Annotated in this window: 49 protein-coding genes, 1 pseudogene and 1 riboswitch (2 of these 51 only partly in view); of the genes and pseudogenes, 14 read left to right on the top strand and 36 right to left on the bottom strand. The window is 72.8% G+C overall.

The annotated features are described in order from the left end of the window. The 10 genes and pseudogenes from ACZ4O3_RS30205 to ACZ4O3_RS30250 all read right to left on the bottom strand — a co-directional run. Window positions 1-1,813 carry the 5' portion of an ABC transporter permease gene (locus tag ACZ4O3_RS30205; protein ID WP_467725230.1) on the bottom strand. It extends 122 nt beyond the left edge of the window, so 1,813 of the gene's 1,935 nt are visible here — the first part of the coding sequence; its start codon is at window positions 1,811-1,813; its stop codon lies off the left edge, out of view. After that, on the bottom strand, window positions 1,813-3,090 hold the full coding sequence (locus ACZ4O3_RS30210; protein ID WP_467725231.1) for a quaternary amine ABC transporter ATP-binding protein: 1,278 nt from the start codon (window positions 3,088-3,090) through the stop codon (window positions 1,813-1,815). Before ACZ4O3_RS30210 ends, ACZ4O3_RS30205 begins: the two co-directional genes overlap by 1 nt. Then, window positions 3,090-4,616 (bottom strand): GMC family oxidoreductase, encoded by a 1,527-nt coding sequence (locus tag ACZ4O3_RS30215; RefSeq protein WP_362725441.1) that lies wholly within the window; start codon window positions 4,614-4,616, stop codon window positions 3,090-3,092. Before ACZ4O3_RS30215 ends, ACZ4O3_RS30210 begins: the two co-directional genes overlap by 1 nt. Before the next feature lie 80 nt (window positions 4,617-4,696). Beyond that, window positions 4,697-6,208, bottom strand: coding sequence for an aldehyde dehydrogenase family protein (locus ACZ4O3_RS30220; RefSeq protein WP_362725444.1), 1,512 nt, complete (start codon window positions 6,206-6,208; stop codon window positions 4,697-4,699). Between the two features lie 163 nt (window positions 6,209-6,371). Further along, window positions 6,372-7,121, bottom strand: a complete 750-nt coding sequence (locus tag ACZ4O3_RS30225; protein WP_362725447.1) for a DUF2637 domain-containing protein — start codon at window positions 7,119-7,121, stop codon at window positions 6,372-6,374. 23 nt (window positions 7,122-7,144) lie between these two features. Next, a complete protein-coding gene (locus ACZ4O3_RS30230) occupies window positions 7,145-7,309 on the bottom strand; it encodes a hypothetical protein (RefSeq protein ID WP_362725449.1) in 165 nt (54 codons plus the stop codon). A 160-nt stretch (window positions 7,310-7,469) separates the two neighbouring features. Further along, window positions 7,470-8,426 carry a hypothetical protein gene (locus tag ACZ4O3_RS30235; protein WP_467725233.1) on the bottom strand — a complete coding sequence of 319 codons (957 nt, stop codon included), beginning with the start codon at window positions 8,424-8,426 and terminating at the stop codon, window positions 7,470-7,472. A 7-nt stretch (window positions 8,427-8,433) separates the two neighbouring features. Further along, window positions 8,434-8,784, bottom strand: a complete 351-nt coding sequence (locus ACZ4O3_RS30240) for a hypothetical protein (RefSeq protein WP_362731998.1) — start codon at window positions 8,782-8,784, stop codon at window positions 8,434-8,436. Further along, entirely contained in the window at window positions 8,774-10,531 is a 1,758-nt protein-coding gene (locus tag ACZ4O3_RS30245) for a hypothetical protein (RefSeq protein WP_467725235.1), read from the bottom strand. The genes ACZ4O3_RS30240 and ACZ4O3_RS30245 overlap by 11 nt, the downstream gene beginning before the upstream one ends. A gap of 124 nt (window positions 10,532-10,655) precedes the next feature. Further along, a pseudogene (locus ACZ4O3_RS30250) lies at window positions 10,656-11,111 on the bottom strand (LysR substrate-binding domain-containing protein); the annotation flags it as partial. Here ACZ4O3_RS30250 and ACZ4O3_RS30255 point away from each other — a divergent pair. Further along, the gene (locus ACZ4O3_RS30255) at window positions 11,091-11,321 is read left to right on the top strand and encodes a hypothetical protein (protein WP_362731146.1); all 231 of its coding nucleotides are present in this window, start codon (window positions 11,091-11,093) and stop codon (window positions 11,319-11,321) included. The pseudogene ACZ4O3_RS30250 and the gene ACZ4O3_RS30255 overlap by 21 nt on opposite strands. A 39-nt stretch (window positions 11,322-11,360) precedes the next feature. Then, window positions 11,361-12,047, top strand: coding sequence for a siderophore-interacting protein (locus tag ACZ4O3_RS30260; RefSeq protein WP_362731144.1), 687 nt, complete (start codon window positions 11,361-11,363; stop codon window positions 12,045-12,047). Window positions 12,048-12,056: 9 nt separating this feature from the next. Here ACZ4O3_RS30260 and ACZ4O3_RS30265 read toward each other — a convergent pair whose 3' ends face one another. The 8 genes from ACZ4O3_RS30265 to ACZ4O3_RS30300 form a co-directional block, all read right to left on the bottom strand. Beyond that, complete coding sequence (locus tag ACZ4O3_RS30265; protein ID WP_467725237.1) at window positions 12,057-13,334, bottom strand: hypothetical protein; 1,278 nt, start codon at window positions 13,332-13,334, stop codon at window positions 12,057-12,059. Between the two features lie 111 nt (window positions 13,335-13,445). Continuing rightward, on the bottom strand, window positions 13,446-14,435 hold the full coding sequence (locus ACZ4O3_RS30270; RefSeq protein ID WP_362731749.1) for a malate dehydrogenase: 990 nt from the start codon (window positions 14,433-14,435) through the stop codon (window positions 13,446-13,448). Window positions 14,436-14,853: 418 nt separating this feature from the next. Then, entirely contained in the window at window positions 14,854-15,909 is a 1,056-nt protein-coding gene (locus ACZ4O3_RS30275) for a helix-turn-helix domain-containing protein (RefSeq protein ID WP_467725238.1), read from the bottom strand. A 340-nt stretch (window positions 15,910-16,249) separates the two neighbouring features. Then, window positions 16,250-16,711 carry a helix-turn-helix domain-containing protein gene (locus tag ACZ4O3_RS30280; protein ID WP_362731818.1) on the bottom strand — a complete coding sequence of 154 codons (462 nt, stop codon included), beginning with the start codon at window positions 16,709-16,711 and terminating at the stop codon, window positions 16,250-16,252. Between the two features lie 239 nt (window positions 16,712-16,950). Then, window positions 16,951-17,649: a response regulator gene (locus ACZ4O3_RS30285; protein WP_384989372.1), complete on the bottom strand. Its 699-nt coding sequence runs from the start codon at window positions 17,647-17,649 to the stop codon at window positions 16,951-16,953. Next, a complete protein-coding gene (locus tag ACZ4O3_RS30290; protein WP_467725239.1) occupies window positions 17,646-18,809 on the bottom strand; it encodes a sensor histidine kinase in 1,164 nt (387 codons plus the stop codon). The genes ACZ4O3_RS30285 and ACZ4O3_RS30290 overlap by 4 nt, the downstream gene beginning before the upstream one ends. Before the next feature lie 187 nt (window positions 18,810-18,996). Further along, window positions 18,997-19,425, bottom strand: a complete 429-nt coding sequence (locus ACZ4O3_RS30295; RefSeq protein ID WP_362726529.1) for a DUF3017 domain-containing protein — start codon at window positions 19,423-19,425, stop codon at window positions 18,997-18,999. Beyond that, a complete protein-coding gene (locus ACZ4O3_RS30300; RefSeq protein WP_362726532.1) occupies window positions 19,415-20,269 on the bottom strand; it encodes a bifunctional methylenetetrahydrofolate dehydrogenase/methenyltetrahydrofolate cyclohydrolase in 855 nt (284 codons plus the stop codon). The genes ACZ4O3_RS30295 and ACZ4O3_RS30300 overlap by 11 nt, the downstream gene beginning before the upstream one ends. A 230-nt stretch (window positions 20,270-20,499) precedes the next feature. Here ACZ4O3_RS30300 and ACZ4O3_RS30305 point away from each other — a divergent pair, with 230 nt between their 5' ends. Beyond that, window positions 20,500-21,096, top strand: a complete 597-nt coding sequence (locus tag ACZ4O3_RS30305; protein ID WP_467725240.1) for an RDD family protein — start codon at window positions 20,500-20,502, stop codon at window positions 21,094-21,096. An 85-nt stretch (window positions 21,097-21,181) separates the two neighbouring features. On the opposite strand, the gene purH is transcribed toward ACZ4O3_RS30305, so the two are convergent. Continuing rightward, the gene (gene purH, locus ACZ4O3_RS30310) at window positions 21,182-22,747 is read right to left on the bottom strand and encodes a bifunctional phosphoribosylaminoimidazolecarboxamide formyltransferase/IMP cyclohydrolase (protein ID WP_467725242.1); all 1,566 of its coding nucleotides are present in this window, start codon (window positions 22,745-22,747) and stop codon (window positions 21,182-21,184) included. After that, a complete protein-coding gene (gene purN, locus ACZ4O3_RS30315) occupies window positions 22,744-23,373 on the bottom strand; it encodes a phosphoribosylglycinamide formyltransferase (RefSeq protein ID WP_362726541.1) in 630 nt (209 codons plus the stop codon). The genes purH and purN overlap by 4 nt, the downstream gene beginning before the upstream one ends. A 282-nt stretch (window positions 23,374-23,655) precedes the next feature. Between purN and ACZ4O3_RS30320 the strand changes: the two genes are divergently transcribed. Further along, window positions 23,656-24,402: a hypothetical protein gene (locus ACZ4O3_RS30320; RefSeq protein ID WP_467725244.1), complete on the top strand. Its 747-nt coding sequence runs from the start codon at window positions 23,656-23,658 to the stop codon at window positions 24,400-24,402. 15 nt (window positions 24,403-24,417) lie between these two features. Here ACZ4O3_RS30320 and ACZ4O3_RS30325 read toward each other — a convergent pair whose 3' ends face one another. Then, window positions 24,418-25,962: a cell division protein PerM gene (locus ACZ4O3_RS30325; protein WP_467725327.1), complete on the bottom strand. Its 1,545-nt coding sequence runs from the start codon at window positions 25,960-25,962 to the stop codon at window positions 24,418-24,420. On the opposite strand from ACZ4O3_RS30325, the gene ACZ4O3_RS30330 reads away from it, so the two are divergent. After that, the gene (locus ACZ4O3_RS30330) at window positions 25,852-27,033 is read left to right on the top strand and encodes an RNA polymerase sigma factor (RefSeq protein WP_467725246.1); all 1,182 of its coding nucleotides are present in this window, start codon (window positions 25,852-25,854) and stop codon (window positions 27,031-27,033) included. The genes ACZ4O3_RS30325 and ACZ4O3_RS30330 overlap by 111 nt on opposite strands. A 76-nt stretch (window positions 27,034-27,109) precedes the next feature. Here ACZ4O3_RS30330 and sucD read toward each other — a convergent pair whose 3' ends face one another. From sucD to ACZ4O3_RS30365, 7 genes are all read right to left on the bottom strand, one after another. Beyond that, window positions 27,110-27,994, bottom strand: coding sequence for a succinate--CoA ligase subunit alpha (gene sucD, locus ACZ4O3_RS30335; RefSeq protein ID WP_351318330.1), 885 nt, complete (start codon window positions 27,992-27,994; stop codon window positions 27,110-27,112). Between the two features lie 27 nt (window positions 27,995-28,021). Further along, window positions 28,022-29,200: an ADP-forming succinate--CoA ligase subunit beta gene (gene sucC, locus ACZ4O3_RS30340; RefSeq protein WP_351742053.1), complete on the bottom strand. Its 1,179-nt coding sequence runs from the start codon at window positions 29,198-29,200 to the stop codon at window positions 28,022-28,024. 443 nt (window positions 29,201-29,643) lie between these two features. After that, window positions 29,644-29,904 carry a hypothetical protein gene (locus ACZ4O3_RS30345; protein WP_467725248.1) on the bottom strand — a complete coding sequence of 87 codons (261 nt, stop codon included), beginning with the start codon at window positions 29,902-29,904 and terminating at the stop codon, window positions 29,644-29,646. A 183-nt stretch (window positions 29,905-30,087) separates the two neighbouring features. Then, the gene (locus ACZ4O3_RS30350) at window positions 30,088-31,149 is read right to left on the bottom strand and encodes a hypothetical protein (protein WP_467725250.1); all 1,062 of its coding nucleotides are present in this window, start codon (window positions 31,147-31,149) and stop codon (window positions 30,088-30,090) included. A 189-nt stretch (window positions 31,150-31,338) separates the two neighbouring features. Then, a complete protein-coding gene (locus ACZ4O3_RS30355) occupies window positions 31,339-32,523 on the bottom strand; it encodes a VWA domain-containing protein (RefSeq protein ID WP_467725252.1) in 1,185 nt (394 codons plus the stop codon). Continuing rightward, window positions 32,520-34,895 carry a DUF5682 family protein gene (locus ACZ4O3_RS30360; RefSeq protein ID WP_467725254.1) on the bottom strand — a complete coding sequence of 792 codons (2,376 nt, stop codon included), beginning with the start codon at window positions 34,893-34,895 and terminating at the stop codon, window positions 32,520-32,522. Before ACZ4O3_RS30360 ends, ACZ4O3_RS30355 begins: the two co-directional genes overlap by 4 nt. Then, complete coding sequence (locus ACZ4O3_RS30365) at window positions 34,892-36,010, bottom strand: ATP-binding protein (protein WP_384989397.1); 1,119 nt, start codon at window positions 36,008-36,010, stop codon at window positions 34,892-34,894. The genes ACZ4O3_RS30360 and ACZ4O3_RS30365 overlap by 4 nt, the downstream gene beginning before the upstream one ends. A 132-nt stretch (window positions 36,011-36,142) precedes the next feature. On the opposite strand from ACZ4O3_RS30365, the gene ACZ4O3_RS30370 reads away from it, so the two are divergent. Continuing rightward, a complete protein-coding gene (locus ACZ4O3_RS30370; protein WP_467725256.1) occupies window positions 36,143-37,498 on the top strand; it encodes an SWIM zinc finger family protein in 1,356 nt (451 codons plus the stop codon). 46 nt (window positions 37,499-37,544) lie between these two features. Next, a complete protein-coding gene (locus tag ACZ4O3_RS30375) occupies window positions 37,545-39,137 on the top strand; it encodes a DUF5691 domain-containing protein (protein ID WP_467725258.1) in 1,593 nt (530 codons plus the stop codon). Between the two features lie 88 nt (window positions 39,138-39,225). On the opposite strand, the gene ACZ4O3_RS30380 is transcribed toward ACZ4O3_RS30375, so the two are convergent. Continuing rightward, complete coding sequence (locus tag ACZ4O3_RS30380; RefSeq protein WP_467725260.1) at window positions 39,226-39,642, bottom strand: cobalamin B12-binding domain-containing protein; 417 nt, start codon at window positions 39,640-39,642, stop codon at window positions 39,226-39,228. A 316-nt stretch (window positions 39,643-39,958) separates the two neighbouring features. On the opposite strand from ACZ4O3_RS30380, the gene ACZ4O3_RS30385 reads away from it, so the two are divergent. Continuing rightward, window positions 39,959-40,813: an esterase/lipase family protein gene (locus ACZ4O3_RS30385; RefSeq protein ID WP_467725262.1), complete on the top strand. Its 855-nt coding sequence runs from the start codon at window positions 39,959-39,961 to the stop codon at window positions 40,811-40,813. A 374-nt stretch (window positions 40,814-41,187) separates the two neighbouring features. Continuing rightward, complete coding sequence (locus tag ACZ4O3_RS30390) at window positions 41,188-42,693, top strand: M23 family metallopeptidase (protein ID WP_467725263.1); 1,506 nt, start codon at window positions 41,188-41,190, stop codon at window positions 42,691-42,693. Window positions 42,694-42,737: 44 nt separating this feature from the next. Here the strand turns inward: ACZ4O3_RS30390 and pcrA are convergent, their stop codons facing one another. Continuing rightward, window positions 42,738-45,221: a DNA helicase PcrA gene (gene pcrA / locus ACZ4O3_RS30395; RefSeq protein WP_467725264.1), complete on the bottom strand. Its 2,484-nt coding sequence runs from the start codon at window positions 45,219-45,221 to the stop codon at window positions 42,738-42,740. Window positions 45,222-45,543: 322 nt separating this feature from the next. Further along, window positions 45,544-45,715, top strand: a riboswitch (cyclic di-AMP (ydaO/yuaA leader). A gap of 8 nt (window positions 45,716-45,723) precedes the next feature. On the opposite strand from pcrA, the gene ACZ4O3_RS30400 reads away from it, so the two are divergent. Then, window positions 45,724-46,881 (top strand): C40 family peptidase, encoded by a 1,158-nt coding sequence (locus tag ACZ4O3_RS30400; protein ID WP_467725265.1) that lies wholly within the window; start codon window positions 45,724-45,726, stop codon window positions 46,879-46,881. A gap of 173 nt (window positions 46,882-47,054) precedes the next feature. Here ACZ4O3_RS30400 and ACZ4O3_RS30405 read toward each other — a convergent pair whose 3' ends face one another. After that, window positions 47,055-47,408 (bottom strand): hypothetical protein, encoded by a 354-nt coding sequence (locus ACZ4O3_RS30405; protein ID WP_467725267.1) that lies wholly within the window; start codon window positions 47,406-47,408, stop codon window positions 47,055-47,057. 467 nt (window positions 47,409-47,875) lie between these two features. On the opposite strand from ACZ4O3_RS30405, the gene ACZ4O3_RS30410 reads away from it, so the two are divergent. Then, on the top strand, window positions 47,876-48,934 hold the full coding sequence (locus ACZ4O3_RS30410) for a C40 family peptidase (protein WP_467725269.1): 1,059 nt from the start codon (window positions 47,876-47,878) through the stop codon (window positions 48,932-48,934). Window positions 48,935-48,966: 32 nt separating this feature from the next. Here ACZ4O3_RS30410 and ACZ4O3_RS30415 read toward each other — a convergent pair whose 3' ends face one another. Both ACZ4O3_RS30415 and ACZ4O3_RS30420 read right to left on the bottom strand, forming a co-directional pair. Further along, entirely contained in the window at window positions 48,967-49,680 is a 714-nt protein-coding gene (locus ACZ4O3_RS30415; protein ID WP_351318292.1) for a response regulator transcription factor, read from the bottom strand. Continuing rightward, window positions 49,677-50,969 carry an ATP-binding protein gene (locus ACZ4O3_RS30420; protein WP_362729479.1) on the bottom strand — a complete coding sequence of 431 codons (1,293 nt, stop codon included), beginning with the start codon at window positions 50,967-50,969 and terminating at the stop codon, window positions 49,677-49,679. Before ACZ4O3_RS30420 ends, ACZ4O3_RS30415 begins: the two co-directional genes overlap by 4 nt. Window positions 50,970-51,313: 344 nt before the next feature. Between ACZ4O3_RS30420 and ACZ4O3_RS30425 the strand changes: the two genes are divergently transcribed. Both ACZ4O3_RS30425 and ACZ4O3_RS30430 read left to right on the top strand, forming a co-directional pair. Beyond that, window positions 51,314-52,738, top strand: coding sequence for a PspC domain-containing protein (locus tag ACZ4O3_RS30425; protein ID WP_467725271.1), 1,425 nt, complete (start codon window positions 51,314-51,316; stop codon window positions 52,736-52,738). After that, window positions 52,725-52,934 (top strand): hypothetical protein, encoded by a 210-nt coding sequence (locus ACZ4O3_RS30430; RefSeq protein WP_467725273.1) that lies wholly within the window; start codon window positions 52,725-52,727, stop codon window positions 52,932-52,934. Before ACZ4O3_RS30425 ends, ACZ4O3_RS30430 begins: the two co-directional genes overlap by 14 nt. A gap of 13 nt (window positions 52,935-52,947) precedes the next feature. Here the strand turns inward: ACZ4O3_RS30430 and ACZ4O3_RS30435 are convergent, their stop codons facing one another. Both ACZ4O3_RS30435 and ACZ4O3_RS30440 read right to left on the bottom strand, forming a co-directional pair. Further along, window positions 52,948-53,478 (bottom strand): DoxX family protein, encoded by a 531-nt coding sequence (locus ACZ4O3_RS30435; RefSeq protein WP_362722523.1) that lies wholly within the window; start codon window positions 53,476-53,478, stop codon window positions 52,948-52,950. 159 nt (window positions 53,479-53,637) lie between these two features. Further along, complete coding sequence (locus tag ACZ4O3_RS30440; RefSeq protein ID WP_467725275.1) at window positions 53,638-54,915, bottom strand: hypothetical protein; 1,278 nt, start codon at window positions 54,913-54,915, stop codon at window positions 53,638-53,640. A gap of 188 nt (window positions 54,916-55,103) precedes the next feature. On the opposite strand from ACZ4O3_RS30440, the gene ACZ4O3_RS30445 reads away from it, so the two are divergent. After that, a complete protein-coding gene (locus ACZ4O3_RS30445; RefSeq protein WP_467725276.1) occupies window positions 55,104-55,991 on the top strand; it encodes a DUF4429 domain-containing protein in 888 nt (295 codons plus the stop codon). A gap of 5 nt (window positions 55,992-55,996) precedes the next feature. Here the strand turns inward: ACZ4O3_RS30445 and ACZ4O3_RS30450 are convergent, their stop codons facing one another. Beyond that, window positions 55,997-56,686 carry the 3' portion of a class II aldolase/adducin family protein gene (locus tag ACZ4O3_RS30450; RefSeq protein WP_362722533.1) on the bottom strand. It continues 105 nt past the right edge of the window, so the window shows 690 of its 795 coding nt (coding positions 106-795); its start codon lies beyond the right edge, outside the window — the gene reads right to left on this strand; the stop codon is at window positions 55,997-55,999.

Genomic DNA, 56,686 nt, shown 5'->3' on the forward strand with positions numbered 1-56,686 from the left:
AGGCGACGTCGTAGCCGAGCGCGCCGCCGCCGACCAGGCCACCGATGATGACGACGGCGAGAACCAGCACCACGCCCTGGTTGACGGCGAGCAACAACGCGGGCCGGGCGAGCGGCAGCTGGACCTGCCACAGCTGCTGCCGGCCCGTCGCGCCGAGCGACCGCGCGGACTCCAGGGCGGCTGGGTCGACCTGCCGCAGCCCCTGGGCGGTGATCCGTACGACGGCGGGCAGCGCGTAGACGACGGCGGCCGCCACGGCCGGCGCACGGCCGACGCCGAACAGGGCGACGACCGGGATCAGGTACACGAACTGCGGCATGGTCTGGAACACGTCCAGGACCGGGCGCAGGGCACGTTCGACGCGGTCACTGCGGGCGGCGGCGATACCGGTCGTGAAGCCGATGACGAGCGTGACGGCGACCGCCGCGAGGACCTGGGACAGGGTGTCCAGCGACGGCTCCCACACACCCAGTACGCCGATCGCGGCCATCGCGAGGACGGCGGTGAGCGCGGTGCGCCAGGTGCCGATCAGCCAGGCGAGGGCGGCGACCACGAGCAGCACCGACCACCAGGGCAGCCACTGCAGGCCGGCGCGGACGGGGTCCAGGACCCAGGTGGTGAAGTGGGCCGCCCAGTCGGCGGTGCCGCCCACGACCGGGACGCCCGAGTACAGGTGGGCGGTCATCCAGTCGACGGCTCGGTTGACCGGCTCGGCGAAGTCCAGGGTCCAGGCGGCGGGCCAGTCGAGGCCGCCGAGGAGACGGGCGGCGACGGCGACGGCCACGGTGACGGCGAGGGCGTGGAGGAGGCCGGCCTTGCCGGGGCGGGTGTCGCCCCGGTCGCCCGCCGCGGCGGTGATCCGGTCCAGGACGACCGCGAGGAGCACGATCGGGATGCCTGCGGCGAGGGCCGCGCCGACGTCGACGGAGGCCAGCGCCTGGTAGACGCGGTCACCGAGGCCGCCTGCGCCGATGACGGAGGCGATGACGGCCATCGACAGCGCCATCATGATCGTCTGGTTGAGGCCGAGCAGGAGCTCCTTGCGGGCCAGCGGGATACGGGCGGTCAGCAGCCGCTGCACGCGGGTGGCGCCCAGGGACTCCACGGCCTCCAGGACCTCCGGGTCGGCGCCGCGCAGGCCGAGGGCGGTGAGCCGGGCCATGGGCGGGGCGGCGTAGACGACGGTGGCGAGGACGGCCGCGGGGACGCCGATGCCGAACACCAGGACCACCGGGAGCAGGTAGGCGAAGGCGGGGAGCACCTGCATGGTGTCCAGGACCGGGCGCAGGCCGCGGTTCAGCCGGTCGGAGAGGCCCGCGGCGAGGCCGAGGACCAGGCCGACGGCGACGGACGCGAGGACGGCCACGACCATCAGCGCGAGGGTCTGCATCGTCGGCACCCACATGCCGAGGGCACCGCAGACGAGGAACGCGGCGGCCGTACCGGCGGCGAGGCGCGGGCCGGCGACGCGGTGCGCGACGGCGGCGGCGAGCACGGTGACGCCGGGCCAGCCCGCGGCGAGGAGGGCGAGGTAGACGACGCGGACGGTGAGGACCACGGCGTTGCTGATGTAGCCGAGGAAGTAGAGGAAGAGGGGGTGGGTGTCGCGGTTGTCGATGACCCAGTTGCTGGCGGAGGTCAGCGGTGCGGACAGGTCGACGGTGAGGTCGTGCGGCCACGCGGCCGACGCCCAGTGGGAGTCGGCGAGCGGGACGAGGACGGCGGCGACCACGGCCAGGGCGATCAGCTTGCGGGCGGCCGGGCTCCCGGGGAGCGCCGCTCGACGGGGGCTCGGGACAGTGATCGACGCCATCACACGCCCTCCGGACTGGTGCGCGGGGCGGGGGGTTTCACTTGCCCGCGCTCGCCGGGTGCCGCCGCGCCCGCCCTCCCCCGCTCTCGGCTTCGCTCGGTCGGGGGCACCCCCGTCGTCCCGGCGGCACGACCGTCCGCGGCCGGGCCCGCCCCGGGACCTTCCGACGGACGGTCCGCGTGCTCGACCTGGGGCGCGGGGAACTGCGCACCCGGCCCCCGCTCGGCCGCGGACGGAGTGCTGCCCGCAGCACCCTTCGCCACAACTTCCAGCAACGTCTCCGCGTCGACGACACCGACGCACCGGTCCCCGTCCACGACTCGCGCCGGGGCGCCGGCCCCCGCCACCACGTCGATCGCCTCGGCGACCGTCGCGGCCGGGCCGACCGCGGGTCCCGCCGCGGCCTCGCCGTCCTGTGCGGGCCGCATCGCGGAGCGCACGGTCAGGACCTGCTCGCGCGGTACGTCCCGCACGAACTCCCGGACGTAGTCGTCGGCCGGGGAACCCACGATCTCCTCCGGTGTACCGAGCTGCACCACCCGCCCGTCCCGCATCAGCGCGATACGGTCGCCGAGCTTGAGGGCCTCGCTCAGGTCGTGCGTGATGAAGACCATCGTGCGGCCCTCCTCCTGGTGCAGGCGGACCACCTCCTCCTGCATGTCCCGCCGGATCAGCGGGTCGAGCGCGCTGAACGGCTCGTCGAAGAGGAGCACCTCGGGGTCGACGGCGAGCGCCCGCGCCAGCCCGACCCGCTGGCGCTGGCCTCCGGACAGCTGGCCCGGGCGGCGCTGTTCCATGCCTTCGAGTCCGACCTTGGCGATGACCTCCTGCGCTCGCCTGCGCCGCTCGGACCTGGCGACGCCCTGGATCTCCAGGCCGTAGGCCACGTTGTCGAGGACGGACCGGTGCGGAAGGAGCCCGAAGTGCTGGAAGACCATCGCGGCGCGGTGCCGGCGCAGTGCGCGCAGCCGGCCCTTGTCCATCGCACGGACGTCCTCGCCGTCGATGGCGATCGTGCCGGCGGTCGGCTCGATGAGCCGGGTCAGACAGCGCACCAGGGTCGACTTGCCGGAGCCGGACAGCCCCATCACCACGAAGACCTCGCCCTTGCGCACGTCGAAGGAGACGTCACGGACGGCGGCCGTACAGCCGGTGCGGGCGCGCAGGTCGGCAGGCGCGAGCCCGGTCAGCTCGGGGTCCCCGGGAACGCGTTCGGCCTTCGGGCCGAAGACCTTCCACAGACCGTCGACGGAGAAGACAGGGGTCGTATCACTCATCACGCACCGCCCTTCAGCAGGTCCACGGCCCTCTCGCCGACCATCAGCACTCCGATCATCGGGTTCACGGCCGGCATGGTCGGAAAGACCGAGGCGTCGGCGATCCGGATGCCGTCCAGCCCGCGGATCCTCAACTCCGGGTCCACCACGGCCTGTCCGTCGTCCGCCGAACCCATCCGGCAGGTGCCCGCCGGGTGGTACACCGTGTGCGCGACCTTGCGGGCGTACTCGCCGAGCTCGGCGTCGCCGAGGATCTCCGGCCCCGGGCACACCTCGCGCTTGAGCCAGCCGGCCAGCGGCTCGGTCTTCGCGATCTCGCGGGCGATGCGGATGCCGTCGACGAGGGTGCGGCCGTCGTAGTCGTCCTCGTCGGTGAAGTAGCGGAAGTCCAGCGCCGGCTTCACGGACGGGTCGGCGCTGGTGAGGTACAGCCGGCCTCGGCTGCGCGGCTTGGGGATGTTCGGGGTCATCGAGACGCCGAACTCGGGCCGCCGGTAGCCGAGTCGCTCCGGGTTGTCCGTGAACGGGATCTGGTAGAAGTGGAACATCAGGTCCGGGCCCGCGTGTTCGGGGTCGCGGCGCACGAACAGACCCGCGTCGGAGTCCATCGCGGAGTTCTCGGGGATCGGGCCGTTCGTCTCCCAGACGATCACCGACTCGGGGTGGTCGAGGAGGTTCTCGCCGACGCCCGGGAGGTCGAGCACCGCAGGGATGCCGAGCGCTTCGAGGTCCTTGGCCGGGCCGATGCCCGAGTGCAGGAGCAGCCGCGGGGAGTCGACGGCGCCCGCGCACAGCACGACCTCGTCGCGGGCCCTTATCAGCAGGTCCTCGCCGTCCTTGGTGCGGACGTGGACGCCCTCGGCGCGGGTGCCGTCCAGCTCCAGCCGGTACGCCCAGGTCTCCAGCAGGATCGTCAGGTTGGGCCGCTCGTCCATCACCGGGTGGAGGTAGGCCACCGAGGCGCTGGAGCGCTTGTTGTCCTCGGGGTGGTAGGCGAGGTCGAAGAAGCCGGCGCCCTCGGTGAACGGCTTCTGGTTGAAGCCCTCCACGCGCGGGACGCCCAGCGCCTTCTGGGCCGCGTCGACGAAGTCGCGGGCGATGGCGTTCCGGTCCTTCTCGTCGACCGGGACGATGTTGTTGAGGAGGCGGGCGTAGTAGGCCTCCATCGGGACCGCGCCCCAGCCCTTGGCACCGGCCTCCTCCCACTCGTCCCAGTCGGAGGGCAGCGGCTTGAAGGCGATGAGCGTGTTGTGCGACGAGCAGCCGCCGAGGACGCGGGCCCGGCTGTGCCGGATGTGGGAGTTGCCGCGCGGCTGCTCGGTGGTCGGGTAGTCGTAGTCCAGCTCGCCGCCGAGCAGGCCCATCCAGCGGCGCAGGGTGAGGACGTCGTCGCGGCCGACGTCGCTGGGACCGCCCTCGATCACGGCGACCGTGACGTCGGGGTTCTCGGTGAGACGGGAGGCTATGACGGAACCGGCGGTTCCGCCGCCGATCACGACGTAGTCGTAGGTGTGGGACTGGGACATGGCGGGGTACTCCAAAGGCTTCCGAAGACCTCGGTGAGGCTTCTCGCGTACGGCGTCCGGCGTACGGCGTCCGGGTGGGCTCAGCCGGCGAACCAGCGCACCGGACGTGGCGCGAGGTTCTGGTAGACGTGCTTGGTCTCGCGGTACTCGGCGAGTCCGGCGGGGCCCAGCTCGCGGCCGGTGCCGCTCTTTCCGAAGCCGCCCCACTCCGCCTGCGGGAGGTAGGGGTGGAAGTCGTTGATCCAGACGGTGCCGTGCCGCAGCCGCCCCGCGACCCGGCGGGCGCGTCCGGCGTCGGCGGTCCAGACGGCACCGGCCAGGCCGTACTCGGTGTCGTTGGCGAGGGCCACGGCCTCGTCCTCGGTGCGGAAGGTCTCGACGGTGAGGACCGGCCCGAAGACCTCCTCGCGGACGACCCGCATCTCCCGGTGGCACTGGTCGAGGACCGTCGGCTCGTAGAAGTAGCCGCCGGCGGGGCGGTCGGCGGACGGCTCGGGGCGCTTGCCGCCGGAGCGCAGCACCGCGCCCTCGGCCAGCGCCGACGCCACGTACGCCTCGGTCTTGGCGCGCTGCTGCTCGGAGACGAGCGGGCCGCACTCGACGCCGTCCGCCGTACCGCGTCCGAGCCGGATCCGGGCGGCCCGGCGGGCGAGTTCGGCGACGAACCGTTCCCTGAGCGGCTCCTCGACGATCAGCCGGGCGCCGGCCGAACAGACCTGGCCGCTGTGGATGAAGGCGGCGTTGAGGGCCTGGTCGACGGCGGTGTCGAAACCCTCGTCGGTGGCGCAGGCGTCGGCGAAGACGACGTTGGGGTTCTTGCCGCCGAGTTCGAGGGCGACCTTCTTGACCGAGACGGCGGCCGCCTGGGCCACCTTGACCCCGCTGACCAGTCCGCCGGTGAAGGAGACCAGGTCGACGTCGGGGTGCTCGGCGAGGCGGGCGCCCACGCTGTGCCCGGGGCCGGTGACCAGGTTGGCGACGCCGGCGGGCAGCCCGGCCTCCGTCAGCAGTTCGATCAGCGCGACGGTCGTCATCGGGGTGATCTCACTCGGCTTGATCACGAAGGTGTTGCCCGCCGCCAGCGCCGGAGCGATCTTCCAGCTCGCCTGCAGCAGCGGGTAGTTCCAGGGCGTGATCAGGGCGCAGACACCGACGGGCTCGTGGACCACGACGCTGTGGATGTCCGGCGAGCCCGCGTCCACCACCCGGCCCGCGCCCTCCGCCGCCACCAGGTCGGCGAAGTAGCGGAAGGCGTCGGCGACGCAGTCGATGTCGACGCGGCCCTCCTCGACGGTCTTGCCCGCGTCCCGGCTCTCCAGGAGGCCCAGCTGCTCGCGGTCGCGTACGAGCAGGGCGGCCACCCGGCGCAGCAGCGCGGCCCGCTCGGCGACCGGCGTGCGGGGCCAGTCGCCGGTGTCGAAGGCGCGCCGGGCGGCGGCCACCGCCGCCTCCGCGTCCTTCTCGTCACCCTCGGCGACCACGGCGAAGGGCAGGCCGTCCGCGGGGTCGATGATCTCGCGCGTCGCGCCGGAGACGGCTTCCAGCCACTCGCCTCCGGCCTGGATGGTCGCTCGTGCCGTTCGGTCCGCCATGATCGGTATTGCCTTCCGTTCCTGTTCAGTGCCCCTGCGTGACAGAGGAGTCACACTCGGGGACCGTCACCGCATGCCCTCGGTTCCGGATTGCATGCGCAATCGACGGCCGAAAGTGCGCTGCATCACTGAACAGTCGGACGAAAGGGACAAAAAGGAGCTCTCAGGGTGCGGAACCCGCCGGTTCGCCGTGCATGGCGTGCCGGGGCTTGCTCCTGACCGAGATCTGGCCGACGAGTTCCCAGAAGCACACCAGGGCAGTCACCGGCGGAATCCCGAAAATCACTAACGACAACAGCGCATGTGAGGAATGGCTGACGCACAGCACCACGGCCACGGCGGAAGCCGTCAGCACCACGCACCAGGACCGGCGGGCACTGCGGCGCTGCGCGGTGGCCCGCAGGACGGACAGCGCCGCCACGAACCACGGGCCGTACACCGTCAGCGGCCAGTACTGGGCCAGCCCCGCGGGCAGCATCGACGAGGCGATGCCGCGCAGCTGCCCGTACGAGTAGCAGAGGGACCAGGTCAGCATGCACACCGCGCACAGCGAGACCGTCGCGATCAGGAACGTGATGTGGGTGACGCTCCGGCCGCCGTCGAGCAGGTGCGAGTCCTGGCGGCGGACCCGCCGGCGGCTGCTCCTGCGCTGCCTGGGTACGTCCAGCAGGGTGGGAGCCGTACTCGCGCTCACACCGGTCGGCGTGGACAGCATCTGCGCCAGCTCTTCGACCGGATCCCAGTCGCTCGGCGCGGCACCGCCCGGCTCCTGGGCGCCCCAGGCCGGGTCGTAGAGACCCGGGTGGTCGTAGAGCCCAGGGTGCTCATAGCGACCGGGGTGGTCGTGAAGACCGGGATGGTCGTAGAGCCCGGGATGGTCGTAGAGACCCGCATCGCGCTGAATCCCGTCCATCGATAAAACCTCCGCACCCTGCCTCAGAACGCCGCATACAGATCGGCCAACGTCCGCCGATAATCATTTTCCATCACATTGATTCTCGTCAGGAAATCATCGAGCAGGTCCGAACATGAGGTGATATCCATACTGTTCGGCCATCGGAGCGCGGTGGTCGGGTGGTCTTCGGCAGTGATCCAGTCCAATCGCGTCACAGTCACCTAACGACCACCGCACGGAGCAGGGTTTGAGGCGTTCGGGGGAATTAAGTCACCCGGAAGAGAGTCTATGAAATACAGGCAGGCAATTACATTCCACGAATACTGGCATGAGATGAACGCGGATGCGGACCTCGTGGGCGGCCGGTCAGTCCACCGCGGGGTCCGCGTCACAGAGCGTGTCCGGCGGGCAGAACCAGTCCACCGCCGTCGTCAGAGCGGCCAGCTCGTCGTCGCGGCCGTCGGCGTCGGGGCCGTAGGAGGCGACCGCGTAGATGTTGCCGTCCGGCGCGACGAACCGCTCGTCGACCACATGCCAGGTGCCGACGTCCGGCTCGCCGTGGATCGTGCCGGCCAGGTACTCCAGCCGGGAGCCGGTGAAATCGGCGTCGTCGAGGCTGGTCAGACCGAGCTCCTGGAAGCCGTCCGGCTTGGGCGTCTGCTCGGAGAGGTAGAGCTCGAAGGAGGCGTCCGGGGAGTCCTCGGCGACCTGGTAGACCTGCAGCCGGTGCTCGCGGTCGGGACTGCGGTAGCTGACGACGGCGATGCCGAACGAGGAGTCGACGGTGGACCGCGACCAGCCCTCGGGGACGGCGGTCGTGAAGCCCTCGGCGTCGTGCCGCAGCTCGTATCCGGCGGGCGGCGCGGAGACCGACGGGGACGGGGACCCGGTGTCCGTGGGTGATTCGGTCGCCTCCGTGGGCGGTGCGGAGGAGGTCGGGGTGCCCGGGACGGCGGCCGTGGCGGGCCGGTGGCCGTCGTCCTTGCCGACCACCAGGGTCAGGACCAGGGCGGCGGTCACGCCGACGACGACGGCCCCCACGACGACGGTCCGGACGAGCCTGCGATCGTGCCGGGCGGGCACGGGTGCCGGTGGCAGCTCGGCGGTCGACCAGCCGGGCGCGGGCGGCCGCCCGCTTCCCCCGTCCGGCCACCACTCCGCCGCGGGGGCCGACGCCGGGCGCTCCGGGGCCGACGCACCCGGTGCGGCCGCCGGGGAGACCCGCGGCTGAGCCGGGGGGCGGGCGACGGCGGGCCGGATGTCGTCCTCCCACCGCTGCGTGTCCTCGTTCCAGTACCGCGCTCCCCCGCCCCCGCCGGCCATGGCTCGCTCACCTCCCCAGCAGGCCGGCCAGTGTGCCTGCCGAGGCCAGTACGTTGATCAGGGTCTGGGAGTCGGTGAGGAGTTCACGCAGGCGCTCGCGGCGGGTGGGGGCCGCCTGGCCGGTGCGAGTGATCTCGTCCTCGGTCTCGGCAAGCGCCGTGCCCAGCGCCGCCGTCTGTTCGGTGCTCCGCACCCGTGCCAGATCGGCGCGCAAGTCCCTGACGGCGGCCAGGAGTTCCTCGTCGACCGGGGAGCCGGCGGTGCCGTGGTGGTGGCTCTCGGCGTGCGCGTGGCTGCCGATGGCGAACGTGCTCTTGGAGATGTTCCCGAGGTTGACCTGCGGTTCGTCACTTGCCATTGCTGTCGGGCCCCTTCTGCGTCGTGTGGCTCACGGCGGTGGCGTGGCTGCCGAAGGCGAGGGTGGAGCCCTCGACCCGGTCGATGCTCACGTTGGTGCTGTTGTTGACGGTCTTCTGAACGAACTCACCGGTCTCGTAACCGGCTTCCGCCAGCGCGGCCCGTACTCCGTTCGTCACCCGGTCCTGGATGCTGCGCAGGTAGCGGACGACGTCCATCTCCTGGAAGTGGGAGCCGACGTCCACCGCGCCCAGTTCGCGCACGGACAGCGCGGGCCCCTCCGGCAGCGCACCCGCGTGGCCGCCGGTCAGCAGCCGCCAGAGGTACACCGCGCCCCGGCCGAGCTGCCCGAGCGAGCGGCCGACCGAGCCCGGGACCAGGGCGATCGCGACGGCCGCCTTGCCGGCCCAGTTGTTGTTCCGGAACCGGTGGGCGGCGCGGTCGGCGCCCTTGAAGTCCGCGCGGACCGGGGTCAGTACGTGCGGGGCGATCTCCAGCACGAGCATCCGGCCCTGGGTGTGGATGCGCACGAACACCGTGACGACCACTTCCTCCTCCCAGCCGCCGACGCGGATCCGCAGGAAGTGCCGGCGCTTCTCGGCGCCCTCCTCGACGGCCCGCGCCCGGTGCTCCTCGAAGGCCTGCGGATGGTACGGCGCCTGGTCCCGGGTGAGCAGTCCCTCGACGGGCAGGAACACGCACTCGTCGATCTCCAGCCGGCGCAGCCGGTCACGGTTTCCGGGTCCGGCGTACTCGGCGGGGACGCGGAGCTGTTCGAGCAGCGGGCGGATCTTCTCCAGGATCGCCCGGTTGCTGAGCGGCTGCCGCTCCTTCTTGAGCTCGTCGGGCCTGAGTTCCACGGCCAGCACCCACGTGTCGTAGGCGGCGCCCGCCCCGCAGAACGGGTCGGCCTCGTTGTACATGATCAGCGGCGCGTGCTGTTCGATCCGGATGCGCTGCTTGAGCCGCTGGAAGCGGGGGTTCTCGGCCTTCTCGGCGGGGTCGCCGGCCGCGTCCGGGAAGCGCTGCGGGGAGAGTTCACCGGCCAGCGCCCGGCTGAACTGGGTGCGCTGGGCGTGCGCGCACAGGGCGATGCCGGCGAACACGGCGAGGGTGAGCCAGGCGTGCCAGGCCTCCGCCAGACCGCCGAGTTCGCCGACGTCCGGGGTCAACAGGTCGCCGACACCGGCCGAGTCGGAGTAGCCGGAGCCGGAGTAGCCGTCGGAGCCGTAGGGGTCGTACGAGGAACCGTCGTCCGAGCCGCCGCCGAACGCGACGACGAGGGTCATGATCAGGGCCACCGCGTAGAAGGCCCGGCCCCACCAGCGGACCAGGAATGCGGCACCCACCCGGTACAGCGGCGGCTGGGCGTCGCGGCCCCTGATCCAGGGCGCGACGGCCAGCGCGACGCCCGGCACCAGGAAGAACACGAGCAGCCCGCCGCTGAGCGGCAGCCCCACCACCCACAGCCCGAGGATCGCCGCGCCCCACAGCAGCTCCTGGCGGCGGGCGCGCAGGGCGTGGGCCAGCACCCGGGCGGCGTCGAAGCCGAGTGAGGGCGCCGCGATCCGCTGCTCGTTGAGGTGGAGTTCCTCGATGACCCGGTCCCGGTACGCGGAATCCAGGTAGCTGCCCGCGCACAGCAGCCGGGTGGCCTCACTGGCGTACGGCGGTGTGGGCGGCAGGGCGGGCGGTGCCCCGGCGGGCGAGCCCGGCTGCGGTTGTTGCGGCACGTGGGCAGTGCTCACGACGATCCCCCGATGCGTGTGACGTGCGGTGCTGGAAGTGCGCTGTTGGAAGCCGAGTTGACAGAGCATCAGCATAGGGGGGCGGCCGTGACCGGTGAAACGGATTGCCCGAAGTCACCGCAGGTCAGCACTCGGCCGACGGATCCCGCCCCGCGGGCTCGTCGATCATCAGCTCCCGTACACAGCGCCGGAGCCAGGCATGCGCGGGGTCGGCGTCGTGGCGCGGGTGCCAGGCGAGCCCGATGGCGATCGGCGGGAGGTCCGGCGGCACCTCGAAGGTGACCAGGCCGAGCGCGGCGGCCAGCGGCGCGTTCCAGGAAGTGAGCAGACCGATCAGGTCGGAGTCGCAGAGCACGAACAGGGAGGCCGGGAAGGTGCCGACGGTGCCCACCACCTGCCGCTGCAGGCCGAGTTCGGCCAGCTCGGTGTCGACGGGCCCGTGCAGCTTGCCGCGCCGGGAGACGTTCAGATGACCGGCCGCGGTCGCGTACCGCTCAGGCGTCAGCTCGCCCTCCAGAAGCGGGTGTCCGGCCCGTACGACACCGAGCATGCGGTCCTCGTGCAGGTACTCCACGCGCAGCCCGGTGCAGCCCTGGGCGTCGCGGTCACCGGCACGATCCTGTCCGCCCACACCGACCTGGCCGCGGGCATGGGCCCGGCGCTGCGCACCGTCGCGCTCCTGGTCCTCGCGGCGACGGTGGTCGTGGTGGCCGGTTACCGCGACCGCGCCCCGACACGTACTATCGCGTCCGACCAGGAACGCGTACTGTCGCGTTCCATCGGTTCCTGAGCAACTCCCCTCACCACGTGGCCTGTTGAGGAGCACCCGATGCCCGCTCTGCTGAATCCCGTCCTCGACCTGCTGACCCTGCGCGGCACCGTCACCGAGGCCGAACAGATCACCGCGCACATCCGCCGGCTGCGCGTCGACGGCGACCAGCTCGCCGGCCTCGACGTCATGCCCGGTCAGCAGGTCCGCGTCCTGGTCACCGGCCTGACCCTGCGCACGTACTCCGTGTGGCGCTACGACCCGTCCGGCGTCGTCGAGTTGTGTGTGCTGGACCATCCCGAGGGCGGCCCGGGGGCCCACTGGGGGCGCACGGCCGCCACCGGCGAGCAGGTGCGGCTGCGCAAGCCCGAGGGCACGTTCACGCTGCGCCCGGAGGCCGCCCACCACGTCTTCGTCGGCGACGAGACGGCCTCGGTCGCGTTCGGCGCGATGCTCGCCGCACTGCCCGAGGAGGCCGTCGTCTCCGGCTGCGTGGAGACGGCGAGCGCGGCGGACCGGCTGCCCGTCGCGTACGCGGAGCGCCTCGACTGGGTGCTCCGCGGCGAGACGTCACTGCCGGAGGCGGTCCGCCGGCTCGCCCCCGAGCCCGGCGGTATCGCGTACGTCGCCGGGGAGGCGCGGGCCGTGCAGGCGGTGCGCAAGGTGCTCGTCCAGGAGGCTGGGTGGGACCGGCGGGCGGTGCTCACCAAGCCGTTCTGGACGCCCGGCAAGAAGGGCATGGAGTGACGCCGGCGCTCAGGAACACCGGGCGCCGGCCGGGCAGAAGGAGTCGAGCGCGGTGGTGAGCGGCCCCCGCACCAGGTCGGCGGCAAGGCTCCCGGGGCCACTGGCACGGATCGCGTACAGCGTGCCGTCGGCGGCCTGGAAGCGGTGGTCGACGACCTGGCGAGGACCCTTGTCCTGATCGTCGTAGCGGTAGGACAGCTCCGCCCAGGTGTCGCCCGAGGTGCGAGCGCCTGGCTGGTAGCCCGGCTGCTTCGCGTATCCGTACCCGGGGTCGTTCTCGGCGAGGTCGAGGGACTCGGCCGGGGTGGCCTCGGAGACCGCGAAGATCTGCAACTGGCGCCCGTCGGACGGGGAGTCGTAGTACACCACCGGCGCCTTCTCCCCCTGCCGCTGCCGCCGGACCCACCCCTGGGGAACGTCGAGGGTGTAACCGACGGGGTCGTCCACGACGCGGTATCCGGCGGCGACGGAGGGGGTGGGGCTGGGACTGGGGCGGGGGCTGGGGCTGGCCGTCGGCTCGCGAGACCCGGGTGCCGACGACTCGGCACTGACCCTCGCGCTCACGGACGGGTCCGCCCCGGTGCCGGAGCCGCCACCGCCGTCCCGCCCGAAGTACCAGACGCCCAGCCCGGAGAGACCTGCGACCAGGACCAGACCGACGACCGCGGCGAGCGCACGGCCGGACCGCCGCCGCGGGGTATACCCGGCCGGCGGGGGCGTCGCCGCGAGCCGCTGCCCCGACGAGGTCGTGTCGGCGGACCAGGGCGGCGGCGTGTAGCTCCGCGGCGCCCCGCCCGGGGACGGCACCGGACGGCGGGCGCCCGGCGGCGTCGGCGCGGCGGGCAGCGTCGGGGACGAGGACGGCGAGGAGAACCCGGCCGGCAGCGACGGCAGTCCCGGGGGCGGGGTCGGGGGCCAGGCCGGGCGGCCCTGCTCCGCGCTCGGTTCGCGCCCGGGAGCGTACGGCGCCTCGTCACCGGCCTGCCGCCCGAGAGGCGCGCCCGGCGCGGCGGGGTCCGCGCGCTCCGGCTTGCGCAGGGACACCGGCCGCTCGGGCTGCCGGGAACTCCCCCGCGTCGGCGGCCAGTCGGACTGCCCGGGGCTCCGCGGCGGCTCCGGCCGGTCCGGCTGCCACGGGTTCTCCGGGACGCCTGTGTGCAGCGGGGTCACCGTCGGCCATCTCTGCGTGCTCGGCTCCTCCTGATCCGGCGGCGTCTCCGCCGGCCCCTGCCCCGGCGGCAGTTCGCCCTCCGTGCCGTCACCGGACCATCCGTTCCCGTCGCTCATCGCGAACCCCCCGATTCACTGGGCCACTTGCCTCTTCCGACGGTAGCGGCCAAAACGGGAACGGGCCCCGTTCCGGATGAAACCGGAGCGGGGCCCGTGGGCGCGGGAGGCTCAGATGAGGCCGAGGGCGCGGACCGCGTCGCGCTCCTCCGCCAGCTCCTGCACCGAGGCGTCGATGCGGGCGCGGGAGAACTCGCTGATCTCCAGGCCCTGCACGATCTCGTACACGCCGTCCTTGGTGGTGACCGGGAAGGAGGAGATCAGGCCCTCCGGGACGCCGTAGGAGCCGTCCGACGGGATGCCCATGGACGTCCAGTCGCCGTCGGCGGTGCCGTTGACCCAGGTGTGGACGTGGTCGATGGCGGCGTTCGCGGCGGAGGCGGCGGAGGACGCGCCACGGGCCTCGATGATGGCCGCGCCGCGCTTGGCGACGGTCGGGATGAACTCCTCGGCCAGCCACTTCTCGTCGTTGACGACCTCGGCCGCGTTCTTGCCGGCGACCGTGGCGTGGAAGATGTCGGGGTACTGGGTGGCGGAGTGGTTGCCCCAGATGGTCAGGCGCTTGATGTCCGCGACCGTCGAGCCCGTCTTCTTCGCCAGCTGGGTCAGCGCGCGGTTGTGGTCGAGGCGCGTCATCGCGGTGAACCGCTCGGCCGGTACGTCCGGGGCGGCGGCCTGCGCGATCAGCGCGTTGGTGTTGGCGGGGTTGCCGACGACCAGGACCTTGATGTCGTCCGCGGCGTGGTCGTTGATGGCCTTGCCCTGCGGCTTGAAGATCCCACCGTTGGCCTCCAGGAGGTCACCGCGCTCCATGCCCTTGGTACGCGGGCGGGCGCCCACCAGGAGGGCGACGTTGGCACCGTCGAAGGCGACGTTCGGGTCGTCGCTGATGTCGATGCCCGCCAGGAGCGGGAAGGCGCAGTCGTCGAGCTCCATGGCGGTGCCCTCGGCGGCCTTGAGCGCGGGGGTGATCTCCAGGAGGCGGAGCCGGACCGGCACGTCCGCGCCGAGCAGCTGGCCGGAGGCGATGCGGAAGAGCAGGGCGTAACCGATCTGGCCGGCCGCGCCGGTGACGGTGACGTTCACGGGAGTGCGGGTCATGGCGTTCTCCGTATGACAGCTGGCGGTGGGCGTCCTTGCCCTGGGGTGCGGACGTACAAATGATCGATCTCTCGGTATCAAGAGATCCACCGGTCAGGCTATCGCGCATTCCGGATGCCGGACGTGGAGGGGTGGGTGTGGCCCGCCCCACAGCGGTGACCCTGCCGACACCCCCGCGGACCGCGTACGAAAAAGGCGGCCGCCCGTCCGGGAGAGGTGGGACGAGGCGGCCGCCACCGGGGGTACCGGAATCCGGACTCCCGTGGGGGGTACGGTTCGCGTGCCCAGGAATCGCCACGGCATTCCCGGACACGGGGAGTTTCTGCGGTTCTGCGGTTCTGCGTATCCGCGGTCCTGCGCTCCTGCGCTCCTGCGCTCCTGCGCTCCTGTGTCGCCGCGGGTCCGCGGGTCCGCGTTTCTACGAGGTGCACCCCGTCCGCCCCGACGCCAGTGTCGCGCACGCCCTGGCCTGCGCCGCGTCCCGTACCGCGACCATCGGCGTGTAGGCGATCGTGTCGCCGGCGGCGGTGATGTCGCCCGTCCTGGTGGTCGCGCCGACCGTGACCCGCACCGAGTCGCCCTGGGCGGCGCCGGTGATCCGGCCCCAGGCGGCGCCGCAGGTGCCGCTGTAGCGGACCTCCAGGGTGATCGCGCCGACCGTGGCGGTCTTGGCGGTGGTCACGAGGTCGCCGCTGCACCCCATGGCCTCCGCGTCCTTGCCGGTGCAGCCGGCACCCGCGCACTTCACGCCGGCCGGCAGGTCGGTGCCGGCGCTGGTGGACGGGGCGGACGAGGTGGCACCGCTCCGGTTCTTCTCACCGTCGCCGTGGCCCCCGCCGTCGCCGCCGCCCGTCAGGAGGAAGACGGCGGCGACGGCCACGGCGACACCCCCGGCCCCCGCGAGGAACATCGTCAGCCGCCGCCGGACGCCGCCACCGGACGCCGGTCCCTCGGGCGCGGCCGGCCGGCGCGGGCCGGTCCCCTCCCGGCGGTTCGCGTCCGGTGCCGTGGGCTGGGGCGGGACGGTGGGCGAGACGCCCGCCGGTCCGGCGATCCCCGGCGTCGCGACGGCACCGCCCGTGCGGCGCGGTGCCTTGCTCCCCTCGGTGCCGGCGGACACGACCGGCGGGCCCCCGAACTCCCCCAGCGCGGCGCGCGCCTGGGAGATCCGGATCGCCTCCATCGTCATGTCGTGGCGCTGCTCCGAACGGCTCCAGGCCCGTTCGGCCAGCTCCCACATGGTCGTCAGGTGGACGGGATCGGTGCCCGTGACCTCGGCGAGCGCGACGATCGCGCCCTTGGGCGCCAGCAGGCGCCCGCCCAGGTACCGTTCCCAGGACGTCCTGCTGTAGCCGGTACGGTCCGACAGTGCCGCGACGCCCAGCCCGCTGCGGTCCACCAGCCGCCGTAACTGGGTCGCGAACTCCTTCACCTGCGGATCGAGTTCCTCCGGCAGCGCCTTCCAGCGAGGCATTGCTCCCCCCTCTTCCCCGGTCCTCCCGCCCCCGGTCCGGTGGCGTGTCTTCCCCCGCGTCCCCCTGCGCGTGGTGCCCGCGCGCGGTCCCCGTTCTGGTTACCCAGCGGACCGCGGCGCCCCCGGAAACCCAGTCCCCCGGCAGGGGGCGCACAGGAGCACCGCCCCCCGCGCGCACCGTCGCACGCCGACCGCGAAGCGGTCCGACGGGCCTACGCCTTGCCCCGACCGGACACGTTAGCCCGCTTGCGAGTCGGCTTCGTAACCCGTCCGCGAACTTGTCGGCACATCGGCACGCCGGTCACCCGGCCGTGACCTCGCAGGTCACGGCGGCCCCGGCTCACCCGAGAGCCACGACGCCGACGACCGCCACGAGCAGCAGCACGAGCAGCAGCAGGACCGCGGCCGGCAGCAGCCCGCCGTGCGGGCGGGGCGTCCGCTCCGGCTGCGGGCTGTCCCACCAGGGGAGGGTGGGGTCGTCCTCGTACTCCCCGGTGCCGGGCGGCGGTTCCGGCTCGTTCGCCGGGCGCGGCCAGGCCTGGACGGCCAGCTCCCAGCGCACGGTGTGCCGTTCGGCGTCGGCACCGGTGAGGCCCGCGACCCGGCACAGCGCGGCGACGGCCTGTCGCGGCGGCGGCTGCACGGCGTTGAGGTAGCGCTGCCAGGAGGACTTGCTGTAGGCGGTGCGGGCGCCCAGCGCCACCAGGCTGAGACCGGTGTCGTCCTTGAGGAGCCGCAACTGCTCCACGAAGTGCCGCACTTCCGCCGGAAGCCCCTCCGGCAGCGGCTGCCAGCCGCCCATCACGCACCTCCACGGCTTCCCGCGTTGCCAGTTCGTTGCCAGTTCAGAGCGGGTGACGACGACGGGCGGTCCGACGGTTCCCGCAGGCTGTGGCAGTGCGGACGCTCCGTAGCGGAACTGTCACCTCTGTGCCACAGCCCGCGGACAGCCGTTGAACAGCCGCCACCCGACGGGAAGGCTGAGACCCGACGGCGGTCCGTCCTGCTCGGGGGAGGGGACGGGCCGCCATTCGGCCTCTTTCAGCCGCCGAGGTGGTCTCCGGCCGCACCCGGCCCGCCCGGCGTCACCAGTCCCGTCTCGTACGCCACCACCACCGCCTGGGCCCGGCTGCCCAGGTCGAGCTTGGTCATCGTGCGGTTGAGATGCGTCTTCACGGTGGCCTCGCTGATGTAGAGGAGGTCGGCGATCTCCAGGTTGGACAGCCCGCGCGCGGTGAGCTTGAGGACCTCGACCTCACGGGAGGTCAGCACGTCGAGGTCGGGCGGCGGGCCGGTCTGCGGGGCGGGGCCGTGCTGCCGGGCGAAGGCCTCGACCAGGCGCCGGGTGACACTGGGCGCGAACAGGGCGTCCCCGCCGTCCACCGCGGTGACGGCGGCCAGCAGCCGCTCCGGACCGGAGTCCTTGAGGAGAAAGCCCGAGGCGCCCGCGCGCAGCGCGCCGTACACGTACTCGTCGAGGTCGAAGGTGGTGAGCACGAGGACGCGGGGCGCGGGCCCCGCCGCCTGCGCGAGGATGCGCTCGGTGGCCTCGATGCCGTTCAGGCCCGGCATCCGGATGTCCATGAGGATGACGTCGGGGCAGGTCTCGGCGGCCAGCCGCACCGCCTCCGCGCCGTCCCCGGCCTCTCCGGCCACCTCGAAGCCGGGCGCGGCTTCCAGCAGCCCCACCAGACCCGCGCGGATGAGGAACTGGTCGTCGACCACGAGCACTCTGGTCATCCGGTACGGTCGTCCCCCCGCCGTGCGAGTGCGGCCGAGGTCGGCAGGGCCAGCTCGACCGCGAAGCCTCCCCCGGAGCGTGGGCCGACGCTGATCGTCCCACCATAGAGCTTGGCCCGCTCCCGCATGCCGATCAAGCCATGTCCGGCACTCGTTCGCACTCTGTCCGGATTCACCCCCTCCCCGTCGTCGCGGACGGACACGGCCAGCTCGTGCGGCCGGTACCGCAGCAGCACGCGCGCGTGCGCGTGGCCGGCGTGCTTGAGAACGTTGGTGAGCGCCTCCTGGACGACGCGGTAGGCACACAGTTCGACACCCGGCGGCAGCGGCCTCGGCTCGCCCTCGATCACGAACTCGACGGGCAGCCCGCCGCTGCGCACCCGCTCCAGGAGATCGGCGAGCCGGTCCAGGGTGGGCATCGGCGCCCTCTCGGCGGCCCGCGGGTCCTGCTCCCGCAGCACGTGGAGCATGCGCCGCAGTTCCTCCAGGGCCTCCCCGCTGGTGTCCGCGATCGTCCCGAGCGCCCCGCGCGCCTTGCCGGGATCCGACTCGAAGACGAACCGGGCGAGCCCCGCCTGCACGGAGATCACCGACATGTGGTGGGCGACGACGTCGTGCAACTCCCTTGCTATCCGCCCGCGTTCCTCGGCCACGGCCCGGCGTGCCCGTTCGGCCTGCTCGGCCTTCAGATGCCGGGAGAGCGCGGCGGAGCGCTGCGCGAGATGCCCGAACCAGACGAACACCGAGCAGTACAGCAGCGCCTGTACGACGACGGAGGCCATCGAGGAACCGCGGGTGACGAGCCCGGCGTACACCCACATGCCGGTCATGCAGACCGCGCAGCCGACGGCCACCCGGACCGGCCGCGCCGACGCGACCGTGTAGAGGCCCAGCAGGGAGCCGAAGGTGCACACCACGGGCCAGAAGCCGAGGCTGACATAGACGATCGAGGCGCCCTGCATGACGGCGAAGGCCGCGACCGGCCACCGTCCGCGCAGCGCCACGGGGAGCTGCGCCAGCACGATCAGCGCACACGCCCACGCGTCGAGCCGCGGCCAGCCCTGGGCGGGCGACTCCCGCCCCAGCAACAGGGCCATCACCACCGTCCCGCACGCGATCAGCGTGTCGACGGCGAAGGGAGGCGGGTTCCGCAGTCGCATCGCCGCAGCGTAACGCGGGGGTCCGGGGCCCGGAGTCAATCACCGGGCGTACCGCGGAAGTTGTAGGGGTTTCCATCGGAGGTGGGATTCGCCGGGCAGGCCGGATCCCTACCGTGGGCCAGGGGGGAAGGCCCGCACCCACCGGGGGAGGTGCGGGCCACTCCTCGGGCGGCCCGGATCGGATCCCCTAGCTCCTCATCGTGAAGTGCAGCGTGTCCTTCAGGAAGGGGATCACCAGCCAGGGCTTCGGCTGCGCCATCAGCGCCAGCAGCACGATCGCCAGGCCCAGCACACCGTAGGTCGCGATGTCCGTGAACCGGGACCGCACCGCCAGCATCCCGACGCTCGGCAGCACCCACCGCATCACCGCGCCCGCGAGCAGCGCCGCGCCGATCAGCAGCGCGCCCACCCTGAACTGGTCCAGCGAGGTCAGCAGCAGCCCCACCGCGGCGGCCGCCAGCACCACCAGCAGCGGCCACTGCCGAGCCGGCGCCGGCAGGTCTCCCGACGCGGCCCTGCCGCCCCCCTCGGGGCGCGCCGTGTCCCGCGTGAACAGCGGGAAGCGCCGGGTCGCCCGGCGGCCCGCACTCTGTCCGTGACCGCCGTCAGCCGACACTGCGCTCCGCCGCCTCGACCACGTTGACGAGCAGCTGGGCCCGGGTCATCGGTCCGACACCGCCGGGGTTCGGGGAGAGCCACCCGGCGACCTCGGCGACACCGGGGTCCACATCGCCGACGATCTTGCCGTCCGCGTTGCGGGAGACGCCGATGTCGAGGACGGCCGCGCCCGGCTTGACGTCCTCGGCACGGATCAGGTGCGGGGAGCCGGCCGCCGCGACGATGATGTCGGCGCGCCTGAGGTGGGCGGAGAGGTCACGCGTGCCGGTGTGACACTGGGTGACCGTCGCGTTCTCGCTGCGCCGGGTGAGCAGCAGCGGCATCGGGCGCCCGATGGTCACGCCACGGCCGACGACCACCACCTCGGCGCCCTTGATCTCGACGCCGTGGCGGCGCAGCAGGGTCAGCACGCCGTTGGGGGTGCAGGGCAGCGGGGCGGGCTCGCCGAGCACCAGGCGGCCCAGGTTCATCGGATGCAGGCCGTCCGCGTCCTTGTGCGGGTCCATCAGCTCCAGGATGCGGTTCTCGTCGATGCCCTTGGGCAGCGGGAGCTGGACGATGTAGCCGGTGCAGGCGGGGTCGTCGTTGAGCTCGCGGACGACGGCCTCGATCTCCTCCTGGGTCGCGGTGGCGGGCAGCTCCCGCTGGATGGAGGCGATGCCGACCTGCGCACAGTCACGGTGCTTGCCGGCGACGTACTTCTGGCTGCCGGGGTCGTCCCCGACCAGGATCGTGCCGAGGCCGGGCGTGACGCCCTTCTCCTTCAGCGCCGCCACGCGGGCGGTCAGATCGGACTTGATCGCGGCTGCGGTGGCCTTGCCATCGAGAATCTGGGCGGTCATGGGTCCATCCTCGCGGATGCCGGTCTCCCGGTTCCAATCGGGTGTGCGGTCATGATCAATGATGTTGCACTTGCACAACACCTCGCGAATCGGACTGGACAACAACTCGCCCTTACTAAACGATGAGCGGCGCAGTATCGCGGTCCGGTTGGGGGGCAAACCGCTCAGAACATGACGTACCTCCGTGCCTTTCCGCGTCGTCCCCGCAGGTCCAACGGAGGAAGACGGCCATGAGTTTCGGCTCGCCCAACAACCCTTACGGTCAGCAGCCGCAGAACCCGCAGCAGGGTCAGCCCGGCTACGGCTACCCGCAGCAGCCCGGCTACCAGCAGGCCCCGCAGGGCGTGCCGCCGCAGCAGGGGTACGGCTACCCGCAGCAGCAGCCCGGTTACCCGCAGCAGGGCGGCTACGGCTACCCGCAGCAGGGTTACGGCGCGACGCCGCCGTACGCGAACTGGGGCCAGCGCTTCCTCGGCACCCTCGTCGACGGCCTGGTCTTCCTGGTGCCCTACATCCTGGTGCTGGTCGGCGCCAAGGTGAAGGCGCTCCTGTTCATCGGCTTCCTGGCCATCATCGCCGTCGCCATCTGGCAGCTGATCCAGGAGGGCCGCACCGGCCAGACGGTCGGCAAGAAGGCGCTGGGCATCCGCCTGGTGAAGGAGGAGACCGGCCAGCCGATCGGCGTCGGCATGGCCTTCGTGCGCCGTATCGCGCACATCGTGGACGGTCTCCCCTGCTACCTGGGCTGGCTGTGGCCGGCGTGGGACGCCAAGCGCCAGACCTTCGCCGACAAGATCTGCGGCACGATCGTGATCCGCACCAACTGAGCGGCCGCCGCCGCGTACTCCAAGGGCCGTGTCCCCCGTACCGAGGGGGACACGGCCCTGGTGTGTGCGCTCCGCGTGCCGCGGCTCAGTGGAAGAAGTGCCGCGTCCCGGTGAAGTACATCGTCACGCCCGCCTTCTTCGCGGCCTCGACGACGAGTTCGTCACGCACCGAACCGCCCGGCTGGACCACGGCCCGCACGCCGGCCGCGGTGAGGATCTCCAGCCCGTCGGGGAACGGGAAGAAGGCGTCGGAGGCGGCGTAGGAGCCGCGTGCCCGCTCCTCCCCGGCCCGCTCGACGGCCAGCTTCGCGGAGTCGACGCGGTTGACCTGGCCCATGCCGACGCCGACCGAGGCGCCGTCCTTGGCGAGCAGGATGGCGTTGGACTTCACGGCCCGGCAGGCCTTCCAGGCGAAGGCGAGATCCCGCAGCTCCCCGGGGCTCAGCGCCTCACCGGTGGCCAGGGTCCAGTTGGCCGGGTCGTCGCCGTCGGCCTGCAGCCGGTCGGTGACCTGGAGCAGCACACCGCCGTCGACGGGCTTGACCTCCACCGGGTTGGCGGGCGCGCCCGGCGCCTTCAGCACCCGGATGTTCTTCTTCCTGGCGAGGGCCTCCAGGGCCCCCTCCTCGTAGTCGGGCGCCACGATGACCTCGGTGAAGATCTCCGCGACCTGCTCGGCCAGCTCCCTGCTGACCGGCCGGTTCACGGCGATGACCCCGCCGAACGCCGACAGCGGGTCGCAGGCGTGCGCCTTGCGGTGCGCCTCGGCGACGTCCGAACCGATCGCGATGCCACAGGGGTTGGCGTGCTTGATGATCGCGACGCACGGCTCGTCGTGGTCGTACGCGGCACGGCGCGCGGCGTCCGTGTCCGTGTAGTTGTTGTACGACATCTCCTTGCCGTGCAGCTGCTCGGCCCGGGCGAGGCCGCCACCGCTCGCGTCGACGTAGAGGGCGGCGGGCTGGTGCGGGTTCTCGCCGTAGCGCAGGGTGTTCTCGCGCTGCCAGGTGGCGCCCAGGAAGTCCGGGAACCGCGACTCGTCGACCGGGGCGTACTCCGAGGCGAACCAGGAGGCGACCGCCACGTCGTAGGACGCCGTGTGCTGGAAGGCCTCGGCGGCCAGCCGCTTGCGGGTGGCCAGGTCGAAGCCGCCGGCGGTGACGGCGGCGAGCACGTCGGCGTACCGATCGGGGCTGGTGACCACGGCGACCGAGGGGTGGTTCTTGGCGGCGGCGCGGACCATCGAGGGGCCGCCGATGTCGATCTGCTCGACGCACTCGTCCGGCGAGGCGCCCGAGGCGACGGTCTCGCGGAACGGGTAGAGGTTGACGACGACGAGGTCGAACGGCTCGACACCGAGCTCTTCGAGCTGCTTGCGGTGGCTCTCCAGGCGCAGGTCGGCCAGGATGCCGGCGTGGACCCTGGGGTGCAGGGTCTTGACCCGGCCGTCCAGGCACTCCGGGAAGCCGGTCAGCTCCTCCACCTTGGTCACGGGGACCCCGGCGGCGGCGATGCGGGAGGCGGTGGAGCCGGTGGAGACGAGTTCGACGCCCGCCTCGTGCAGCCCGCGCGCGAGGTCTTCGAGACCCGTCTTGTCGTAGACGCTGACGAGCGCCCGTCGGATGGGCCGCTTATTGCTCTCGGCGGTCACTGGATAAATACCTTTCGTCCCTCGGTGCGATAGCCGTTGCGGGCGATCCGCCCCACGACCTCGACGAGCAGGCTTCGCTCGACTTCCTTGATGCGCTCGTGCAGCGCGCTCTCGTCGTCCTCGTCCCGGACCTCCACCACGCCCTGAGCGATGATCGGCCCGGTGTCGACGCCGTCGTCGACGAAGTGGACGGTGCAACCGGTGACCTTGGCGCCGTACGCGAGCGCGTCCCGTACGCCGTGGGCCCCGGGGAAACTGGGCAGCAGGGCGGGGTGCGTGTTCACGGTCCGCCCGCCGAACCGCGCCAGGAACTCCTTCCCGAGGATCTTCATGAACCCGGCGGAGACGACGAGGTCGGGCTCGTGGGCGGCGACGGCGTCGGTCAGCGCCCGGTCCCACTCCTGCCGCGTCGCGAAGTCCTTCACCCGGGTCACGAAGGTCGCGATCCCGGCGCGCTCGGCGCGCGCGAGCCCCTCGATGCCGTCGCGGTCGGCCCCGACGGCGACGACCTCGGCGCCGTAGGCCTCGACGCCGGTCCCGGCGATCGCGTCGAGGAGCGCCTGGAGGTTGGTGCCGGATCCGGAGACCAGCACGACGAGGCGCTTGGCCACGGGCTTGGCGGCCACGGTGGGGCCCTTTCTCGGGGGAGCGTCGGTACGGCGGCCGGACCCGCACCCGCTTTGTACCTTCATACGAGTGCTTCGCGCCCCGGGATACGGGGAAGTCTACGAAGCGGCCGGCCGTCAGCAACGATACCGGCACACCGGACGGCCCCCACGGGACGGGGGCGTGGCCGGAAGGTAGCGTCTGGGAGGTACCGAGGCGGGAACGCGTGCGGGACACGACGCGTTCACCAGGTAACCAGCCGTTTCGTTGTCCATCTTGATCTAGGGGAAGACGCTCACTTGATGCCGGACCGCAGCCTGGGACTTCGTATGCTCCCCCCGCAGTCGGTGCAGGGAGGGCCGCGTTTCGCCGTGCTGTTGCGGGAACGGCCGGCCTCGCCGCCCGAGGCGCCCTCGGACCGGCCGAAGGGCGACCAGCAGGACGACAACCCCTTCGCCCCGCCGCCGGAGGGCACCCCGGACAAGCCGTGGCAGCCCCGCCGCCCGGCCGGTGACGACGACCAGCAGTCGCCCTGGGGCAGCCAGTGGAGCGACCGCCAGCCCGGCCGGCAGTCCGGCGGCTTCGGCCGGCGTCCCGACGAGAGCGGCCCGGGCGGCGGTCAGGGCGGCCCCGGCGGCCCGGGGATGCGCTGGGACCCGACGGACCCGGCCCAGCGCCGGGCGCGGTACGCGTTGCTGAGCGGTATGTGGGCGTTCCTCTTCGCCCTCTTCGGCTGGCCGTACGTGGCACTGCTGCTGGGCGCCCTGGGCATCTACTGGGGTGTCAGCGCGATCCGCGCCAGGCCGCGCAGCCCCGAGGAGGCCGCGGCCAACGCCAACGCCGGCCGCCCGCAGACAACGGCGGCGATCAGCGGCCTGGTCACGGCGTCGCTGGCGCTGGCCCTGGTGGCGGCGACCTTCACGGCCCAGATGGTCTACCGCGACTACTACACCTGCGTCTCGGACTCCCTCACCAACGAGGCCAAGCAGTCCTGCGACCACCTGCTCCCGAAGGAGCTGCGCACCATCCTGGGCACGACGAACAGCTGAGGACGGGGCTGTCCGTCAGGTCCCGTCAGGGCCGTCCGACGGTTCGGACGCCTCCCGCAGTGCCGCCCACCGGGCCTTGCGGTCCGTCTCCTCCTGCCAGGTGCCGGACGGCGGCGGTGGGGCCGGCGGCATCTCGTACGGCTCGACGGGCAGCGCCTCGTACGGCTCGACGGGCAGCGCCTCGTACGGCTCGAACGTGTCGCCGTCGCCCTGATCGGGCAGGAGGACGATCACCGGGGCGGCGGCCGCCGGAGTGGCGGCCGCGGGGATGGCGCTCTTCTTCTCCGCCGCCGGCTGCCGGCCCGGCTGCTGTTTGCCGAATCCCAGCCATGCCGCGAGCGAGGCCGGGCCAAACCCCCGCCAGGCCCGCAGCAGCAGGGCCGCCGGTACGCCCACCCCGAGGAGCCAGCCGCCGGTCGCCGCGCCCGTCTGCCACCAGACCGGGCCGAAACGGGTGAGCGCGGCGACGCCCAGGGGGCCGCCGGCCAGCTCGGCCAGGGCCGCGAGCAACAGCGCACACAGCAGCCCCGCCAGCACCATCACCCCGGCCGTCCGCCCGGCCGGCCAGCGCCGTCGGGCCGCCCGGCCCACCACGAACCAGGCCATCGTCACCCCGGCCGCCACCGGCACCGCGCCCGCCAGCCAGTTCAACGGCGTGCCGGGCCCGTCCGCCGGCACGGCCGCGAGCAGCGGAAAGGGCGGCAGCAGCGGGGCCGGGTCGGCCGCCAGGGGGTTGACGAGATGACCGGCGCCGAGCGCGAAGCCGGGGCCGACCGCGTACGACGCCGACCACACCGCCGCGTTCGGGACCAGCGAGACGCAGAGCAGCAGGACCGCGAACCGTCCCGTCCATCCCTCCGTCAGCTGCAGGAACGACGTCCGGGCCGGACCTCCGTGCAGGACCAGCGACACCGCGAGCAGCAGTGTCCCTCCTGCGAAGAACACCGCCGCCCCGGCCAGGGAGGCGCGGACGGCCGTACCCCAGCGCACCCGGGTGTCGCGGCCCAGCAGCAGTCGCCGTACCGGCCCCGGGAGCAGCCGCGCCAGGTCCAGCAGCGGCTCGCGCGGACGGCCGTACGCCGTCCACACCCCGGCGCCCGCCGCGACCGTCGCGAGCAGCGGCAGACACACCGCCACCCACCCCCACACGGGCCGCAGTTCACCACCGGACGCGTACAACGCGGCGCAGCCGCCCACGCCGAGGTAACCGGCCACCACCCCGGTCCACGCCGTACGGGCCCGGACCGGCGGCGGCGCGTCGAGGGTGTCGGCTCCGTCGCCGTCGCCGTCCGGGGCGTCCACCGCGTCCCGTGCCCCCCGGTACACCAGCAGCACCGGCAGCACCAGGAGCAGCAACGGCGTCACGCCGACCGGGGCCGGCACCCCGGAGAGGGTGTCGGTGCGGACCAGTTCGACCCCGTGGGCGAGAAGCCACAGCGCCGCCGCGAGATGCAGCGCGGCGGCGGGCCCGCTGTCGGGGTACGGCGAACTGACCCACAGCGCCATCACCAGCGCCGAGACACAGGCGAGTCCGAGCCCGGCAGCCATCGCGCCGCCCAGGAGGCTCGCGCCCAGGCCGGGGGAACTGTCCCGCAACCGGGTGAGCAGAAGGGACATGAGTTGCGGGCGCGACGGGCGCGACGGGGGTGCCGACGGCGGTCGGTGGGCGGGCATCCGAATCACGACGGCCATGCTCCCAACGACACGCGCTTTCCCGGCGTAACGGGCGAACCACCGAAGTGTCGCCCAATATATGTTTATGTGTTTTTCCGAAGGAAGGTGCGCCCGGTGACGCAGAGCCCTGTCCCCGCCGACGAGGCCGTACCGTCCGCTGCCCTGACGCCCACTCAGGCCTTCGACGCGCTCTACGCGTTCTGCGCCCCCGCCCTGGTACGGCAGACCTATCTGCTCACCGGGCGCCGGGAGCTGGCGCGGGAAGCCGTCGAACGGGCCTTCCAACTCGCCTGGCAGAACTGGCCGCAGGTGGCCCGCGACCGGGACCCGGCCGGCTGGGTACGCGCGGTGGCGCACGAGTGCGCGCTCTCCCCCTGGCACCAGTTCCGGCTGCGTTACCGCCAGCCCGAGGCCCCGCCGGCCGACGCGGCGGACCGCGCCCTGCTGGAGGCGCTCCTGCGGCTCCCGCCGTCGTACCGCCGCACGCTCCTCCTGTACGACGGTGTCGGCCTCGACCTGCCGGAGACGGCGGCGGAGACGGAGGCGAGCACTCCGGCGGCGGCGCGTCGGCTGACCCACGCGCGGCAGGCGGTCGCCGAGCAGGTCCCCGAGCTGGCGGACCCCGCGGCGCTGAACCGCCGGATGGCCGAACTGGCCTCGGCGGAGTCCCTGCGGGCGGCCCAGCCGCCCGCCGTACGGACCTACGCCGAACGGCAGACCCGCTTCTGGACCCGGTCCGCACTCGCCTTCACGGCGACGATCATCGCGGCGACGACGCTCACGCTACGGACGGCGCCGACGCACTACGAGGCCCCGATCGGCCCCGCGCAGGCGATCAGCGGGGTACCGGCGGAGGTGGGGATGGGGCCGCTGTCGGCGGGTGAGCGGGCGCTCCGGCTGAAACTGCAGAGGGACGCGGACAACGGCCCGGAGAGACTGGCACCGCTGGCGGGCTGAGTGGCCGGCAGGCGAAACGCCGGTAGGCCCGCCCCACTGCGGGGACGGGCCTACCGGCGTACAGTCACGCAGCCCTTCAGCCGGCGAGCAGCTCGCGGGCGAGCTTCGCCGTCTCGGTCGGGGTCTTGCCGACCTTGACGCCCGCGGCCTCCAGGGCCTCCTTCTTCGCCTGGGCGGTGCCCGACGAACCGGAGACGATGGCGCCGGCGTGGCCCATGGTCTTGCCTTCGGGCGCGGTGAAGCCCGCGACGTAACCGACGACCGGCTTGGTCACGTTCTCCTTGATGAACGCGGCCGCACGCTCCTCGGCGTCGCCACCGATCTCACCGATCATCACGATCAGGTCGGTGTCGGGGTCGTCCTGGAACGCGGCGAGCGCGTCGATGTGCGTGGTACCGATGATCGGGTCGCCACCGATGCCGACGGCGGTCGAGAAACCGATGTCACGGAGCTCGTACATCATCTGGTACGTCAGCGTGCCGGACTTCGAGACCAGGCCGATGCGTCCCGGCTTGGTGATGTCACCCGGGATGATGCCGACGTTCGACTGGCCCGGCGTGATGATGCCGGGGCAGTTCGGGCCGATGATCCGGGTCTTGTTGCCCTTCTTGCCGGCGTACGCCCAGAAGGCCGCCGAGTCGTGCACGGCGATGCCCTCGGTGATCACGACGGCCAGCGGGATCTCGGCGTCGATGGCCTCGTCGACCGCGGCCTTGGTGAACTTCTCCGGCACGAAGATGACGGAGACGTTGGCGCCGGTGGCCTCGATGGCCTCCTTGACGGTGCCGAAGACCGGTACCTCGGTGCCGTCGAAGTCGACCTTCTGACCGGCCTTGCGCGGGTTGACGCCGCCCACGACGTTGGTGCCGTCGCCCAGCATGAGCTTGGTGTGCTTCATGCCCGTGGCGCCGGTCATGCCCTGGACGATGACCTTGCTGTCCTTGTTGAGCCAGATAGCCATGGTGTGTTCTGTCCTCGTCCTGAGTGCTTACTTGGCGGCGTGGGCCAGCTCGGCGGCCTTGTCGGCCGCGCCGTCCATGGTGTCGACGCGCTGCACCAGCGGGTGGTTGGCGTCGGTGAGGATCTTGCGACCCAGTTCGGCGTTGTTGCCGTCGAGACGGACGACCAGCGGCTTGGAGACGTTCTCGCCGCGGTCCTCCAGGAGCTTCAGGGCCTGCACGATGCCGTTGGCGACCTCGTCGCAGGCGGTGATGCCGCCGAAGACGTTCACGAACACGGAGCGGACGTCCGGGTCGCCGAGGATGATCTCCAGGCCGTTCGCCATCACCTGGGCGGAGGCGCCGCCACCGATGTCGAGGAAGTTGGCGGGCTTGACGCCGCCGTGGTTCTCACCGGCGTACGCGACGACGTCCAGGGTGCTCATCACGAGACCCGCGCCGTTGCCGATGATGCCGACCTCGCCGTCGAGCTTGACGTAGTTGAGGTTCTTCTCCTTGGCGGCGGCCTCCAGCGGGTTGGCCGCGGCCTTGTCGTGCAGCTCGTCCCAGTCGTGCCGGAACTCGGCGTTGTCGTCGAGCGACACCTTGCCGTCCAGGGCCAGGACCTCGCCGGAGACGACCTTCGCGAGCGGGTTGACCTCGACGAGGAGGGCGTCCGACTTGATGAAGGTGTCCCACAGCTTGACCAGGATGTCGGCGACCTGGTCGGCGACGTCGGCCGGGAACTTCGCCGCGGCGACGATCTCCTTGGCCTTGGCCAGGTCCACACCGTCGATCGCGTTGATCGGGGTCTGGGCCACGGCCTCCGGACGGGTGGCCGCCACCTCCTCGATCTCCATGCCGCCCTCGACGGAGGCGATGGAGAGGAAGGTGCGGTTCGCACGGTCGAGGAGGAAGGAGACGTAGTACTCCTCGACGATCTCCGGGGCGGTCTCGGCGATCATCACCTTGTGGACCGTGTGGCCCTTGATGTCCATGCCGAGGATGTCCGTCGCACGGGCGACGGCCTCGTCCGCGGAGGCGGCCAGCTTGACGCCACCGGCCTTGCCACGACCACCGACCTTCACCTGCGCCTTGACGACGGACTTGCCGCCCAGACGCTCGGTGATCTCGCGCGCCGCCTCAGGCGTGTCGATGACTTCACCGGCCAGCACCGGTACATCGTGCTTGGCGAAGAGGTCCCTCGCCTGGTACTCGAACAGGTCCACGCGCTTCCGTCCCTATCAGTGATCTCGCGGTTCGTTGGATGCGTGGGCGTGCCGCGAAGGGCAACGTGACGTCCGCAATGTGTCACAAGGGGGGCGCACACGGTGTCCGAGCGCGCGGCATGTCCGTCTCGCAGATTATCGCCGCTCGCGGGGGGTCTCTAAATCAGGGGTCACACCTGAGCGGTGATACCTGTCACATGATGCCGGGTATCGGGGGTTCTGGTGGCACGGCGTGCCGTCTTGGGGACGTCGTGCGAGGCCTCACCGGGCTGGGGCCGGCCCGGTGAGGCCTCCGCCCGGAGGCTGCGCGCCTCCGGGGTGGACCGCCGCTCCCCACCCCACGGGGAGCGCCCGGCCCGGACCGCGGGTCCCGGCGGGGGCGAACCGACGGTGTTCGGCCACCCACCCCCGGGCCACCCCGCGGAGTCAGGGGGCAGAGGGAGTCAGAGGGAGTAGGACCTGGTCTGCGGGGTGGTGCCGGTGCCGAGCATGGTGACCGCCCGTCGCTGCAGGGCCTGGGCGTGCGCCCTGGCGGTGGCCTGGGCCTTGGCCGTGGCCCGGGCGGCCCGGGCGGCCCGGGCGCCCTGGATGGCCTGCGCCGCGCGTATCCCGGCCACCCGGCAGGTGTCCGGGCGGCGTACGGCGTCGTCGGCCGCTGCGATCTCCATGGCTACGGCGAGGGAACTGCTGATGTTCTTGTTCATGCGTGCGTCAGTCCTTCGGGGCTCCGGCGCGTGCGGCACGCGTCCGCGGAGCCGGGAGTGCCTCCGGTGGGCCGGAAGCGCGGCTGGGGACATCGCCGCCCGGAGCGGTAGGGGGTTCCGGACGGGCAGACCTGTTCCGCCCCGCACGACAGATCCGCGGCGGGGAGTGGGCCGGCCGTCCTCCTAGCCGGGGAAGACGGGGATGTCCCGGTACCTGTCCCGGGTCCCGGCCGCGTCGTCGTGCGCGGCGGCACCGGGCACGAGCCGCAGCGGCGCCCGGTCGGCGAAGGTCACGGCGTACGCGTCACCGTGCCTGGAGGAACCGCCGTCGACCGCGGACTTCCCCAGCGCGCCGTCCGGGTCTCCGGTGGGCGCGGGGTGGCTCGGGCCGACGATGGAGCGGGCGGCACGGTGACCGCCGGGGTGCTGGTGCGCTGCCGTCCCGGAGAACGGCGTGGAGGCGGGGGCGCAGGCGGTGCCCCGCGGCCGGTACGGCACCGCCGTCGCCGCCGGCTTCCCCGCGGGGGCGCTCTGCTGCCGGCCGCCCTCCGTCACGGCGGGCCGCGCCTTCGTGGTGCCGGACGCCGGGGTGACCGGCGCCGGGACAGACCCAACGGGCTGTACCGGCACCGGCACCGGCAGGACGGGGGACCCACCCGGCGGCTCCGGGAGCGTGGGCAGCCGCCCGGGCAGCGAGGGCAGCTGCACCGGCAGCTCCGACACCTGCCGGACCACCTCGCCGAGCCCCTGAGTCACGGCCGTGGTCACGGTGGCTGTCACGGTGTCGGTCACCGAGCGAACCGTTTCCCCCACGACCGGGACGACCCGCACGACCGGGGCCGCCGGCGTGGTGGGCGGCGCGGGGGCGGGAGGTGCGGGGCGGGTCACTGGTGCCGTGGCGGCCGAGGACGGCTCGGGAGTCGCCGCGGGCCGGGCAGTCGTGCGGGCGGCGTGCTGGTGAGGCGTCGGCTGGTGATCCGTCGTCCGGGCGCGCGTCGCCTTCTCGTCCGGCGCCGTCTCACCGGCCGGGAGCACCCTGTCCACACCCAGTCGGCTCACCAGGGACGTCGACGTCGGTGTCGACGGCACCGCAGCCGTTCCCTCGGCCGCCTGTGCCCGTCCTCCGCAGAGGAGGCTGAGGGCGAGCAGTCCACCGGCCAGCAGCGCCAGCTGCAGCGCGCGCCACCCCGCCGCCGTGCGCGACGGGCGCTCGGCGGGACCGGGCAGAACGGCTGGCGAGGTCAAGGCGGGCAGGATCCTCCGGTACGGCGGAACGCGGACGCGAAAGAGCGGTGCGGCGCGCGGGGTTGAGACCACGGACCGCCACGCGGGCGTCGATCCTCGCACGCCCGGCCCGGCGTTGCGCAAGTACCCCCTTACCGACAGGTAAGCATGTCCGGTTCACAAGACCTCTCTGACTTGATGCGGTCTCCTTCACACTGTGTCCGGGACGGGAATCGGCCGCTTCTCGATCGCCGCGGCCATCACCTCCGGGAAGAGATCGGGCGTGCAGGCGAACGCCGGTGCCCCCAGCGCGGCGAGCGCGGCCGCGTGCTCCCGGTCGTAGGCCGGCGCCCCCTCGTCCGACAGGGCGAGGAGTGCCACGAACTGCACCCCCGAGGCCTTCATCGCCGCGACCCGTTTCAGCATCTCGTTGCGTATGCCGCCCTCGTAGAGGTCGCTGATGAGCACGACGACGGTCTCGGTCGGCCGGGTGATCTGCGACTGGCAGTACGCGAGCGCCCGGTTGATGTCCGTACCGCCGCCCAGCTGGGTGCCGAACAGGACGTCCACCGGGTCGTCGAGCTGGTCGGTGAGGTCGACCACGGCCGTGTCGAAGACGACGAGCCGGGTGTCGATGGACCGCATGGACGCCAGCACCGCCCCGAACACCGAGGCGTACACCACCGAGGCCGCCATCGACCCGGACTGGTCGATGCAGAGCACCACTTCCTTCTTCACCGACCGGGACGCCCGTCCGTACCCGACGAGCCGCTCCGGCACGATCGTCCGGTAAGCGGGCAGGTAGTGCTTGAGGTTGGCCGCGATCGTGCGGTTCCAGTCGATGTCGTGGTGGCGCGGCCTGCTGATCCGGGCGCTGCGGTCCAGGGCGCCGGTGAGGGTGGCCCGGGTGCGGGTGGCCAGCCGCTTCTCCAGGTCCTCGACGACCTTGCGGACGACCGCCCGCGCCGTCTCCCTGGTCGTCTCCGGCATCGCCTTGTTGAGCGAGAGCAGCGTGCCCACCAGGTGCACGTCGGCCTCCACCGCCTCCAGCATCTCGGGCTCCAGCAGCAGCGCGGCCAGCCCCAGCCGGTCGATGGCGTCGCGCTGCATGACCTGGACGACGGAGGACGGGAAGTACGTCCGGATGTCCCCGAGCCACCGCGCCACCGACGGTGCCGACGCTCCCAGACCCGCCGAACGCTCGCGCCCCGACCGCGCTCTGTCCCCCTTCCCGTAGAGCGCGGCCAGCGTGCCGTCCATGGCCGCGTCCCGCCCGGACAGCGCGCATCCGGTCCCCTCGGCGGCCTCGCCCCCGAGCACCAGCCGCCAGCGCCGCAGCCGTTCCCGCGCCGTGTCGTCCAGGCCGGTGCCGGCGCCCGTCACCTCTGCTGTCATCTGCCCGCCCTCACAAGATCGTCGTCCGGTGCTGTTCCGTCGAGTCCGAGCAGCAGCCGCAGCACCGGCAGCACGGCGGCGGCCCGCTCCTCGTCCGCCTCGGCGCCGAAGCCCGGTGTCCCGCCGGCCTGCCCGGGCACGTCCGCCCGCGCTCCCGGCCCACGGCGCACCAACTCGCCGATCGTCCTGCGCACCCCCGGCTCGTACGCCGAGAACGTCCGCCGCAGCAGGGGCAGTACGTCCGTGAAGGCGTCCGCCGGCACCCCGGTGAGCCAGGTGTCGACGAGGCCGAGCAGCCGTTCGTCGTGGACGAGCAGCATTCCGCCCCCGCCGCCCCCGACGAACCCCTCGACCCAGGCGGCGGCGTCCGCGGGCGGAGTCCCCGGCGAGAGCACCAGCCCCATCAGGCGGGCCGCCTCCGCCGGCTCCAGCTCTCCCTCGTCCAGCAGGATCCGCACCGCCCGCCCCCGCAGCACTCCGGGCACGGTGTCCCGGCCGGCCAGCGCGCGGAGCACCGCCCGCCAGCGGCCCCGCAGATCACGGCGGTCGGGATCGGCCCCCGTGCCGGGCTCCCCGAGCAGTCCCACCGCCGTGTGCACCGCGTCCACATGGCCCCGCATCTCCTCCGCCGCGTCCGGGTCGAGGGCTGCGCAGGCCGGCGGGAGCCCCACGAAGACCCGCTCGGCGAGGCCCGCGGCCACCTCGGCGAGCGCCCGGGTGTCGGTCCCCCGTACGTCGCCGTAGCGCAGGGAGCGGACCAGGGCCGGCAGGGCCTGGGCGAGCTGGCCGACGTCCGTGTCCAGCGCGGCCCGGTCGGCGAGCGCCCGCATCACCACCGGCAGTGCGTCCGGCAGACCGGCGAGCAGGCAGAGTTCGGCGAGCGCGGTGACGCCGGCGAGGGCGGTCGCCTGCGCCGCGTCGGCCTCGGCCCTGGCCGTCGCCGCGCCCTCGACGGTCGTCCCCCACACCCCGGCCTCGGCGACCCGCACCGACAGCTCCGGCTCCCAGCGCAGCCGCCAGGTCTCCCGGAACGTCCCCGTGCTCCCCCGTGACTGCGCCTGCTCGCCCCATCCGATGCCGAGCAGCCGCAGCCGGTGCAGCAGCCGGCTGCGCCCGGAGTCGATCTCCTTGCGCAGGTCGAGCTCCAGCTCCCGTTCCAACGCCTCCGGCCTGAGCCTGAGGTGACGCTGTTCCCGCGCCAGGTCGCGCTGCAACGGCACCGCGGGCGCCGCCTGCGGCACCTCCCCCAGCACGTCCCCGACCACCAGCCGGTCGTGGACCAGCGCCAGCGGAACGTCCGAACCCTCGCAGAGCACCGCCCGCACCGCGTCGGTGGTCTCGCCCAGACCGGGCAGGGGACGGCCGCGCATCACCGCGAGGGTGTCGGCCAGCCGTACCGCCTCGATGACATGGGCCGAGGAGACGATCCGGTCCTCCTCGCGCAACAGTCCGGCGACCTTGACGAGCCACCGCTCCACCGGCCGGTCCCCGGCGCGGAACAGATGTCCGTACCAGCCCGGTGAGTCGATGCCCGCGCCGTATCCGCTCGACCGCGCCAGCCGGCGGTTGGTCCACGGCACCCAGGTCATGTCCGTCCTGACCTTGGGCAGCCCCTTCAGCAGCCCCCGGTCGGCCGCGACGGTGCTCCGCGTGCGCAGCGCCGGCACATGCCACGCCCCGCACACCACCGCGACGTCCTCGCCGAACCGCCGTTGTGCCGCCCGCAGTTGGAGCCTCATGTATGCCTCGCGCACCGGGTCCCGGTCCCGGCCACCGGCCCCGTGGGTCTCCCGCAGCACCTCCATCGCCTCCGCCACCGCGGTGAACGGCGCGAGCGCGTCCCGTTCCCCCCGCTCGCCGTCCCCGGTCCCGCCCCGGTGCTCGACGACATCCTCCCACCAGCGCTCGGGGTCGTCGTGACCGGCGGCCTCGGCGAGGGCGGCGAGGGGATCGACCCGCATCCGCCGGCCGGCCCCGGACGCGCCGTCCTCCACGTCGGCCGGCGCCGCCGCTTCCTCGTCCGCCGTCCCCCACGCCAGCGTGTGGGTGGCCGGCAGGTCGATGAAGCGGACCGGGACGTCGTGCTCCAGGGCCCAGCGCATGGCCACCCACTCGGGACTGAAGTCGGCCAGCGGCCAGAAGGCCGAGCGGCCGGGCTCGTCCACGGCGTGTGCCAGGAGGGCCACCGGGGGCCGCATCCGCGGGTCGGCGGCCAGCGGGATCAGCGCGTCGGCCTCGGGCGGCCCCTCGATCAGTACGGTCTTCGGCCGGGCGGCTTCCAGGGCGGCCCCCACCGCCCGGGCGGAACCGGGTCCGTGGTGCCGTACCCCCAGGAGCAGCGGCCCGCCCCGCGACGGCGGGGAGCCGCTCATACGCTCACCTCCCGGCAGGCACGGTAGAAGTCCTTCCAGCCGTCGCGCTCGCGGACGACCGTCTCCAGGTACTCCTGCCAGATGACGCGGTCGGCGGCCGGGTCGCGGACGACCGCGCCGAGGAGGCCCGCCGCGACGTCGCCGGCCCGCAGCACGCCGTCCCCGAAGTGGGCGGACAGGGCGAGTCCGCTGGTGACGACGGAGATCGCCTCGGCCGTGGAGAGCGTCCCGCTCGGCGACTTCAGCTTGGTCCGGCCGTCGGTGGTGATGCCGTCGCGCAGCTCCCGGAAGACGGTGACGACCCGGCGGATCTCCTCGATGCCGTCGGGCACGGCGGGCAGGTCCAGGGAGCGGCCGATCTGGTCGACGCGGCGCGCGACGATGTCGACCTCGGCGTCCGGACTCTCCGGCAGCGGCAGAACGACGGTGTTGAAGCGGCGGCGCAGGGCGCTGGAGAGGTCGTTGACACCCCGGTCGCGGTCGTTGGCGGTCGCGATCAGGTTGAAACCGCGGACCGCCTGGACCTCCTGCCCCAGCTCCGGGATCGGCAGGGTCTTCTCGGACAGGATCGTGATCAGCGTGTCCTGCACATCGGCCGGGATCCGGGTCAGCTCCTCGACTCTCGCCGTCATGCCCTCCGCCATGGCCCGCATGACCGGGCTCGGCACCAGCGCGCGCCGGCTCGGGCCGTTGGCCAGCAGCTGGGCGTAGTTCCAGCCGTAGCGGATCGCCTCCTCCGGGGTGCCCGCCGTGCCCTGCACCAGCAGCGTCGAGTCACCGCTGACCGCGGCGGCCAGATGCTCGGAGACCCAGGTCTTGGCGGTGCCGGGCACGCCGAGCAGGAGCAGGGCGCGGTCCGTGGCGAGCGTGGTGACGGCGACCTCGACGATACGCCGGGGGCCGACGTACTTCGGTGTGATCACCGTGCCGTCCGGCAGAGCGCCGCCCAGGAGATAGGTGGCCACCGCCCAGGGCGACATCTTCCAGCGGGCCGGGCGCGGCCGGTCGTCCTGTGCGGCCAGCGCGGCGAGTTCCGCGGCGAAGGCGTGCTCGGCGTGCGGTCGCAGCGCACTCTCGGTGGTCGTCGGGTCGGTCGGTTCCACGGACACAGTCATGGCTGAGGCCCCCTCCAGCTCGGCCGGTTCGGATCTGGTGTCCACCGTGCACCACGCCACTGACAATCGCCCTGACCTGCGCAAACATGGCCATCGGGTCGATTGTCAGTGGGGGGATCTACCTTCGATGACATGACTCAGCAGGGGGTGCGCTGGAGTGCGGACCAGGTGCTGGCACTGGCTCCTGACGCCGCGTCACGCAAGGCGGGAAGCAAACTCGGAGCGGCGGGGCCGTGGTCCGGGGCGGGGAGTTGTGAGGAGGGGACCGTATGGGGACTGTGCAAGGGCAGCGGAAGCAAGCCGTACCAGACGATCGTGGACATGGCGGACCCGGCGGGGCTCGCGTACAAGTGCAGTTGCCCCAGCCGGAAGTTCCCCTGCAAACACGCCCTCGGGCTGCTCCTGCTGTGGGCGGGCGAGGACGACACGGTGCCGACGGTGACGGAGCCGCCGGACTGGGCCGAGCAGTGGATCGCGGGCCGGCGCAAGCGCGCGGAGGACAAACGGGCGACGGGCGAGGGGAGTTCCCCGGCCCCCGCTGATCCCGAGGCGGCCCGGCGGCGGGCGGAGCGGCGTGCCGAGCGGGTCACGGCCGGCGCCACGGAGCTGGAGCAGCGCCTGACCGACCTGCTCCGCGGCGGGCTGGCCCCGGCCGAGCAGACGGGGTACGGACTCTGGGAGGAGACCGCGGCCCGCATGGTCGACGCCCAGGCACCCGGGCTGGCCGCGCGGGTGCGGGAGTTGGGTGCCATACCGGCCTCCGGGCCCGGCTGGCCGGTGCGGCTGCTGGAGGAGTGCGCGCTGCTGCACCTCCTCGACCAGGGCTGGCTGCGCCGCGACCGGCTCCCGGAGAGCCTCGCCGCCACGGTCCGGGCCCGCGTCGGCCTGCCCGCCTCGGCGGACGGCCCCCCGGTGCGTGACCGCTGGCTGGTCCTCGCCCAGTACGACACGGCGGACGCGAAACTGACGACCCGCCGGATCTGGCTGCACGGCGCCGACTCGGGCCGTACGGCGCTGCTCCTCTCCTACGGGGCGGCCGGCCGTGCCCCGGAGCTGGCGCTGCCGGTCGGTCTCGCCCTGGAGGCCGAGCTGTCCGCCTACCCGGGGGCGGGTGAGCACCGGGCGGCCCTGGGCGAGCGGTTCACCTCGCCCGCGCCCCTGCCGGTACGGCCGCCCGGCCTGACGACGGCCGGGGCGGCGGCCCGGTACGGAGAGGCGCTACGGGCGGACCCGTGGCTGGAGTCGGTGCCGGTGACGCTGGGCCGGGTGGTGCCCGTCCCGGACGGTGATTCCTGGCAACTGGCCGACGTGGAAGGGGAAGGAGCGCTCCCCCTCTCTCCCGCCGCCCGCGCCCGGCCCGGTCTGTGGCGGCTGGTCGCGCTCTCCGGCGGGGCCCCGGTCACGGTCTTCGGCGAGTGCGGCCACCGCGGCTTCACCCCCCTGACGGCCTGGCCCGAGCACACCGGAGAGGCGGTACCGCTGTGCTGACCCGACCGGCCCGCACCAAGCGACCGACTTCCGGAGAGGAAACGCCGTGACCGCCTGGGAAGACCTCGTCACCACGGCCCTGCTGGGCACCGACCGGCGTCCGCCCGCGACCGGCGGGCTCGGGCGGGAGGCTCCCGTGGCCCTGCTGGACGAGGCGGCCGTGGCGACCGTACGCCGACGGGCCGGACTGCGGCCCGCGCGGGCCGCGGACCGCCCCGAACCCGCTCCCGAGGATCCGCGCCCCGCGCTGCCCGCCGCGGCCGCGCGCAGGCTCGCGATGCTGCTGTCCGACCGCCCCGGCACCGGGACCGGCGGTCGCCGGGGCACCTCGCCCGACCTCGTGGAGCTGCTGCCCCAGTGGCTCGCGGCGGCCAACGCGCGCGGGTTCGCCGCGCCCCCGCAGACGCTGCCCGCGCTGCTGGACGCGGCCCGGGGCCGTACCGACCTGCGGCCCGCGGCGCTGGCCTTCGCGGGGCCGCGCGCGATGTGGCTGGCCCAGTTCAACCAGGACTGGCGGTTCACCCTGCGCGCGGCCCCGGGCGGTGGCGCGAGCCTGCCCGGCCCCGAGGACACCGACGGAATAGGGCAGTTGTGGCAGGAGGGATTGTTCGCCGAGCGGGTCGCTCTGCTGGCCGCGCTGCGGGCCCGTACCCCCGAGGCGGCGCGCGAGCTGCTGGCCGGGACCTGGGCAACGGAGCGGGCGGAGGACCGGCTGATGTTCCTCGACTCGCTGCGCACCGGACTGGCCGCCGGGGACGAGCCGTTCCTGGAACTGGCGCTGTCGGACCGGAGCCGTAACGTGCGGACGACGGCGGCGGAGCTGCTGTCCACGCTGCCGGGCTCGGCGCTGGCGGGGCGCATGGCGGTGCGGGCCGGGGCCTGTGTGGCCGTCGACCGCTCGGGGGACGGCCCGGCGATCGCGGTGGAGGCGCCGCCCGAGTGCGACCCGGGCATGGAGCGGGACGGGGTGGTGGCGAAGCCCCCGACCGGACGCGGGGAACGGTCGTGGTGGCTGGGCCAGTTGGTGGAGGCGGCCCCGCTCGCCACCTGGCAGGCACGGCTCGGCGGCCGTACGCCGGAAGAGATCGTGGCGCTCCCGGTCGCGGACGGCTGGCAGGGCGAGCTGCACGCGGCCTGGTGCCAGGCCGCCGTACGACAGCGGGATGCCGCGTGGGCGAGAGCGCTGCTCGGGGTTCCCGCGGCGCCGGAGGCGGGCGGTCCGGGCGCGGTCTCCCTGGCCGAACGCGCGAAGCTGCTGGGCACCCTGGAAGCCGCGGAGCGGGCCGGGTGGGTGGCGGGGTTCATCGCGGCGCACGGCCTGTCGGAGGCGTTCCAGTTGCTCGGGGTCTGCGCCATACCGTGGTCGGCGCCGCTCGGCCGGGCCGTGGTGGACTCCCTGAACATCGCGCGGGACGCGGGGAGTTATCCGTGGAGTTTCAGCGGGGTGATGGGCCTGGCCGAACGCTGCCTGGATCCCGCGGAGGCCGGCCGGCTGGACGCGTTGCTGGCGGTGCCGGACGAGGGGGAGGACGCGTCACCGGGTGCCGGCGGGTACTGGGCGGAGGCGTTCCAGCGGCTCGCCACGACGTTGCGGCTGCGGGCGGTGATGCTGGCGGAACTGGAGCCGGGCGGCAGCTGAGCGTCCGGTGCCGCGACGGCTCCCGGGGCTGCGCCGCCGAGCCCGGTCCGAGTCCGCCGGGTCGGCCCGACGTGACGCGAAGGCCGGGTTACGCCTGCGAGGGCTGCCGGACGTTCTCCCGCACCCACTCCACGATCGACGTCGTCGTCGCCCCCGGCGTGAAGATCGCGGCGACGCCCTTGTCCTTGAGGGGGGCGATGTCGTCCTCGGGGATGATGCCGCCGCCGAAGACGAGGATCTCCTCGGCGTCACGCTGCCGCAGGAGGTCGATGACCGCGGCGAACAGGGTGTTGTGGGCGCCGGAGAGAATGGAGAGGCCGATCGCGTCGGCGTCCTCCTGGATGGCCGTGTCGACGATCTGCTCCGGCGTCTGGTGGAGCCCGGTGTAGATGACCTCCATGCCCGCGTCACGCAACGCCCGCGCGATGACCTTGGCCCCGCGGTCGTGGCCGTCGAGCCCCGGTTTGGCCACCACCACACGAATCGGACCGGCTGCCACACCCATCACTGCCTCCATGACCATGAAACGAACACGCCAGCATGCGTGCGTACCGACAAGTACCGCACATTTGACGCGTTCCGCCACCCGTCCCCAGTGAACGAACGTTATCTCCAGCATCCCGCACCCGGCAGTTTCGCGGAGGTTACCGAGGGGGAAATCACACACAGTGGGACACGTCAGGGAGCCGCAGCGTGGTCCGCGGGGGCAACAGGGTCATGCGACGCGGCCCGTCGCCGCGCCCTCGCCGCCTTCGCCCGGCCTCCCACAAGGGCACGCGGGGGACAGAGCGGTCCTCCGCGCGCCGACAGGAGGCCGGCCGATGAAGGTCACCGGGATACTCGAGCCCTTTCTCCCGCTCTGCCGTCGTTTTCTTCCCGACCGGCTCGCCGGCCTGTCGCTGGCCCTCCTGAGGTCGACCGCACTGGAAGCCGCGATCCTGGCCGGGCATCTGCTGCTCTATCCGACCGGCCTCGCCCCGGAGCGCTGCTCTCCCGCGCAGCCGGTACCGCAGGACGGCACGGCGCTGCTGCCGGTCCGGTCGGCGCCTCCGGTCGTGCTGTTGCACGGGTTCATCGACAACCGCTCGGTCTTCGTCCTGCTGCGCCGCACCCTGGCCCAGCACGGCGGCCAGCGCGTCGAGTCGCTCAACTACTCGCCGCTGACCTGTGACATCCGTACCGCTGCCGGTCTGCTGGGCCGGCACATAGAGGAGATCTGCCAGCGCACCGGCAGCCGCCAGGTGGACATCGTCGGGCACAGCCTCGGCGGCCTGATCGCCCGCTACTACGTCCAGCGGCTCGGCGGCGACTACCGCGTCCGCACCGTGGTGACGCTCGGCACCCCGCACTCCGGCACCCGCGTCGTGCCGCTCGCAAACGCGCACCCGATCGTGCGGCAGATGCGCCCCGGCTCGGAGGTCATCGAGGAGCTGACCCAGCCCGCGCCCGGCTGCCGTACCCGGTTCGTCAGCTTCTGGAGCGACCTCGACTCCCTGATGGAGCCGATCGAGACGGCACGGATCGACCACCCTGACCTGATGGCGACGAACGTGCAGGTCACCGGGATCGGCCATCTCGCCCTGCCGGTCCACCCGGCGGTCGCGACCGGCATCCGGCAGGCCCTGGACCAGGCGCACTCGCAGGAACGGGTCGCGGACGGCCTGACGGTCGCCTGACGACGAACCGCAGACGAACCGACGACGGCCACGAGGGCGTCCACGACGACGTCCACAGGGACGATCCGACGATGCCGCCCGAGAACGAACCGGGCGAGCAGGTCGAGGCGGGCGAGTGGGGCGAGTGGGGCGAGTCGGTCATTCGGGCCGGTTCGGACGGGCAACCACTGCCCGCCGCCCTCGACTTGGCCTCCCAGATCTCGAACACTCCTCGAACACAAGGCCAAACCCGCGCCCGTCGTCCCCCGAAACACGGCCGAATGCCCGTTTCCCGAAACCACGAAACCTGTTGAAGATTGTCGCGCCCGTATACCGCCGGGTACAGTCGCCGCACTGCTCTGGCAGCCCCTGTTGTCGAGGCGAAAGAGAAGTTGGTGAACGACCGTCACCCGTCGGGGACCATGACCACCCCGGCCCCGGCTTCCGACGCCGGCCAGGCGCACTACGCGCCGTACGGCACTCAGGAAGCCCAGTACGGCGACTTCACCACGTATGGCGACCACACCACCACAGGCGCCTCGTTCCACAGTGACCCGCTCTTCGGGCACCTCCCCGGCCAGGCCCAGGCCACCGGCGCGTACGACGCCGGCCAGTGGCAGACGACCGGCGACCACACGCTGAACTACGACCCCTACGCGGCCCAGCACCACGCCGTCTACGACTCCGGCGCCTACGACAGCACCACCTGGGCCGTCCCGCCACAGGCGGCGCAGCCGGTCCAGGGGACGGTCGGCGACGGCAGCGGCCACTGGGACGCGAACGCCTGGCTCCAGCACGACCAGCCGGCCATGGCGGGAGCGACCCAGCAGTGGGAGTGGGGCACCCAGACCTTCGACACCGGCGCGTACGACGCCACGCAGTGGAACTCCGACGGTGCCCCGGCGCAGCCCGCGGAGCCGGGCCACCAGCACGGGCACGAACCGCAACCCGCCGACTCCTTCGACCAGTCGGCGACCCAGATGTTCGAGCCGGTCCCCCACGACGAGTTCGCGGAGTTCGCGGAGTTCACAGAGGACTCGGGGGACGCCGGGGGGCCGGCCGCGACCGGCGAACTGCCCGCGGTGACGCCCCTCCTGGAGGACCAGGAAGAGATCACTCCGGCAGCTCCGGCCGCGACACGCGCCGGCGCTCGCGCGGGGACTCGCTCCCGCCGTCGTACGCCCCCCAAGCGCTCCGCACTGCTGACCGTCGCCGTGCCCTCGGCCTGCGTGATGGGGGTCGCCGGCATCGCGGCCGCCTCCGTCGGGCCCCTGACGGGCGGCGACGGACAGGACACCACGGCCTCCGCCTCGGACGCGCAGTCCGTGAAACCGTCCGCCGCCAACAGCAAGCTGGACGCCCAGCTGAGGACGCTCTCGGCCGGCGCCGACGACTTCGCCGACCGGGCCAGCCGGACCCAGGAACGCATCGACCTCAAGACGCAGCAGGAGGCCGAGAAGAAGAAGGCGGCGGCGGAGGCGGCCCGCAAGGAGCGGCTGCGCCCCAAGTACGCCCTCCCGGTGACTCAGCGGGGGCTCAGCGCCTACTTCGGCCAAGCCGGTGTGAACTGGATGTCCGTCCACACGGGCATCGACTTCCCCGTCTCCTACGGCACGACCGTCATGGCGGCGACCGACGGTGTGGTCTCCACCAAGTGGAACAGCGCCTACGGCAACATGCTGATAGTGACGGCGAAGGACGGCACGGAGACCTGGTACTGCCACCTCTCCTCGTACCGCGTCGCCTCGGGTACGACCGTGAAGGCCGGAGATCCGGTCGCGTACTCGGGGAACTCCGGGAACTCGACCGGCCCGCATCTGCACTTCGAGGTCCGGCCCGCGGGAGGCTCCGCCATAGACCCGCTGCCGTGGCTGCGCAGCCACGGGCTGGATCCCACCTGATCGTCCGGTGGGTCCCCGCCGACGGCGGGGACCCGTCCGTCCGTCTACAGCTTCTCGACCGGCGCGTACCGCAGCAGCAGCCGCTTCGGCTTGGTGTCGCCGAAGTCGACCGTCGCCTCCGCGTTGCCGCCCGTGCCCTTCACTCCGACGACCGTGCCGAGGCCGAACTGGTCGTGGGTGACCCGGTCGCCGACGGCCAGTGAGACCACCGGCTTCTCCGAGGTCCGCCGGGTGGCGAAGCCGGAAGCGCCGGACGCCGAGGAGCGCGAGCGGGTCGAGGAGAGCGAGGCCGCCACGCCCGACGCGGGCCCGGAGGACACCGGCGCCATCGCCCCGGTCCGCTTCCACTCCAGGTACCCGGCCGGGATCTCCTCCAGGAAGCGCGAGGGCGGGTTGTACGACGGCTGCCCCCAGGCACTGCGCATCGCCGAGCGCGTGAGGTAGAGGCGCTCCCGCGCGCGCGTGATGCCGACGTACGCCAGGCGCCGCTCCTCCTCCAGCTCCTTGGTCTGGCCGAGGGCGCGCATGTGCGGGAAGACGCCGTCCTCCATGCCGGTCAGGAAGACCACCGGGAACTCCAGGCCCTTGGCGGTGTGCAGGGTCATCAGGGTGATGACGCCGGAGCCCTCCTCGTCCTCGTCGGGGATCTGGTCGGAGTCGGCGACCAGCGCCACCCGCTCCAGGAAGTCCGACAGCCCGACCGACGCCTCCTCCGCCCCGGACTCCTGCTCGAACTCCAGCGCCACGGAGGCCAGCTCCTGGAGGTTCTCGATCCGGGTCTCGTCCTGCGGGTCGGTGGAGGCCTGCAACTCGGCGAGATAGCCGGTGCGTTCCAGGATCGCCTCCAGGACGGTGGCCGGTCCGGCGCCGGACTCCACGACCGTACGGAGGTCCTCCATCAGCGTGTTGAACCGCTTGACCGCGTTGGTCGACCGCGCGGCCATGCCGTACGCCTCGTCGACGCGCCTGAGCGCCTGCGGGAAGCTGATCTTCTCGCGCTGGGCGAGGGCGTCGATCATCGCCTCCGCCCGGTCGCCGATACCGCGCTTGGGGACGTTGAGGATCCGGCGCAGCGGGACGGAGTCCTCCGGGTTGGCCAGCACCCGCAGGTACGCCAGGACGTCCCGGACCTCCTTGCGCTCGTAGAAGCGGACCCCGCCGACGACCTTGTAGGGCAGGCCGACGCGGATGAAGATCTCCTCGAAGACACGGGACTGCGCGTTGGTGCGGTAGAAGACGGCGACATCGCCGGCCTTCGCCTCGCCCGCGTCCGTCAGACGGTCTATCTCGTCGGCGACGAACTGTGCCTCGTCGTGTTCGGTGTCGGCGACGTAACCGGTGATCTGCGCGCCCGCGCCCGCGTTGGTCCACAGGTTCTTCGGGCGGCGGGACTCGTTGCGCTCGATGACCGCGTTGGCGGCGGACAGGATCGTCTGCGTGGAGCGGTAGTTCTGCTCCAGGAGGATCGTCGTCGCGTTCGGGTAGTCCTCCTCGAACTGGAGGATGTTGCGGATCGTCGCGCCCCGGAAGGCGTAGATCGACTGGTCGGCGTCGCCCACCACGCACAGTTCGGCGGGCGGCAGGTCGCTCTCGCCCGGCGGCACGTCGACGGGGTGAGCCGAGGTCCCGACCAGCTCGCGCACCAGCGCGTACTGGGCGTGGTTGGTGTCCTGGTACTCGTCGACCAGGACGTGCCGGAAGCGGCGGCGGTAGTGCTCGGCGACGTCCGGGAAGGCGCGCAGCAGGTTGACCGTCGTCATGATCAGGTCGTCGAAGTCGAGGGCGTTCGCCTCGCGCAGCCGCGACTGGTACATGGCGTAGGCCTGGGCGAGGGTCTTCTCGAAGCCGTCGCTCGCCCGGGCGGCGAAGTCCTCCTCGTCGACCAGCTCGTTCTTGAGGTTGCTGACCTGGGCGCTGAAGGACTTCGGCGGGAAGCGCTTGGGGTCGAGGTCCAGGTCACGGCAGACCAGGGCCATCAGACGCTTGGAGTCGGCGGCGTCGTAGATCGAGAAGGAGGAGGTGAAGCCCAGCTTCTTGCTCTCCCTGCGCAGGATCCGCACACAGGCGCTGTGGAAGGTCATCACCCACATCGCGTTCGCGCGCGGGCCGACGAGGTGTTCGACGCGCTCCTTCATCTCGCCCGCGGCCTTGTTGGTGAAGGTGATCGCGAGGATCTGGCCCGGGTGCACCTGGCGCGCGCCGAGCAGGTGCGCGATGCGATGGGTGAGCACGCGCGTCTTGCCGGAACCGGCGCCGGCCACGATCAGCAGCGGGGAGCCGGCGTGCACGACGGCGGCGCGCTGGTTCTCGTTCAGCCCTTCCAGGAGCGCGGCCGGGTCCGGGGCCGGGCGGGCGGCGCCGTCGCGGTAGTAGGCGTCCCGGTCCGGGGGCGCGTCGAACTGCCCGCCGAACAGATCGTCCGGAATCGGTTCCGGTACGTGCTCGTCCTCGGGCGGCGGGGGTTCCTCCTCGCGGCCGTGCGGGGGCTGGAGGCTCGCCAGGAAGCTGTCGTCAAAGAGGCTGCTCATCGCTCTCCGAGTCTAGGGCGCCCCACCGACAACCGGTCCCCGCCCCGGAAACTCGCCCCCGTCACCCACCAGAACCAGCCCCTCACGGTCAGCGATCACGCACCGTGAGCAGGCGCGCGTCCTCCCGTCGAGGCGCGGACCACCCCACCGCCCCGGACAAGTCGCCCCATATCCGCACCGATGAGCCGATCCCGTCGGCCCGCACCGCCAAGGTCACGAAAATGTATCGGGCATATCGCACATCAACCTTCACACAGAGCACACGAGTTGGTTAGCGTGCCGGGCAGGCCGTACGACCCCCACCGGCGAACGTCGCCGGGCCGTACGGCCTCCGCCGAGTCCGGGGTGCCGCCGCGCATCCGGAGCCGGGGACCCACACCGACCTCGGGGTGAATCGGGCCCGCCCCCTCGCGGGGAACGGACCGTAGGGCAACCCTTCCGAACCACCCGCCCGAACCCGACAGCTAACTCGGTAGGCGGAGCATGGAAGGAGTCGCCCCCGTTGGCGTCGCACCGCAAGTCGCGTCCGTCCGCAACGCGCGTAGCAGGCATACGCACCCCCGCCCTCGCCACCGCCGCCCTCACCTCCGTGGCGCTGCTCTCCCAGACGGCCAACGCCGCACCTCACGAGGACGGCAAGCCCAGCCTGGAGGAGGTCGAGAAGAAGGTCGACGCCCTGTACCGGCAGGCGGAGTCGGCGACCGAGAAGTACAACGCGGCCAAGGAGAGGACCGGCAAGCAGCGCAAGCAGGTCGACACCCTGCTCGACGACGTGGCCGAACGCACGGACCGGCTCAACAAGGCGCGTGAGGAGCTGGGTTCCTTCGCCGCGGCCCAGTACCGGACCGGGGCAGCCGCTCCCGACACCTCGACCTTCCTGCTCGCGGACAGTCCGCAGGACTACTTCGACCAGACGCAGCTGATGAACCGGCTGACCTCGCGGCAGAAGGGCGCGGTGGACGACTACGCCACCCAGCAGTCCGCGACCATGGCGAAGCGGCAGGAGGCCGCCAGGAGCCTGGAGACGCTCACCGAGACCCAGGACGACCTCAGGACCGCCAAGAGCACCGTCCAGACGAAGCTGGCATCCGCGCGGGAGCTGCTGTCGCAGCTGACGGCCCAGGAGAAGGCGCGGCTGGCCGAGATCGAGAAGAAGCAGCAGGCCGAGGCGGCCCGCAAGGCGGCGGAGCTCGCGAGGCAGCAGGCGCAAGCCGCGCGGCGGGGTTCGTCGACGTCCTCCTCCGGCGGCTCCTCCTCGTCCTCCGGCTCCGCCTCCGATTCCGCCTCCGACTCCTCCTACGGGACGAAGGCCGCCAAGGCGATCGCCTTCGCCCGCGCGCAGATCGGCAAACCGTACGTCTGGGGTGCCACCGGCCCCGGCTCCTACGACTGCTCGGGCCTCTCCCAGGCCGCCTGGAAGGCCGCGGGCGTCTCGCTGCCGCGCACCACGTACGACCAGGTGAACGCCGGCACCACCGTCCCCCTCGCCGACGCCCTCCCCGGCGATTTGGTCTTCTTCTACGACGACGTCAGCCATGTCGGCGTCTACATCGGCAACGGCATGATGATCCACGCCCCCAAGCCCGGCGCCTACGTCCGGGAGGAGTCGATCTACTACGGCGGCGAGTCGATCATCCACAGCGTGGTACGGCCGGCCTGACGGGCGCGGGCCGCGCGCATTTCGCCGGGGATGACGGGCGCGGCGATGCCGGCGGCGGCGGTGGGCACGCCCTGGCCGGAGTGGCCGGGGCGGGTGCTGGTGCGGGTCGCGATGGCGGCCTGGCCGCCGGCGCGGTGGCGGCCACCCGCGCCGCGCTCAAGGCTTCCTGAGGGTCACGTCCACAGCACGGCGATGAAGATGTTCGCCACGGTCAGCAGACCCACCAGACCGAAGGCGCCCTTCTCCACCTTCTCGTCGTCCCGTTTCACGTAGACGAGCCCGAGGATCACGATCAGCAGCGCCAGCTTCACACCGATCTTGACGGTGTTGACGTGGTGGTCGTCGGCCTCGTTGAGGCCGACCAGGATGACGCCGGTCGCGAGCATGGTGAACGCGCCGTGCAGCATCCCGGGGGCGAACCGGGCCGTGCCCTGGCCCATCGCCTTCACCTGGGTGAGGAAACCGCCGAGGAGCGCGGCGATGCCGATGATGTGCAGGCCGACGAAGAGATGGATGAGTACGTCCATGGCCCCGGAGCCTAATCAGGGTCCCCTGGGGCGCGGGGCACCGGCCCCTCCCTCGGCACCCGCCACCGTCCGCCGCGCGGGGTCGCATATATGCGACCCATAGCATCCCGCGCGCCCGCTCGCCCCGGATCCGCCGCTTCGGTCATCCCACCCTGTTAAGCCGACGGCTCCGGACCGGAATCCCGGTCACATACCGTCGGGTACCGATCCGGTCACACCAATACCGTGCATCACGTCACCCAGCCGACACGCTCCGGCCTAGCGTCCTCCCCCAGGTGACCGACTCCCCACCGCCGCCCGGGCCAGGGGCGGCAGTCGGGCACCACCGCCGAGAAGGTCCGGCGGCGGCCCGCTCCCCCTGTGCGGGCCGCCGCCGGACGCGTGATCCGCACCCGCGGCCGTCAAGCGCTCCCCTGGCGCCTGTACGGGCGACACGGCGGTCGTACGAGAGGACGTGACCAGTCCAGGTGGCAGCGCACCGCAAGCCCCGACAGCGCTCGCTCAGCGGCACTACGGCCCGCACGGCCGTCACCCTCGCCCTGGCGGGCGCGGCCACCGCGACGGGCTTCGAAGGGACCGGACACGCCGAGCCGCAACTGACACCGGCGCAGGTGAAGGCGAAGGTGGACCAGCTGTACCAGGAGGCCGAGGCGGCCACCGAGAAGTACGACGGCGCGAAGGAGAAGGCCGAGACGGCCCAGCGGCGGGTCAGGGCCCTCCAGGACGAGACCGCCCGCAAGCAGGAGAAGCTCAACTCCGCGCGGGACGCGCTCGGTCTGGCCGCGGCGGCCCAGTACCGCGCGGGCGGTATCGACCCGGCCTGGCAGCTGGCGCTCTCCAGCGATCCCGACCGGTACCTGGACGACGCCGCGTTCGCCGAACGGGCCGGTGCCGCGCAGGCCGGCGCGGTGGCGCGGGTGCGGCGACAGCTCCGGGAGATCGAGCAGCTGCGTGGCGCGGCCCATGTCGAGCTGACCTCGCTGCGGTCCCGGCAGGCCGAGCTGAGACGGCAGAAGACCACCGTCACCGCCAAGCTCGAGGAGGCCCGGCGGCTGCTGGACCGGCTCTCACCGCGGCAGCGGACGGCGGTCACGGCGGCCGGCGACCCCTCACGCGCCTCCCGCTCGGCCTCCGGCAGCCGCACCACCCTGGCCCCGGGCGGGGCCGTCGCCTCCGGCTCCCGGGCCGCGGCCGCCGTCGCGTACGCCTACGACAAGCTCGGCAGCCCCTATGTCTGGGGCGCCACCGGCCCGAACGCCTTCGACTGCTCGGGACTCGCCCAGGCCGCCTACCGCTCGGCGGGCGTCTCCCTCCCCCGCACCACCTACGCCCAGATCAACGCCGGCCGCCGGGTCTCACGCTCCGAACTCCAGCCGGGCGACCTGGTGTTCTTCTACTCGGGCATCAGCCACGTCGGCATCTACATCGGCAACGGCCAGATGATCCACGCCCCCAATCCGTCGGCCCCGGTACGGATCGCCCCCATCGACGAGATGCCGTTCGCGGGGGCGACACGGGTGGTGTGAACCCAGCCTGCCGGGGCCTGTCCGGAGCCGCCTCAGACCAGCCGTCGCGCGGTCGCCCAGCGGGTCAGCTCGTGCCGGTTCGACAGTTGCAGCTTCCGCAGCACCGCCGACACATGGGACTCGACCGTCTTGACGGAGATGAACAGCTGCTTGGCGATCTCCTTGTAGGCGTAGCCGCGCGCGATCAGGCGCAGGACCTCGCGCTCGCGCTGGGTGAGGCGGTCGAGGTCCTCGTCGACCGGCGGGGCGTCGGTGGAGGCGAAGGCGTCCAGGACGAACCCGGCCAGCCGCGGGGAGAAGACGGCGTCGCCCTCCTGCACCCGGAAGATCGAGTCGACCAGGTCGGTGCCGGTGATCGTCTTGGTGACGTAGCCGCGGGCACCGCCGCGGATCACCCCGATCACGTCCTCGGCCGCGTCCGACACGGACAGCGCGAGGAAGCGCACCGGTCGTTCGGCGTCCGCCGCCAACGGGGCGCACCGGCGCAGCACTTCGACCCCGCCCCCGCCCGGCAGATGCACGTCGAGGAGCACCACCTCGGGCCGGGTCGCCGTGATCACCGAAACCGCCTGGTCGACGTCGGCGGCCTCCCCGACCACCTCGACGCCGGTCTGCTCGGTCTGGCCGATCTCGGCCTGGACACCGGTACGGAACATCCGGTGGTCGTCGACGAGGACCACGCGCACCCGACGCCCGGCCTTCTCCGTGCCTTCCGCCGGGCCGTTCGCCTCGGTCGCGTCGCTCATGACGTGTTCTCCGCCCTCTCCATCTCCAGCTCGACCTCCGTGCCGCCGCCCGGCACGGACCGCAACCGTGCCGTGCCGCCGTGGCGCTCCATGCGGCCGATGATCGATTCTCTGACACCCATGCGGTCGCCGGGTATCGAATCGAGGTCGAAGCCGGGACCTCGGTCGCGGACGGACACGAAGACCGTCCTGCCCTCGGCTTCGGCGTAGACCTGGACGGCGCCGCCCTCGCCACCGTACTTGGCGGCGTTGACCATTGCCTCGCGCGCGGCCTGCATCTGTGCGCCCGTCCGCTCGTCGAGCGGGCAGTCGCCCACCACCACGACCTCGATGGGGACGCCGTGCTTGTCCTCGACCTCCGCGGCGTTGCGCCGGACCGCTTCGGCGAGGGTGGCGGGCTCGTCGGCCTCGTCCTTGCCGGTGCCCTCGGGCTTGTAGAGCCAGGTGCGCAGGTCGCGCTCCTGGGCGCGGGCGAGGCGGCGCACCTCGTTCGCGTTCTCCGCGTTGCGCTGGATCAGGGTCAGGGTGTGCAGCACGGAGTCGTGGACGTGGGCGGCGACCTCGGCGCGCTCCTGGGCGCGGATGCGCATCAGCCGCTCCTCGGAGAGGTCCTGGGTCATCCGCACGAGATACGGCCCGGCGAGCAGCGTGATGCCGACGAGCACGGCGAGCGAGGCCTGGAGCACCGCCCCGATGTGCGCGGCGGAGCCCTGCATGACGAAGACGCCCGAGACTCCCGCCGTCACGAGCAGGACGCCTACGCCCGCGCGCAGCAGCGACAGGGTGCGGCGCCGGCTGCCGACCTCGACCCAGCGGGCCCGGCGGGCGTTGTCCGCCTGACGCCACACGAGCGCCACACCGGCGGCGACCAGGACCGCTGGCAGGAGGTAGGCCTTGGCGCCGTTGGTGAGGTTGACGCTGCCCACGAACACCATGGACACGACGACCATCAGGAGCAGCGCGACGATCTGGCCCCTGTCGGGTCTGCGGGCGACGAGTCTGCGGCGGCCGTCGGCCGAGGTCTCGGTGGTGACCAGGGAGGGTGGCTTCTGGCCGCCGACACCGCCGAGGCCGAGGGGCACGAAGAACCAGAACGCGGCGTACAGCAGCGCGCCGAGGCCGTTGGCCATGAACAGGCCGACGAAGACGAGCCGCACCCACACGACGGGCAGGCCGAGGTGCCCGGCGAGGCCCCGCGCCACCCCACCGAGCCAACGGCCGTCGCTGCTGCGGTAGAGCTTGCGCGGCGGCCGCGGGTCGTCGAGGGGCACTGCTGCGGCTTCCGGCATGCCATCGATGTTCACACGCCGCAAGTCCCCGGGCATCAGGGTCGGCCCCGGATACTCCCCTGATCCTCGGATTTCCCCGGGGCAGGTCGCCGGAGTTCCGTGCGGCGAGAGCCCCCAGCCGCGACGGCGACTGCCCGAAGCCATGGCGGCGACTGCCCGAAGCCGCAGCGGCCGGAGCCCGACCCCGCGGCGGCCGAGGGCCCGGGTCTTCGGCCGCGAGTGCCCGGAGGCCGTCGCCCGGGCTCGGCTCGAACGGTTCCCGGCCCGGCCTCGGGGCCGATTTCAGGGTTCGGCCAGGGTCATCCCGACTGCCGTTGCGGCGGCTCGCCCGTCACCATTGACTCATGACTGATCACGAGCACGCCGCGACGGGTCCGGGACCCGGCCCCGGCCCGCGGCCCGCACCGGGTCCCGGGCCGTCGGATGCCGCGCCCGCCGCGGCGGAGACGCACGGGCCGGGGGCGCCCGGGACGGAGGCCGCCGCCGGCACCGGCGCCGTGGCGCTCCCCCGGTTCCGGCGCGACCGCCGGCACAAGATGATCGCGGGTGTGTGCGCGGGGCTCGGCCGTCACACCGACCTGGACCCGGTGATCTTCCGCATCACGCTGGCCGTGCTGGCCGCGACCGGCGGCATCGGTCTCCTCTTCTACGGCTTCGCCTGGCTCTTCGTTCCGTACGAGGACGACGAGGAGAACGAGGTCCGCAAGCTGCTGACCGGCCGGGTCGACGGACAGGCCCTGGCCGCCGTGCTGTTCGCGCTGGTCGGCTGCGGAGTCCTGCTGACGATGATCAGGAACGGCGGCGTGCTGGCGTTCGCCGTCGTCCTGTCCGTGCTGCTGGCGGGCGCCGGGTACTGGTCGCGGCGGCGGGGCGCCCCGGACCCCGACCCGCTGGCCGCCCAGACGGTTGCCGACGCCCCTCCCGAGGCCCAGGCGCCGCCGATCTCGGTCACCTACCCCTCGTGGTGGCGCGACCCGATCGTCAAGGACGGCACGCATGTCGGGGGCACCGGCTATCTGTGGGGTCCCGCCGAGGCCCGTGGCCGGACGGTCCCAGGCCCCGACTTCCGGCTGAGCACCCCGTGGGTCCACGGCCAGGACACGAGCGCCCGGCGGAGCACGCCCCCGAGGCCGCGCGGACCGCGGTGGATCGGCGGCTGGATCTTTCTGTTCGCGCTGCTGGCGGGCGGCCTGGGCACGGGCCTGACCTGGGACGCGCACCCGCTGGGCGCCAGCCTCCAGACCGGTCTGGCCTGCGCCCTGATCGTGTTCGGGCTGGGCACCGCGGTCAGCTCGTTCCTGGGACGTACGGGGGCCGGCTCGCTGTTCCTGGCGCTCGTCACGGCGGGTCTGCTCGCGGCGTCGACGGCCCTGCCGTCCGACATCAGCACCCACTGGACGCGGCAGTCCTGGACCCCGGCGACCGCGGCCCAGGTAGGGCCGGCGTACGACCTGGGGACCGGCGTCGCCACCCTGGACCTCGGACACATACGCATCGCCGAGGGGCAGAGGGTGTCGACGGCCGCCGAAGTGGGGGCGGGCCGGCTGAGGATCGTCGTGCCGGCGGACGTGACCGTGCGGATGAGCATCGACGTGGGGGTGGGCGACATCCAGTTGCCCGGTGACGACGAGAAGGACGTGGACGTGGCACCGGGCAAGCACAAGAACGTGACGCTGCGGCCGACGGCCGGGGCGAAGAACACGGGCACGCTCGACCTGGATCTCCAGGTCGGCGCGGGACAGGTGGAGGTGAGCCGTGCTGCGGCATGAGTTCCAGCCGGGACGGCTGATCGTGGGCGTCTTCCTGACGGCGACGGGTGTCGCCTACGCCGGTGACGCGGCGGGCCTGTGGACCACCGAGTGGTTCGCGGCCATCCCCCTGATGGTGGCGGGCCTGTTCCTGGCAGGCGCGACCGCGGCGCTGACCCAGGCGATACGCAGGCGCCGCGGCACACCGGAGAGCTAGCGGAGCCGATCCGTCAGCGCAGGCCGCCGGACCGGTGCCGGCGCCTGGCCCGCAGCATCGCGTCCAGGGAGAGGTAGGGGGCGCCGGCCAGGACCAGGGGGAGCCAGGCCATCAGGTAGGCGAGGTCGTTGCCGTAGTAGTACGGGGAGTTGGCCCAGCTGATGGTCAGCCAGAGGCTGAGCGAGATCAGCGCGCCGCCGAGGGCGGCCACCCGGGCCAGCAGCCCGAAGAGGGTGCCGAGGCCGACCGCGACCTCACCGATGGCGATCGCGGTGCCGAAGCCGACGGGGTTCTTCAGGGCCAGGTCCACCAGAGCCGGGATCGCGGCGGAGTCACGGACCGCGCGCATGGTGTCGCCGATCGAGCCGGAGCCGCCGGACTTCAGGAACTCACTGCTGGTCAGTTTGTCCAGGCCGGCATAGATGAACGTGACGCCAAGGAAGATCCGCAGAGGAAGGAGGGCGTATCGGGTGGCGGTGTCCCGCAAACCACGATCGCCGTCGAGATACGGGGGGTGCGTGTCCGTACGAATGCCGTGAGTCATCGCCATTAGCCGCCTCTCGCCGCTGTACCCAGGGCTCTCAACAGACCATACGTACGGCAACTGCGACCGGCTCAATCCTCCTGCGGATGTTTTTCCGAATTTCGGCCGGTCTTCGTCACCCGCCCGGCCACCTGTCGGAGGGTCACCCGCCCGTTCCCGCTACTCGGTCACCTCGACCACGCACCGGTTGGTGGCCGCCCCGGCCGCCGTCACCACCTGGATCTCCACCGAGCCGGGCTCCACCTCGGCGGGCACCGGGACGGTGAGAAGGCTGTCCGTCGGGTTGCTGAAGCCGCCGGCGACGGGGACCAGGGGGACGTGGACGTTGACCGCGCCGACGCGCACGACCATCCGGGCGAGCCGGTCGGCGGTCTGGGCGCCGGGAGGGACGAAGCCGGTGCCGCGGATCTCGATGTCGTCGCCCGTGCGGATGGGCGCGTCCAGGTCACCGGCCTCACGGGCGCGGACGACGGAGAGGATGACCGGCCGGCCGCCCTCGGCGTACTTGCCGGCGAGGTAGGTCGCGGCGGAGATCAGGACCACCGTCGCCAGGCCCCAGGGCAGGTCGGGGAGCTGGTCGGGGCGGCGGGCGAGGCGTACGGCGGCGAAGACCAGGGCGACGGCGCTGATCACGACGTACTGGATGTCGGCGAAGGTGCCCCGGCCGGCGTCGTCGGTGAGCAGGTCGGCCGCGCGGGGGCGGTGTGCGCGCACCTTCTGCAGACGCTGGCCGACGATGCGCAGACCGACCACCCGGCGTACCAGGACGGCAATGCCGCAGACCACGGCGAGGACGGTCACCACGCCGACGCCGCGGGCGAGGTCGAGGCCGGAGATCAGGGCGTCCCGGTCGGCGGGAGAGGAGGCGACGGCCAGACGGCCGGCCAGGACGAGCACGGCGTAGGCGACGAAGAGGACCCAGGAGGCGGCCACGGTGCGGGAGGTGGACATGCGGTTGTCCTCGCCGATCACGGGCGCGAGGACTCCGCCGCGCGAGCGGTGGAACCAGGAGCCGGCGGTCAGGGCGAGGGCCACGACGACGGCGGCGACCAGTCCGGCGGTGCGGGCGCTGGTCCAGCCGGCGCCGATCGCGGTGAGGGACTGGGCGAGCAGCGTGATCACTACGGTTGCCCAGACGGTGACCACGGTGCGCACCCAGAGCCGGGCCAGCCAGGCCTCGCCCTCGGCGCGGCCGCGTTCGGCGACCACCTCGGCGGACTGCGAGAGTTCCTCGGAGACCCACTGGCGGGAGGCGGAGGCGGAGTGGGCCACCGCCGCGGGCAGCCCCTGGCCGGCCGCGAACTCCTCGCGTTTGAGGAGGAATGCGGCGACCGCCCGCCGGTGCCCCTCGCGCGCCCCGTGCGGACAGTCCCCGCACGCGCAACCGCCCCCGTGGACACCCGAACCGGCGCCCTGTCTCGCCTCCTGCACCGCCACGCCCGACGCCTGCCTTCCCCACGCCCGGGGCACGGCGCGCAGGGCCCTCCCCGGGGCCGGACAACGCCGTGCAACTCCCTTGTGTCGAGAGCGAATTGTGCCCTACGCCACGCCGTTCGCGGTCAGCGGGCCGGTCACGTGGGGTGAAGGTACGGCCGACAGGTTGACCTGGCTGCGAGAATTCCCCCATGGCCGAGATCATCCGGCGGGACGGGACCTGGGCCTTCGACGGCAGCACGATCCGGATCACGCCGGGACGGCACCGCTGCGTTCCGCTGTTCCGGCAGACGTACGGGGAGATCGCCGTGCCGCTGGAGGCGGTGTCGGGGGTGGTGTACGAGCCGGAGCGCAAGCACGGGCGGCTGCGGATGCGGCTGCGCGAGGGCGCGGATCCGCTGCTGCAGGCGACCGGCGGCCGGCTGCCGGAGCCTGCGGATCCGTATCTGCTGACGGTGGACGGGGACCGGTCCGGGGTGGCGGAGTACGTCGTGGCGGAGATCCGGCAGTCGCTGCTGCTGGACCAGATCCCGACGGAGCCGACGAAGGCGTATCTGCTGCCGGGACCGCCGGTGCCGGTCTCGGTGCGGTCCTCGGACGGCACGGTGTCGTTCGACGGTACACAGGTGCGGATCGACTGGGCCGACACCTCCGACCGGGTCAAGCGGGCGACCGGGCCGCGGATCATCGGCGTCGGCGACCTGGTGCAGGTGGAGTGGCTGCCCAACTCGGGCTACGAGGACGGGTTCCTGCGGTTCGTGACCCGGGAGGCGGTGTTCTCGAAGCTTCCGGCGGAACGCGACCCCTACGCCCTGGACCTGTGGGGCAGTGTGCGTCGCGATCTGCTGACGGCGCTGGTCGCGGCGGCGGTCACGGCCCGGCTGCCGCACCCCTCGGCCCGAGCGGGCGCGGAGTACGCCGACCCGGACCGGCCGCCGCCCGCCGTGCCGCGCCGGTCGGCCGACCATCACGACGTACTGCTGCGCAGGCTGCGGGAGTTGGGCGAGCTGCACCGGGACGGGGTGCTCACGGACGAGGAGTTCGCGCTGACGAAGGCGGCCGTGCTCAGGGGTTTCTGAGACCGTCAGCTCAGCAGGTCCGGTTCGGCGCGGCTGATGTCCTGCCACAGGGGCTGGTAGTTGATCCAGGCCACCAGGTCGCCGCCGAGCTGTTCGCGGGTGGCGACGGCGAGTTTGTGGTCGATGAGCAGCGGGCGGCCGGCCGCCTTCGCGGTCAGCTGGACCTGCGCGGACTTCTCCATCGACATGAACCACCAGGCGGCCGCGTCCACCGAGTCGCCGACGGTCAGCAGCCCGTGGTTGCGCAGCACCAGTGCCTTGCCGGAGCCGAGGGCGCCGGCGATCCGGCGTCCCTCCTCGGCGTCGACGGCGACCCCGGTGTAGGTGTCATAAAGGGCGTGGTCCTCGTAGAAGGCGCAGCTCTCCTGGCTGATCGGGTCGAGGAGGTCGCCGAGGGCGGACAGGGCGCGGCCGTTCACGGAGTGGCAGTGGGCGACGGCCACGACGTCCGGGCGGGCCGCGTGCACCTGGGCGTGCACGGTGAAGGCGGCCTGGTTGACGTGGTAGCGGCCCTCGATCACCTGACCGTCCTGGTTGGCCAGGACGAGGTCGCTGACGGTGACATGCTTGAACGGCATGCCGAACGGGTTGACCCAGAAGCAGTTGGAGTACTCGGGGTCGCGGGCGGTGATGTGCCCGGACACTCCGTCCTCGAATCCGGCCCGGCCGAAGATCCGCAGCGCGCCCGCGAGCCG

It is taken from the genome of Streptomyces sp. NPDC026515, from assembly GCF_055567595.1.

Coding starts and splice junctions, on each gene's coding strand:
- ACZ4O3_RS30210 (WP_467725231.1), bottom strand. CDS start 3,090: ATGAGTGATACGACCCCTGTCTTCTCCGTCGACGGTCTGTGGAAGGTC.
- ACZ4O3_RS30215 (WP_362725441.1), bottom strand. CDS start 4,616: ATGTCCCAGTCCCACACCTACGACTACGTCGTGATCGGCGGCGGAACC.
- ACZ4O3_RS30220 (WP_362725444.1), bottom strand. CDS start 6,208: ATGGCGGACCGAACGGCACGAGCGACCATCCAGGCCGGAGGCGAGTGG.
- ACZ4O3_RS30225 (WP_362725447.1), bottom strand. CDS start 7,121: ATGGACGGGATTCAGCGCGATGCGGGTCTCTACGACCATCCCGGGCTC.
- ACZ4O3_RS30235 (WP_467725233.1), bottom strand. CDS start 8,426: ATGGCCGGCGGGGGCGGGGGAGCGCGGTACTGGAACGAGGACACGCAG.
- ACZ4O3_RS30240 (WP_362731998.1), bottom strand. CDS start 8,784: ATGGCAAGTGACGAACCGCAGGTCAACCTCGGGAACATCTCCAAGAGC.
- ACZ4O3_RS30260 (WP_362731144.1), top strand. CDS start 11,361: ATGCCCGCTCTGCTGAATCCCGTCCTCGACCTGCTGACCCTGCGCGGC.
- ACZ4O3_RS30265 (WP_467725237.1), bottom strand. CDS start 13,334: ATGAGCGACGGGAACGGATGGTCCGGTGACGGCACGGAGGGCGAACTG.
- ACZ4O3_RS30270 (WP_362731749.1), bottom strand. CDS start 14,435: ATGACCCGCACTCCCGTGAACGTCACCGTCACCGGCGCGGCCGGCCAG.
- ACZ4O3_RS30275 (WP_467725238.1), bottom strand. CDS start 15,909: ATGCCTCGCTGGAAGGCGCTGCCGGAGGAACTCGATCCGCAGGTGAAG.
- ACZ4O3_RS30280 (WP_362731818.1), bottom strand. CDS start 16,711: ATGGGCGGCTGGCAGCCGCTGCCGGAGGGGCTTCCGGCGGAAGTGCGG.
- ACZ4O3_RS30285 (WP_384989372.1), bottom strand. CDS start 17,649: ATGACCAGAGTGCTCGTGGTCGACGACCAGTTCCTCATCCGCGCGGGT.
- ACZ4O3_RS30290 (WP_467725239.1), bottom strand. CDS start 18,809: ATGCGACTGCGGAACCCGCCTCCCTTCGCCGTCGACACGCTGATCGCG.
- ACZ4O3_RS30300 (WP_362726532.1), bottom strand. CDS start 20,269: ATGACCGCCCAGATTCTCGATGGCAAGGCCACCGCAGCCGCGATCAAG.
- ACZ4O3_RS30305 (WP_467725240.1), top strand. CDS start 20,500: ATGAGTTTCGGCTCGCCCAACAACCCTTACGGTCAGCAGCCGCAGAAC.
- ACZ4O3_RS30320 (WP_467725244.1), top strand. CDS start 23,656: ATGCCGGACCGCAGCCTGGGACTTCGTATGCTCCCCCCGCAGTCGGTG.
- ACZ4O3_RS30330 (WP_467725246.1), top strand. CDS start 25,852: ATGCAGCGCGGCGGCGGGCCCGCTGTCGGGGTACGGCGAACTGACCCA.
- sucD (WP_351318330.1), bottom strand. CDS start 27,994: ATGGCTATCTGGCTCAACAAGGACAGCAAGGTCATCGTCCAGGGCATG.
- ACZ4O3_RS30345 (WP_467725248.1), bottom strand. CDS start 29,904: ATGAACAAGAACATCAGCAGTTCCCTCGCCGTAGCCATGGAGATCGCA.
- ACZ4O3_RS30355 (WP_467725252.1), bottom strand. CDS start 32,523: ATGACAGCAGAGGTGACGGGCGCCGGCACCGGCCTGGACGACACGGCG.
- ACZ4O3_RS30360 (WP_467725254.1), bottom strand. CDS start 34,895: ATGAGCGGCTCCCCGCCGTCGCGGGGCGGGCCGCTGCTCCTGGGGGTA.
- ACZ4O3_RS30365 (WP_384989397.1), bottom strand. CDS start 36,010: ATGACTGTGTCCGTGGAACCGACCGACCCGACGACCACCGAGAGTGCG.
- ACZ4O3_RS30370 (WP_467725256.1), top strand. CDS start 36,143: ATGACTCAGCAGGGGGTGCGCTGGAGTGCGGACCAGGTGCTGGCACTG.
- ACZ4O3_RS30380 (WP_467725260.1), bottom strand. CDS start 39,642: ATGGGTGTGGCAGCCGGTCCGATTCGTGTGGTGGTGGCCAAACCGGGG.
- ACZ4O3_RS30385 (WP_467725262.1), top strand. CDS start 39,959: ATGAAGGTCACCGGGATACTCGAGCCCTTTCTCCCGCTCTGCCGTCGT.
- pcrA (WP_467725264.1), bottom strand. CDS start 45,221: ATGAGCAGCCTCTTTGACGACAGCTTCCTGGCGAGCCTCCAGCCCCCG.
- ACZ4O3_RS30405 (WP_467725267.1), bottom strand. CDS start 47,408: ATGGACGTACTCATCCATCTCTTCGTCGGCCTGCACATCATCGGCATC.
- ACZ4O3_RS30415 (WP_351318292.1), bottom strand. CDS start 49,680: ATGAGCGACGCGACCGAGGCGAACGGCCCGGCGGAAGGCACGGAGAAG.
- ACZ4O3_RS30420 (WP_362729479.1), bottom strand. CDS start 50,969: ATGCCGGAAGCCGCAGCAGTGCCCCTCGACGACCCGCGGCCGCCGCGC.
- ACZ4O3_RS30425 (WP_467725271.1), top strand. CDS start 51,314: ATGACTGATCACGAGCACGCCGCGACGGGTCCGGGACCCGGCCCCGGC.
- ACZ4O3_RS30435 (WP_362722523.1), bottom strand. CDS start 53,478: ATGACTCACGGCATTCGTACGGACACGCACCCCCCGTATCTCGACGGC.
- ACZ4O3_RS30445 (WP_467725276.1), top strand. CDS start 55,104: ATGGCCGAGATCATCCGGCGGGACGGGACCTGGGCCTTCGACGGCAGC.